Below are 56,545 nucleotides of genomic sequence, written 5' to 3'. Positions count from 1 at the left end.
CGGTCTTGCGATATGCCTCAAGCGTGGCGAAAGGTTCGCGGTCAGCGCTGCGCTCGCCAGTCTGCGGGTCGATGGTGGTGAGGATGCAGCGCGAGCACGGCTTGACCGCACGAAACTCCACGTCGCCGATTCGCAAGCGTTTCCAGCCATCTTCGGCGAAGGCTGCGCTGCCCTCAATGACCAGGTTGGGCCGAAAGCGCAACATGTCCATGGGGCGGCCGATGCGCTGTGAAAGGTCGTCCAGTGACGCCTGACCGATCACCAGCAGCGGGTAACCGTCGGCAAACGCGACCTGGTCGTCGTCCTTGCCGTAACCGGCCTGAGTGGTGCGGGCGCGTTCGAGGGGGATTTGCACCAGGCGCGTCGGTTTGCCGATGAAATCGCTGACCCACGCGGCCGCCGCGTCGCCCGCGTCCGGCACGCGCAAGGTGTCGCGCCAGATCGTCACACCCCGCAACTCGGCGTCGCTGCCGGGCAGCGCCACGTCCAGCGGCGTGTAACCCGGCGAACTCAAGGTGAGGCCGCCGCTGCGGTTCCACAACGCCGACAGTTGGCTCATCTTTGCCACGGCACGCTGCGTGAGGAAACGTCCACTGGCTTCATCCACCAGCATCCAGCGTCGGTCCCCGTCCACCCCGAGTTTATCCAGGCCGACGTGCTGCAGTATTTCGGCCTTGCCGGACTTCAAGGGGTAACGGTACAACGCGCTGAGACGAAGCATGAGCCTGCATTCCTGAGGGACAAAGCCATCACCCTAAGGTCAAGCGGGCACTTCGTCCAGCATCAGACGCTGACGCACCACATCCACCAGCTTGTCGGGCTGGAATTTGGACAGGAAGTTGTCGCAGCCGACCTTCTTCACCATCGAATCGTTGAAACTGCCCGACAGCGAGGTGTGCAGCACCACATACAAGCCACGCAGACGCGGGTCGTTGCGGATCTCCGTGGTGAGGCGGTAGCCGTCCATCTCAGGCATTTCGGCGTCGGTGAAGATCATCAGCAGCTTGTCGGTCATCACCTGGCCGCTGTCGGCCCAGGCCTTGAGCATGTTCAGCGCCTTGAGACCGTCGCTGGCGATGTGCATCTTCACCCCCAACTGGCCGAGTGTGTCGCGCAGTTGCGAGAGGGCCACGTTGGAATCGTCCACCAGCAGCACTTCGCGGCCACGGGCACGCTCCAGCACCGGATCTTCGAGTTTTTCACGGGAGACCTTGGCGTTGTACGGCACGATCTCGGCCAGGACTTTTTCCACGTCGATGATTTCCACCAACTGGTCGTCGACCTTGCTGATGGCCGTGAGGTAATGCTGGCGACCGGCACTGGTCGGTGGCGGCAGGATGGCTTCCCAGTTCATGTTGACGATGCGGTCCACGCCGCCCACCAGGAACGCCTGCACCGAGCGGTTGTACTCGGTGACGATAATCGTACTGTTGGGGCCCGGCACCAGCGGGCGCATCCCAATGGCCTGGGACAGGTCAATCACCGGCAGGGTCTGGCCCCGCAGGTTGACCACGCCACAGACGAACGGGTGGCGCTGCGGCATCAAGGTCAACTTGGGCAGTTGCAGGACTTCCTGCACCTTGAACACGTTGATCGCGAACAACTGACGCCCGAAAAGGCGGAACATGAGGATTTCCAGGCGATTCTCACCCACCAGTTGCGTGCGTTGATCTACCGTGTCGAGAATGCCGGCCATTAAATGCTCCTGATGCGCTAAAGGTTGTGCAGCTCACTTACAGCTTGTTATCGGCGGCAAGCGCCAGACCTTGACCCTTGTAAAATGCCACGTAAATCCATTGATGTCACACTGACATCATGGTTTACTGCGCTGGCCTCTCCAGAGAGCGGCACGGCGACGGTGCACGACATTCAATTCGGTGCAAGGTTCCGCCATGTAAGGGATTCCCCTATGCACAATCAGGCCCAACCTGATATTCGCAATATCTAATAGCCATTAATGTGACGCCATTCTCAATGCATGAATGGAGTCAGGCTTTTGTTTGCCATCCCAAGCCCTCGGCCCACAGGCCTTCTAGACATTCAAATGTCGGCAATTGAAGGTGTGCAATTGACCCCGTTCATGACGGCCGCGCACAGCCCTCGCCGTCACTCTAATAATCTTCCTACTGACAATTCAGAAGCAACCTACAGATCCCAGTCATATTTCAGCGCTACTTTTAAGCCATTCACCCGGTGCGACATCTCATCACCCGACCTTATGTTGCGGAGACTTGTATGATGAACAGCGCAAATGAATGGCAGACAACTCTTCCTGAATTTTTGCTTGAAGCAGAAACCCTGCTGGCCAAGTCGCAAGAGTGCTTGAGCCATCTGCACCTGATCCGCGACGACAGCGATGCCATCGAGTGCATGAAGGCCAGCCTGACGAAACTGGCCGAGAAGGCTGACAACCTGGCCCTGCAGGCGATCAGCGAATTTTCCCGGCATATCCACTACCTGATTGCCAATGCTGCCAGCCCGATGCAACTGCATGATCAGGCGCTGGATGCCTTGCACGCGTGCCTGACGCTACTGGCATGGCAGCTTGAACTGATCGATGCCCGCACCGGCGAACTGGGTATGGATGAGAGTGAGCAAGCAACCCTGATTGCTACTGTCACGCTACAGATTCCGCAAAAAGACTTCAGCTATAAACCGCAGCAGCGGATGCACCACGCGTCTTGAGCGAATATCAGGTCGTGTTTAACCGGAAGTTATCTGAAAACGACATCCCCATTAATTCAAGGGCATTTCGTTGCGCAGAAAAAGATATCAATTAGCCATTAACGGTAATAACGATACAAACAAACAGAAATAATATAACGCCCCTACTCCATGAACTCTGGGAATACCGCCCGGAGCATTTGCGCAGTTAATACCCCTTGCCTGGCACGGCACCAGGCGACCAACGGTAATAGTGGTGGTACTATGCCCCACTCGAAGTGACTCAACTTCATCATGCATAAAAACGATTCGATTACACGGTCCAAACAGAGCCCTGTCAGCCGCCGTGACCGGACTTTCCGCAGCGAACCTTCATTGGCTCCATCCGCTATGTACGCCTCCCTCAAGACACTCATCGCAAGGTCCGCGTCCCGCAGCAATGCACGCCGTTTGATCCTCGCGCTGTGCCTTGGCTCGCTGCTGCTGAGCCTGTGGGCCTACCATTTTTCCGCGGCCTTGCCGCTGCTGGTGATGCTCAACCTGACCACACTGGTGGTGGTCGGCCTGCAACAGTGGCACTCGCGCAAAGCCATCAAGTTCCAGCCCCAGGAACTGGCCGATCGCCTGTTGCAAGTGCAGGAAAACGAACGCCACCGCCTCAGTCGCGAACTGCATGACGACATCGGCCAACTGCTCACTGCCGCCAAGCTGCAAAGCGAATGGCTCAAGCGCCGCCTGCCCGAAGACCTACAAAGCCAGTGCACGGTGCTGTGCAACACCCTCAATGAAACCCTGGCCAAGGTGCGTGACGTCTCCGCCATCCTCAACCCGCGCCAGTTGGCCAGCCTGGGCCTGGAAGCCAGCCTGCGGGCGCACCTGCTCAAAACCCTTGAAAACACGCAGGTGTGCTGGAGCCTGGAATGCCAGCAACGGCTGACCGGCATCCCGGAAGAAATGGCCGTGGCAGCCTTTCGCATTACCCAGGAAGCGGTGACCAACATGCTGCGCCACGCCCAGGCGCGCAATCTGCTGGTACGCCTGCAACGCCTGCCTGAGGGCCTGTCACTGTTTATCAGCGATGACGGCCAGGGCTTTTCGCCAGCCATCGACCCGGGCCTGGAAGGCCAACGAGGTATGGCCGGTATGTCAGAGCGGATTGATCAGCTTGGCGGTTCATTATCCGTCAGCAGCCAGCCAGGCAAAGGGACACGGATCGACGCGCTTTTCCCCTGGGCGCCCCGCGCCCTCGAACGGGCCAGTTCCCCTAAGGTTCTCGAGTGACCTGCACATTACTCCTGGTGGATGACCATGCACTGATCCGGGCCGGCGTACGCGCGCTGGTCCAGGACATTCCTGGTTACACGGTGGTCGGCGAAGCCAGCGATGGCGCGCAATTACTGGAGCGGTTCAGCGCCCTGTTGCCCGATATCGTGCTGCTGGACCTGTCGATGAAACACACCGGCGGCCTGGATGCCCTGCAGCAACTCAAGCGCGCCTACCCCAAGAGCCGCGTGCTGATCCTGTCGATGCACACCGACCCGGAACTGATCATGTGCGCGCTGGAATCCGGCGCCCACGGCTACCTGCTCAAGGACACCACCGCCAATGAGCTGGAACACGCGCTCCTGGCTCTGCGCAACAACGAGCGCTATCTGAGCCCGGCGATTGCCCACACGGTGATCAACCAGGCGCTGGTGCGCAGCCAGGGTCCAACCCCGCCCGCGGGTCATAGCCACAACCTCACGGCGCGGCAGCTGGAAATTCTGCGCCTGATCGTACGCGGCAAGTCTACCCGGGAAATCGCCCACGGCCTGGGCCTGAGCATCAAGACCGTGGAAGCGCACCGCTCGCAGATCATGAAGCGCCTGCAGATTTTCGACGTGGCGGGCCTGGTGTTATTTGCGGTGCGCGAGCAGATCATCAGCCTGGACGACTAACGGCGAATCCACCGGCAGGTGCACACGCAAGGCCTTGGGCAAGGCCTCGAAGTGCAGGTCATCGCCCTCCAGCGGCTCGCCATCCAGGTTGATGTACAGGCCCTGCGCGACCTTGATATTCACCCATGGCAGGCGCGCCCGCACAAACATGGTGTCCAGGCCCCAGCCATTGCTCATCAGTTCTCGCAGAGTACCGACCACTTCCTGAGGCGCGGGCAGGATGCTGACATCCAGCAAGCCATCATCGGCCATGGCGCCTGGACATAGCTCATGCCCACCGCCCGCCTGGCGACCGTTGCCGATGCCCAGGGCGAGCAACTCGCCTTTCCAATGGAAGTCGGGGCCGTCCAGCTCGGCGTAGGCAGCCTTTAGCTCGCTGAACCGCGTCAAACCCGTGAACAGGTAGGCGGCGCCGCCCAGGACCTTCTTCAAGTCTTCAGAGGTATTGGCCGTGACTTGGCTGCCGAAACCGCCGGTGGCCATGTTGAGGAAGATTTGCCCGCCGACCTGGCCAAGGTCAATGGCCCTTGGCGGCACATCCAGCAGTGCCAGGGCCTGGGCGGGTTCCAGCGGCACACCGGCAGCCTTGGCGAAGTCGTTGGCGGTGCCCAGGGGCATCAACACCAGGCTGGCGTCAGTCTTGGCCTGGGCCATGGCTTCGGCCACATCACGCAAGGTACCGTCGCCGCCGCCGGCAATGATGTGGGTGTAGCCGTCGGCCAGGGCTTCGCTGACCAGACGTTGGGCATCGCCACCTTCCCAGGTGACCCGCACGGCCAGCTCCCCACCCTGCTCGCGCCGGGCCTGCACGGCGGAGCGTACGTCCTCGTTGAGGGCTTGCTTGCCGTGGAGGATCAACAGGGCTTTGGGGGTGGTCATGGGTGGGTTACTCCTGGATTCAAAGGTGCTCGGAAGATGTGGACCTTTGGCAAGGAGAAAAAAGCCATCGAATGGGAAAATAATTGGATGATTGAGTACATATCCGTTTTTTGGGTAACGGCTGCTTAGGGTTCCGCCCTTACGGCGGGTCACTTTTGGAAAAGAGCCCCAACACTCGGTGTGCCCGTAATCCGACAGTGATTTGGGGGGCCGCCAAAGATCATAAACAAAGCCAGAGCCAGAGCAGATTGATATCTACCTGATATAGGAGATCTAAATTGTGGGAGCGGGCTTGCTCGCGAAAGCGGTGGATCAGTTAGCGATGTAATCGCTGACACGCCGCCTTCGCGAGCAAGCCCGCTCCCACATTTGAAACTGAGACCGGCTTCCAGAAACCGGTCGGCTACTAGGCCGCCGCGCTTCTGCTTGTGATCTAAGGCGCCCCGTCAAACACGCTGGCCGAACGCAGGCTTTGGAGTGAGGGCACCACACCGAGCCGAGGCGAGGCGAGGTGCCGAGTGTTGGGGCGGAACCAATAGCAGCCGTTACCCAAATAATGGATATGTACTCAATCAGCTCTTATGCAACTTGCTCATCAATTGCGCCTCAGCCTGAGTCAACCCACACGACTGCGTCAGCTCATCCACCGTAGCCCCCATCCCCACCAGCTTGGCAGCCTGGGCAAACGAAAGACTCGAAGGATCCCGCTGCTCGATCTGCGCCAGCTTGTCCGGCAACGGCGCAAGAATCGCGCGCAGTTCATGCACCTCATCCCCCACCCTCACCGCACTCTGCTGGTAATGATCGACCCGCTTCACCAACTCAAGCACGCGCCGGTCACGCACAGCATCACGCTCAGCCTGCTGCAACAACCATTCGCGCTGCTGACGCACATAGCGCAACAGAAACGCCAAGGTCCCGGCCCACAACAGGGCCAGGACGATCACCGCAGCTTCAAGGAACAATCAGATGCTCTCCAGTTCCGACCATTCTTCTTCGCTCATCATCTTGTCCAGCTCAACCAGAATCAACAGTTCGTTGTTCTTGTTGCACACGCCCTGGATGAACTTGGCCGATTCCTCGTTGCCCACGTTCGGCGCGGTTTCCACTTCCGATTGGCGCAGGTAGACCACTTCCGCGACGCTGTCGACCATGATCCCGACCACTTGCTTGTCGGCTTCGATGATGACGATACGCGTGTTGTCGCTGACTTCGACCGTGCCCAGGCCAAAACGCTGGCGGGTGTCGATCACCGTCACCACGTTGCCGCGCAGGTTGATGATGCCCAGCACATAGCTTGGCGCACCGGGAACCGGAGCGATCTCGGTGTAGCGCAGCACTTCCTGCACGCGCATCACGTTAATACCGTAGGTTTCGTTGTCCAGTTTGAAGGTAACCCATTGCAGGATCGGATCATCCAAACCTTGTGCGGACGCTGACTTGTTCATATCTCTGACCCCTTCAAATGCCGATGTAGGCGGCGTGTGTACTTCTATTGGCCGCACGCGCGTGCGGCCCTTATTGTCCAATCAACTGCGTTTGTTCACTGGCATCGCCTTAACGGCACCGCTGGCGATCAACTCGGCCAGTTCGGCGACGTCGAGCAACGCGCACATATGTTCGATCACGGTGCCCGCCAGCCAAGGCCGTTGGCCTCGGTGGCTGCGCCATTTGATTTCGTTCGGGTCCAGGCGCAACGAGCGGCTGACTTGATGCACCGCCAACCCCCACTCGTAGCCCTGCACCGAGATCACGTATTGCAAGCCTTGGCGGAAGTCGTCGCGGTAGCGGTCGGGCATCACCCAGCGCGCGGTGTCCAGGACTTTCAGGTTGCCGGCCTGGCTGGGCAGGATGCCAAGAAACCACTCCGGTTGCCCGAACAACGGCGTCAGCTCCTGACCCTCCAGGGAGTAGATCGAGCCCAGGCACACCAGCGGAACTGCCAGGGTCAAGCCGGCGACGTCGAACAGCAGGCACTCGAACGGTTCGGCAGCCCAGCTCGGGCGGTCATCACCGGCCACCGGCGGCGGCGTGATGCTCGGCGGCAGGTGCACTTCCACCACTGGCTCGACCACGGCAGGGGCAACCACCACCGGCGCCACCTGCGGTGTCATCGGCACCACGCTTCGCGCATCCCGGGCTTGCTCTTCCAACACCGCCAACTGGAATTCATCCAGTACGGCTTCTGGTTCAACAGCCGGTTCCAGTACCAGGATCGGTTCCGGAAATTCTTGCGCGGTCGCATCCTGCAACAAGGCATCCAGGTAGGATTCCAGTGCCAGTTGCGGCCGGGTCTTGAGTTCTACGGGACGGTTCATCACGCCACCTGCGCCACAAGTTGCTGCGACAGCAGGTGCTTGAGCAACGCACGGTAGGCCAGTACGCCGCGGCTTTTCGAGTCGAATTGCGACGGCGCGAGGCCGGCACGGCTGGCGTCACGCAGGCGCGTGTCCACCGGGATGTAGCCGTTCCAGATGGTGTCCGGGTAGGCATCGCGCAACACGCGCAGGGTGCCGAGGGAGGCCTGGGTACGCCGGTCGAACAAGGTCGGCACGATGCTGAACGGCAGCGCCTGTTTGCGCGAACGGTTGATCATCGCCAGGGTGCTGACCATGCGCTCCAGGCCTTTGACGGCCAAGTGCTCGGTTTGCACCGGGATCACCAACTGCTGGCTCGCCGCCAAGGCATTGACCATCAACACCCCAAGCAGCGGCGGGCTGTCGATGATCGCGTAGTCGAAGTCCTGCCACAGTTGCGCCAGGGTCTTGGCGATCACCAGACCCAACCCGCTCTGCCCCGGCGACTGGCGCTCAAGGGTGGCGAGGGCGGTGCTGGACGGCAGCAGGGAAATGCTTTCGTTACTGGTGGGCAGCAGCAGTTGCCCAGGCAAATCGGCCGGTACGCTGCCTTTGTGCAGGAACAGGTCGTAGTTGCTGTGTTCCAGCGCGTCCGGGTCATAGCCGAAATAGCTGGTCATGGAGCCATGGGGGTCCAGGTCCACCACAACCACGCGCTTGCCCGCCTCGGCCAGCAAGCCGGCTAAGGCGATAGAAGTGGTGGTCTTGCCGACTCCACCTTTTTGATTGGCAACTGCCCAGACTCTCATTCGGTTGGTTCCTCCCGGCAGGCACAGGCGCGACCGAGACATTGCATAGGGTTATTGAGCCGGCGACGGAGAATTGACGGCGCTCTGACGAACCGGCGGTTTTACAGGGGGCGGTGCAGTTTGTGTGCCAGCCCGCTTCAAGGCCGCATCCGGTGTTGCATTGGCGGTGCCGGTGCCAGTCAGGCTGCGACGCACATCCAGGTTGCGCGACACCACCAGCACCACCCGACGGTTCTTCGCGCGGCCCTCTGCCGTCGCGTTATTGGCCACCGGCTGGAACTCGCCATAGCCCACCGACGCCAGGCGTCCAGGGTTTATGCCCTGCATCGCCAACATGCGCACGATGCTTGAAGCGCGCGCCGAGGACAGCTCCCAGTTGGTCGGGTACTGCGCGGTGCTGATCGGGAAATTGTCGGTGAAGCCTTCGACATGGATCGGGTTTTCAAACGGCTTGAGGATCGCCGCCACCTTGTCGATGATGGTAAACGCCTGGTCGCTCGGCAACGCGTCGGCGCTGGCAAACAGCAGGCTGGAATTGAGCTCGATCTCCACCCACAACTCGTTGCCGCGCACGGTCATCTGGTTGGAACTGATCAGGTCGCCAAACGCTGCGCTGATGTCATCGGCGATGCTTTTCAGCGGATCACTGGTGCCACCCACCCCGGCAGCGGTTTCATCGCTGTCGTTGACCAGCGGCTTGGCCGGGGTCACGGTCTTGGGTCGCTCCTCGCCGATGGGAATGGCCTTGAGCGAGCGATCGGCGTCGTTGAACACGCCGATCAAGGCCTGGGAAATGACCTTGTACTTGCCTTCGTTGATCGACGAGATGGAGTACATCACCACGAAAAAGGCGAACAGCAGGGTAATGAAGTCCGCGTAGGACACCAGCCACCGCTCATGGTTGACGTGTTCTTCAGGCTCGCGACGGCGACGGCTCACAATGCATACCTCCCATCAATCCATGAAGCCCTGGAGCTTCAATTCGATGGAGCGCGGGTTCTCGCCCTCGGCAATCGACAAAATACCTTCCAGCAACATTTCGCGGTAACGCGACTGGCGCATGGCGATCGACTTGAGTTTGCTCGCCACCGGCAACAACACCAGGTTGGCACTGGCTACGCCGTAGATGGTGGCGACAAACGCCACGGCAATACCGCTGCCCAGTTGCGAAGGGTCGGCCAGGTTGCCCATCACGTGGATCAGGCCCATCACCGCACCGATGATGCCGATGGTCGGCGCATAACCGCCCATGCTTTCAAAGACTTTGGCGGCGTTGATGTCGCGGCTTTCCTGGGTATAAAAATCCACTTCCAGGATGCTGCGGATCGCTTCCGGCTCGGCCCCGTCCACCAGCAATTGCAGGCCTTTGCGCGCGTAGCTGTCCGGCTCGGCATCGGCCACGCCTTCCAGCCCCAGCAGGCCTTCCTTGCGCGCGGTGAGACTCCAGTTGACTACACGGTCGATGCCGCCCGGCAGGTCGACACGTGGCGGGAAGATGATCCACACCAGAATCTGCATGGCACGCTTGAACGAGCTCAGGGGCGATTGCAACAACGCAGCACCCACGGTGCCACCGATCACGATCAGCGCCGCCGGGCCGTTGGCCAGGGCGCCGAGGTGGCCGCCTTCAAGGTAGTTGCCGCCAATGATCGCGACAAACGCCATGATGATGCCGATCAGGCTCAGGACATCCATCAGAGGCAGGCCTCCACCAGATGCTTGCCGATGTCGTCCAGGCTGTAGACAGCGTCAGCCAGGTCGGCCTTGACGATGGCCATGGGCATGCCGTAGATCACGCAGCTGGCTTCGTCCTGGGCCCAGATGGCGCTGCCGCCTTGCTTGAGCAGGCGCGCGCCTTCACGGCCGTCGGCGCCCATGCCGGTGAGCACCACCGCCAGAACTTTGTCGCCGTAGGACTTGGCCGCCGATCCGAAGGTGATATCCACGCATGGCTTGTAGTTCAGGCGCTCGTCACCCGGCAGGATTTTGATCGCGCCACGGCCGTCCACCATCATCTGCTTGCCACCCGGCGCCAGCAGCGCCAGACCCGGACGCAGGATGTCGCCATCCTCGGCTTCCTTGACGCTGATGCGGCACAGTTTGTCCAGGCGCTCGGCAAAGGCCTTGGTGAACGCAGCGGGCATGTGCTGGATCAGCACGATCGGCGCCGGGAAGTTGGCCGGCAACTGGGTCAATACGCGTTGCAGGGCAACCGGGCCGCCCGTGGACGTACCGATGGCGACCAACTTATAGGCTTTGCGCTTGGGTGCAGGCGAATACGCCGCCGCAGGTGCAGCCGTACGTACCGGCGGCGCCGCAGGCCGTGCAACCGGCGCAGGCGCCGGGCGACTATACGAAGAACTGGTGGGAGCAGCAGGCGCAGCAACGGGTGCTGGCGCAGGCGCACTGAACAGGCTACGACGGTTACTGCGCGAGATGCTGTGCACCTTCTCGCACAGCATCTGCTTGACCTTCTCGGGGTTGCGCGAGATGTCTTCGAAATTCTTCGGCAGAAAATCCACCGCGCCGGCGTCCAGCGCATCCAGGGTGACCCGGGCGCCTTCGTGAGTCAGCGAGGAGAACATCAACACCGGGGTCGGGCAACGTTGCATGATGTGCCGGACTGCCGTGATGCCATCCATCATTGGCATCTCGTAGTCCATGGTGATCACGTCCGGTTTCAACGCAATGGCTTGATCAATCGCCTCTTTGCCGTTGGTGGCCGTACCGACCACCTGGATGCTTGGATCGGCGGAAAGAATTTCCGAGACGCGGCGACGGAAGAAACCCGAATCGTCCACCACCAGGACCTTGACTGCCATAAACACTCCGTTAGGCGGGGCGGGCACTACCGCCCTGCCCCACCAGAATCAAATACGCCGAGCGGCGTAACGCTTGAGCATGCTCGGAACATCGAGAATCAGCGCGATCCGGCCGTCACCGGTAATGGTCGCACCCGACATGCCCGGGGTTCCCTGCAGCATTTTGCCCAAAGGCTTGATGACCACTTCTTCCTGGCCCACCAGTTGATCGACCACGAAGCCGATGCGCTGGGTGCCCACCGAAAGAATCACCACATGGCCTTCGCGCTGCTCTTCATGCTTGGCCGATGCCACCAGCCAGCGCTTGAGGTAGAACAGTGGCAATGCCTTGTCGCGCACGATCACCACTTCCTGGCCGTCCACCACATTGGTGCGCGACAGGTCGAGGTGGAAGATCTCGTTGACGTTGACCAGCGGGAAAGCGAAGGCCTGGTTGCCCAGCATCACCATCAGGGTCGGCATGATCGCCAAGGTCAACGGCACCTTGATGACGATCTTCGAGCCCTGGCCCTTGGTCGAGTAGATGTTGATCGAGCCGTTGAGCTGGCTGATCTTGGTCTTCACCACGTCCATGCCGACGCCACGGCCGGACACGTCGGAAATCTCGGTCTTGGTCGAGAAGCCCGGGGCGAAGATCAGGTTGTAGCACTCGCTATCGGTCAGGCGGTCGGCGGCGTCCTTGTCCATCACGCCACGCTTGACCGCGATATTGCGCAATATCGCCGGGTCCATGCCCTTGCCGTCGTCAGTGATCGACAACAGGATGTGGTCGCCCTCTTGCTCCGCCGCCAGGATCACTTTGCCGTTGCGGGACTTGCCCGAGGCTTCGCGTTCTTCCGGGGTTTCCACACCGTGGTCGACAGCGTTGCGCACCAAGTGGACCAGCGGGTCGGCCAGGGCCTCGACAAGGTTCTTGTCGAGGTCGGTTTCTTCACCCACCAGTTCCAGGTTGATTTCTTTCTTCAACTGGCGTGCCAGGTCACGAACCAGGCGCGGGAAGCGGCCGAAGACTTTCTTGATCGGCTGCATCCGGGTTTTCATCACGGCGGTCTGCAGGTCGGCGGTCACCACGTCGAGGTTCGACACGGCCTTTTGCATGGCTTCATCGCCGCTGCTCAGGCCCAAGCGCACCAGGCGGTTACGCACCAGTACCAGTTCGCCGACCATGTTCATGATGTCGTCCAGGCGTGCGGTATCAACGCGCACGGTGGTTTCGGCTTCACTGGCGGGTTTATCTGCAACCGGTGCGGCGGCGGCACGTGCCGGAGCAGGTGCGGCAGCCGGCGCAGGTTTGGCCGCTGGTGCAGGGGCAGGCGCTGCAGCTTTGGCGGCAACCGGAGCAGCCGTGGCAACCGTCGCCGCTGGGGCCACTTCGCTGAACTTGCCCTTGCCGTGCAGTTCGTCCAGCAGCGATTCGAACTCATGATCGGAGATCAGGCCGTCGCCGGCCGGTGCTGCACTGGCCGCGGCAGGCGCTGCGGCCGTGGCGGCGACTTCCGGCAAGGCGTCGGCCACGAAGGTGCCCTTGCCGTGCAGTTGGTCGAGCAACGCTTCGAATTCGTCGTCGGTGATATCGGTGTTGGCATTGGCGGTCGGTGCTGCCGGCGCTTCCGACACAGCGGCAGGTGTCACGGCGTCGGCCGCGAACTGGCCTTTGCCATGCAACTGGTCAAGCAGGGATTCGAACTCAGCGTCAGTGATGTCTTCGCTGGTTGGCGCGGCAACAGCCGCAGCCGGTGCTTCTGCCTCGGCCTTCACGGCACTGAGGGAGTTAAGCAACTGCTCGAATTCGCTGTCGGTCACATCCGGCTCGGCCTCAGCCACTGGCTCGGGTGCTGCTTCTGCTACCGGCGCAGCCGACAGGTCGGCGGGCTCCGCATAACGTGCCAGCGCAGCCAACAGTTCCGGAGTGGCCGCGGTGATCGGGGCACGTTCGCGGACTTCGCTGAACATGCCGTTGACTGCATCCAGTGCTTCGAGAATCACGTCCATCAATTCCGAATCAACGTGACGCTCACCCTTGCGCAGGATGTCGAACACGTTCTCGGCAATGTGGCAGCATTCCACCAGCTCATGGAGCTGGAGGAAGCCGGCGCCCCCTTTTACAGTGTGAAAACCGCGAAAAATTGCATTGAGCAGGTTCGCATCATCTGGTCGGCTTTCCAGCTCGACCAGTTGCTCGGACAACTGCTCTAAAATTTCGCCGGCCTCTACAAGGAAATCCTGAAGGATTTCTTCATCGGCGCCGAAGCTCATGTGGGTGCTCCTTAGAAGCCTAAACTGGATAACAGGTCATCAACATCATCTTGACCCGATACAACGTCTTCACGTTTATCGGCATGAATCTGCGGACCTTCACCCTTGGCGAGATGTTTTTTTGGATCTTTTTCCGAGAGGATCGCTTCGCGGTCATGTTCAATGCCGGCAAAACGGTCAACCTGGCCTGCCATAAGCACCAATTTGAGCAAGTTGCTTTCCACTTCGGTGACCAACTGGGTCACACGCTTGATCACCTGACCGGTGAGGTCCTGGTAATCCTGGGCGAGCAGAATGTCGTTGAGGTTGCTGGAAACCGTGCGGTTTTCCTGCTCGCTGCGTGACAAGAACCCTTCGACCCGACGCGCCAACTCACGAAACTCTTCAGCGCCGACTTCGCGGCGCATGAAACGGCCCCAGTCGTTGCTCAGGGCCTGGGCTTCGTTGGCCATACCGTTGACCAGAGGCGTGGCGTTTTCCACCAGGTCCATGGTGCGGTTGGCCGCTGCCTCAGTCAGCCTGACCACATAGGACAGGCGTTCGGTGGCATCAGTGATCTGCGAGATTTCCTCAGCCTGGGGCATGTGTGGGTCAATCTGGAAATTGACGATCGCACTGTGCAGCTCGCGTGTGAGCTTGCCCACTTCCTGGTACAGGCCGCGATCACGGGTCTGGTTGAGCTCATGGATCAACTGCACCGCGTCGCCGAACTGACCTTTTTCAAGGCTTTCGACCAACTGGTGAGCATGCTTTTTCAGGGTCGACTCGAAGTCGGCCTGCGATGATTCTTTATGCTCCATAGCTCCCCCGTGGCAGCATCAATGACCGATGCGGTCGAAGATTTTTTCAATCTTCTCTTTCAAGGCCAATGCAGTGAATGGCTTGACCACGTAACCGTTTACCCCAGCTTGGGCGGCTTCGATGATCTGCTCACGCTTGGCTTCGGCGGTCACCATCAGCACAGGCAGGCCGCGCAGCTTTTCGTCAGCACGTACGTGGCGCAGCAAGTCGATACCGGTCATGCCCGGCATGTTCCAGTCCGTTACCAGAAAGTCGATGCTCCCGCTGTTGAGGATCGGAATCGCCGTAATGCCGTCATCCGCCTCGACCGTGTTAGTGAACCCAAGGTCACGCAACAGGTTTTTTATGATCCGCCGCATCGTTGAGAAGTCATCAACGATGAGGATTTTCATGTTCTTGTCCAATTCGACCTCCAAGCAGTCTTAAACGCGCCCAGCACCTGGACGCGCCATTTCAATCAACAGGCATTACACAAAAAGGACTGCCGGGGCACCACGGGTCGAAACCGCGAAGGCTGGTTGCCCTCGCGGTCTCGTCTGCAGTGTCCCCACACTGCCTGTCAGCGCGCTCGCCACTCTCCCAAACGCCCCCGCAAGCGGGCTGCGCACTGGCTGTGCAACTGGCTGACCCGCGACTCGCTGACCCCCAGGACCTCACCGATTTCCTTGAGGTTCAGCTCTTCGTCGTAGTACAACGCCAAGACCAGTCGCTCACGCTCCGGCAAATTGGCAATCGCGTCCGCCAACGCCCCCTGGAAACGCTCATCTTCCAGGTCACGCGATGGCTCCATATGAGCGCTCGCGCCGTCCTCGTGCAGCCCTTCGTGTTCGCCGTCCTGCAACAGGTCGTCGAAACTGAACAGGCGGCTGCCCAAGGTATCGTTCAAAATCCCGTAGTAATCGTCGAGACTCAATTGGAGTTCGGCCGCAACTTCGTGATCTTTAGCGTCGCGACCGGTTTTTGCTTCAATTGCGCGAATTGCGTCACTGACCATGCGCGTATTGCGATGCACCGAACGCGGCGCCCAGTCACCTTTACGCACCTCATCAAGCATCGCGCCACGGATACGGATCCCCGCATACGTCTCGAAACTCGCGCCCTTGCTCGCGTCGTATTTGGTCGACACTTCGAGCAGGCCGATCATGCCCGCCTGGATCAGGTCTTCGACCTGGACGCTGGCCGGCAGGCGTGCCAGCAGGTGGTAGGCAATGCGCTTGACCAAGGGCGCGTAGCGCTCGATCAACTCGCCCTGACTGTCACGGGCAGACCTCTTGTAAGCGTTGTAGCCAGTCGCTGTCATAGCACGGGTCCTGCGCTCGTCTGATGCACCAATCGCTCGACGAAAAACTCCAGATGCCCCCGTGGGTTGGCGGGCAACGGCCAGGTATCGACCTTCTGGGCAATAGCCTTGAACGCCAATGCGCACTTGGAACGAGGGAACGCTTCGTAGACTGCACGCTGCTTTTGCACAGCCTTGCGCACACACTCGTCGTAGGGCACTGCGCCGACGTATTGTAAGGCGACATCGAGGAAACGATCCGTGACCTTGGTCAACTTGGCGAACAGGTTGCGCCCTTCCTGCGGGCTCTGGGCCATGTTGGCCAAGACGCGGAAGCGGTTCATGCCGTAGTCACGGTTAAGCAGTTTGATCAGGGCGTAGGCGTCGGTGATCGAGGTGGGTTCGTCGCAGACCACCAGCAACACTTCCTGCGCGGCGCGCACGAAGCTGACCACGGACTCGCCGATCCCGGCGGCGGTGTCAATCACCAGCACGTCGAGGTTATCGCCGATATCACTGAACGCCTGGATGAGGCCGGCATGCTGCGCCGGGCTCAGGTGCACCATGCTCTGGGTGCCCGAGGCAGCCGGCACGATGCGGATGCCACCGGGGCCCTGCAGCAGCACATCGCGCAGCTCGCAGCGGCCCTCGATCACATCGGCAAGGGTATGTTTGGGCGTCAGCCCCAGCAGAACGTCGACGTTCGCCAGGCCCAGGTCAGCATCCAACAGCATGACGCGACGGCCAAGCTCTGCCAGGGCCAGGGACAAATTCACTGACACGTTAGTTTTCCCGACGCCACCTTTGCCGCCGGTCACCGCGATCACCTGTACGGGATGCATGCTGCCCATTTTATTTCTTTACCTTGTCTTGCTTAGACGCAGGCTACATGGCTTGGCCGCGTGAATCGCTTGCAGACCATCGATGTAGATACATTTCACGGTGTTCATCCTGCCCTCAACCGACCCGTTTTGCCGGGTTGTGATAAAGGTCGGCGAACATATCAGCCATCGCTTCCTCGCTAGGCTCTTCTTGCATTTGCACGCTGACTGCACGGCTGACCAACTGATGACGGCGCGGCAGATGCAGATCATCCGGGATCCGCGGCCCGTCGGTCAGGTAAGCGACCGGCAATTCATGACTGATGGCCAGGCTCAACACCTCGCCCAGGCTCGCGGTTTCGTCGAGCTTGGTGAGGATGCAACCGGCCAGGCCGCAGCGTTTGTAGCTGTGATACGCAGCGGTAAGAACCTGTTTCTGGCTGGTGGTTGCAAGCACCAAGTAGTTTTTCGATTTGATGCCACGTCCGGCCAGGCTTTCAAGCTGCATGCGCAATGCCGGGTCGCTGGCTTGCAAGCCGGCGGTATCGATCAATACCACGCGTTTGCGCAGCAGCGGGTCGAGGGCGTTAGCCAGGGACTGGCCCGGGTCGACGTGAGTCACCGATACATTGAGAATACGGCCCAGCGTCTTGAGCTGCTCCTGGGCACCAATACGGTAGCTGTCCATGCTCACCAGCGCGATATTCTGTGCGCCGTATTTGAGTACGTAACGGGCCGCCAGCTTGGCCAGGGTGGTGGTCTTGCCCATGCCGGCAGGGCCGACCATGGCGATCACACCGCCCTCTTCCAATGGTTCGATTTCCGGGGTGACGATCATCCGTGCCAGGTGGGCCAGCAACATGCGCCAAGCCTGGCGAGGCTCTTCGATTTCGGTGGTCAAGGCCAGCAGGTCGCGGGACAACGGGCCGGACAAGCCGATACGTTGCAGGCGCCGCCACAGGTTGGCCTGTTGCGGCTTGCTGCCTTGCAGCTGGTTCCAGGCCAACGAGCCAAGCTGCACTTCCAGCAGCTCACGCAGGCCATTGAGTTCAAAGCGCATCGAGTCGAACACCCGCTGGTCAACCGCAGGCGCCGGAGCAGGCGCAGCAGGACGTGGCGGTTCTTTGAAGGTCGGCTCGACCAGCGGCTCGGAAGCGGTCAGCGGCAGGCCGGCGAACAACTGGCGATTAGTGGTGGCATCGCTGTCGCCGCGCATGCTCAGTTCAGCCTGGGCCGAGACAATGCGTGAAGCAGTCTTGCGCAGCTCGTCTTCGAGCTCCATGTTCGGCACACGCGGCGCCAGGGCCTGGGGGGTGTAATCCAGGGCAGCCGTCAGCTCGACACCGCCGGCAATACGACGGTTTCCGATAATCGCGGCGTCGGCGCCCAGCTCATCACGAACCAGTTTCATGGCCTGACGCATATCGGCGGCGAAAAAACGCTTCACTTGCATAACCCACTACCCTCAGCCATTGGGGCCTACTGTCGCGACGATAGTCACTTGCTTGTTGTCAGGAATTTCCTGATAAGCCAAAACGTGCAAATTCGGTACTGCCAGGCGTCCAAACCGCGACAACATCGCCCGGACGGGGCCTGCCACCAGCAGAATCACCGGTTGGCCCTGCATTTCCTGGCGCTGTGCGGCGTCGATCAACGAACGCTGCAGCTTCTCAGCCATGCTTGGCTCCAGCAGAACGCCCTCTTCCTGGCCTTGTCCTGCCTTCTGAATACTATTGAGCAATATTTGTTCCAACCTTGGTTCCAAGGTGATCACAGGCAGCTCGGAGTCAAGCCCTACAATGCTTTGGACGATTGCACGCGACAATCCGACGCGCACCGCGGCCACCAGGGCGGCAGTATCTTGACTCTTGGCGGCATTGTTGGCGATGGCCTCGGCAATGCTGCGGATGTCCCGTACCGGCACCTGTTCGGCCAGCAACGCCTGCAACACCTTGAGCAACTGCGACAGCGACAGCACACCCGGCACCAGCTCTTCGGCCAGTTTCGGCGACGCTTTGGCCAGCAAACCCATCAATTGCTGGACTTCCTCATGGCCAATCAGCTCATGGGAGTGCTTGTACAGGATCTGGTTGAGGTGGGTGGCGACCACGGTGCTGGCGTCCACCACGGTGTAGCCGAGGGATTGTGCCTGGCTGCGCTGGCTGATTTCGATCCACACCGCGTCCAGGCCAAAAGCCGGATCTTTGGCGGTAATACCGTTGAGGCTGCCGAACACCTGCCCTGGGTTGATCGCCAGTTCGCGGTCTGGGTAGATCTCGGCTTCGGCCAGGATCACGCCCATGAGGGTCAGGCGATAGGCACTCGGAGCCAGGTCGAGGTTGTCGCGGATGTGCACGGTGGGCATCAAAAAGCCCAGGTCCTGGGACAGCTTCTTGCGCACGCCCTTGATCCGCGCGAGCAATTGGCCGCCCTGGTTGCGGTCCACCAGCGGGATCAGGCGGTAGCCGACTTCCAGGCCGATCATGTCGATCGGGGTCACGTCATCCCAGCCCAGCTCCTTGGTTTCCTGAGCGCGGGCCGGGGAAGGCAGCAGTTCCTGTTGGCGCGCGATCTCTTGCTGGGCCTGGACCTTGACCGCATTCTGCTTTTTCCAGAACAGGTAAGCACCGCCAGCCGCCATGGCTGCCATGCTCAGGAACGACACGTGGGGCATGCCCGGTACAATACCCATGATCGCCATGATGCCCGCCGCCACGGCCAAGGCCTTGGGCGAGGCAAACATCTGCCGGCTGATCTGCTTGCCCATGTCTTCGGAGCCCGAAGCACGAGTCACCATGATCGCCGCAGCTGTAGATAACAACAGTGATGGCAATTGCGCCACTAAACCGTCACCGATGGTCAGCAGGGCGTACACCTTGCCCGCATCGCCGAAGGTCATGCCGTGCTGGAAGATACCCACGGCCATACCGCCGATGAGGTTGATGAACAGAATCAGCAGGCCGGCGATGGCATCACCGCGCACGAACTTGCTGGCACCGTCCATGGAACCGTAGAACTCGGCTTCCTGGGCCACTTCCAGGCGGCGCGACTTGGCTTGGTTCTGGTCGATCAGGCCGGCGTTGAGGTCAGCGTCGATCGCCATCTGCTTGCCGGGCATCGCATCGAGGGTAAACCGCGCGCTCACCTCGGAAATCCGCCCGGCGCCCTTGGTTACTACCACGAAGTTGATGATCATCAGGATCGCGAACACCACGATACCGACCACGTAGTTACCGCCGATCACCACCTCACCGAAGGCCTGGATCACCTTACCGGCGGCAGCGTGACCGTCCTGACCGTGGAGCATGACCACACGGGTGGACGCGACGTTGAGCGCCAGTCGCAGCAGGGTCGCCACCAGCAGAATGGTCGGGAATACGGCGAAATCCAAGGGCCGCAGGGCGTACACGCAGACCAGCAGTACCACGACGGAAAGGGCAATGTTGAAGGTGAAGAACACGTCCAGCAGGAACGGCGGCATCGGCAACATCATCATTGCCAGCATCACCAGCAACAACAACGGCACACCCAGATTGCCTCGCGAGAGGTCAGTCAGGGTCGTCCGGGCCGTGCCGAGCATTTGAGAGCGATCCACCACCGGTATTCCTCGTTTCCTTGAAGCAAAGTTTTGACGCGGTCAGGCGTCTTGCAGGTGGTATTGCAAGAAGCCTTCCAACTTTTGTTTTCCCGGTTACATCGCTTGCGGCGCGAGCGTTGATGAGCTCACAAGCAACCGCCCCCCCCCAAAAAAAAGTGTAAATCGATTCAAATGTGGGAGCGGGCTTGCTCGCGAAGGCGGAGGGTCAGCCAGCATGTCTGGCGACTGATCGTCAGCATTCGCGAGCAAGCCCGCTCCCACAGTTTGGATTTGTGTCCGCCTGCTGCTACAGCGGAAATGTCCGACAAGGTGTTAAGGCGGCCCCTGGGAAAGCCGCTAACTAGTCTCCGTACACCCAGTCGACGCTTTTTTAGCGTCTACTGAAACAATCATGAAGTTCATAGGACGCGGACGTTTTCAGCCTGAGCACCTTTGGCGCCTTGGGTAACCTCGAACTCGACTTTTTGCCCCTCTTCAAGGGTCTTGAAACCGTCGCTCTTGATCGCCGAATAGTGGACAAAAACGTCAGCGCTGCCATCGTCAGGGGTAATAAACCCAAACCCCTTCTCCGCGTTAAACCATTTCACCGTGCCTGTTGCCATTTCCGTTCTCCTCACATCTCATTCAAGGACGTGCGGGACAACTGTGGCGTCTAACGCATAGACGCCACAGGGTCGGTGGATCATGCGAAATTCCACTTGCTGGCCCACGGCAAGCCAAATGCCGCATGAACCGAAGAGATCCACTTGCACGTCATCCTCACCTTCCAGGGCAATCCAACCTTTCCCTGTCTTGCGGTCATAAGATTTGACTGTGCCTCTGAACACCTTCAAAACCACCTCTCCCTGCATCTTGTTTACCGCCTGCGCGCAGTGCTGGTTGTAGTAGAACTGCGAGACGCAGAGGATGACTACTGTCAAAGTTGACAGGTAGACGGGCGATCAGGAGGAATGGTAAGGCGGAGCCGATCAGGAATCGCGGCGCAGGTCCGGGGGGATTGGCAGGTCCTTGAGCGGGTCAGGCCGCTTGCCCTTGCCCGCGCGGTACTGGCGGATCTGATAGACATACGCCAGCACCTGGGCCACGGCCAGGTAGAGCCCGGCCGGGATTTCCTGGTCCAGGTCAGTGGAATAGAAGATCGACCGCGCCAGTTCCGGCGATTCCAGCAGCAGGATGTCATTGGCCACGGCGATTTCGCGGATTTTCAGCGCGGTAAAGTCGCTGCCCTTGGCCAGCAGCATCGGCGCGCCACCCTTCTCCGGGTCGTACTTGAGGGCTACCGCATAGTGGGTCGGGTTGGTGATGACCACGTCGGCGTCGGGCACCGCGGCCATCATCTTGCGCTGGGACATTTCGCGCTGCAGCTGGCGAATACGCTGTTTGACCTCTGGGCGACCTTCCTGGTCCTTGTGCTCGTCGCGCACTTCCTGCTTGGTCATCAGCAATTTCTTGTGGCTTTCCCACAGCTGGATCGGCGCATCCACGGCAGCAATGATGATCAGCCCGGCGGCCATCCACAACGCGCTCCAGCCCACCACTTGCACGCTGTGGATGATTGCCGACTCCAGCGGTTCATGGGCGATGCGCAGCAGGTCGTCGATGTCGGACGACAACACCATCAGCGCCACAAACAGGATCAGAATGAATTTGGCCAGGGCCTTGAGCAACTCCACCAGGGCCTTGGTGGAAAACATGCGCTTGAGCCCCGCAGCAGGGTTCATCCGACTGAACTTGGGCGCCATGCTGCCGGCGGCGAACAGCCAGCCACCCAGGGCGACCGGGCCGATCAGTGCAGCCAGCAGCAAGGTGATCAGAATCGGTTGTACCGCCAGGATCGCGATCTTGCCCGAGTGCAGCAGGTATTGGCCCATGGCATCGGGATTGAGCAACACGTCGCGGGGCAAAGTGAAGTTGTGCTTCATCAACTCCATCAGGTCCAGCGCCAGGCCGCCACCGTAGATCAGCAAGGCGCCGGCACCCGCCATCATGGTGGCAACGGTATTCAGCTCTTTGGAGCGCGCAATCTCGCCCTTTTCCCTGGAGTCTTTTTTGCGTTTCTCCGTGGGGTCTTCTGTTTTGTCCTGACCACTCTCGCTCTCGGCCATGGCTCAGCGCGCCCGTGCCAGATCACGTAAGAACTGCAAGGCGTCGGTCGCCAGCGGTTGATACTGATTGAGAATGTCGGCCAGGCCGACCCAGAAAATCCCCATGCCCAATACCAGGGTCAACGGGAAGCCAATCGAGAAGATGTTCAATTGCGGCGCCGCACGGGTCATCACGCCGAACGCGATGTTGACCACCAGCAACGCGGTAATCGCCGGCAACACCAGCAACAGCGACGCGCCGAATACCCAACCCAGGCGTCCGACGACCTCCCAGAAGTGATTGACCACCAACCCCGACCCTACCGGCAAGGTGGTGAAGCTTTCGGTCATCACCTCGAACGCCACCAGATGGCCATTCATCGCCAGGAACAGCAAGGTCACCAGCATGGTCAGGAATTGACCGATTACCGCCGCCGACACACCGTTAGTAGGGTCGACCATGGAGGCGAAGCCCATGCCCATCTGGATCGAGATGATTTGGCCGGCCACCACAAAGGCCTGGAAAAACAGCGTCAGGGAAAAGCCCATCAGCGCGCCGATCAGGATCTGCTCGGCAATCAACAGCAACGCACTGAGATCGATGGCATTGACCGGCGGCATCGGCGGTAAGCCCGGCACGATCACCACGGTAATCGCCACCGCAAAGTACAGGCGCACGCGGCGTGGTACGAGGGTGGTACCAAACACCGGCATGGCCATCAACATCGCCGTCACCCGGAACATTGGCAGGATGAAAGACGCCACCCAGGTGCTGATCTGGGTGTCGGTCAACGCCAGCAACGACTGCATCAGGTCAGCCGATCAACTGCGGAATACTGCCGTACAACTGCAGGATGTATTCCATGAATGTCTGCACCAGCCAAGGGCCGGCCACGATCAGGGTAACCAGCATCACCAGCAGACGCGGCAAAAAGCTCAAGGTCTGTTCGTTGATCTGGGTCGCGGCCTGGAACATCGCCACCAGCAGGCCCACCAACAGGCTTGGCACTACCAGCACGGCGACCATCACGGTGGTCAGCCACAGCGCTTCACGGAACAGGTCGACAGCTACTTCTGGCGTCATCGCGCTATACCCCGCCGAAACTGCCGGCCAGGGTGCCGATAATCAGCGCCCAGCCGTCCACCAGCACAAACAGCATGATCTTGAACGGCAACGAAATGATCAGCGGCGACAGCATCATCATACCCATGGCCATCAGCACGCTCGCCACCACCAGGTCGATGATCAGGAACGGGATGAAGATCATGAAACCGATCTGGAATGCGGTCTTCAATTCCGACGTGACGAACGCCGGCACTAGGATCGTCAGCGGCGCCTGATCCGGCGTAGCGATGTCGGTCCGCTTGGACAGGCGCATGAACAGTTCAAGGTCGCTGGAGCGGGTCTGCGACAGCATAAAGTCCTTGATCGGGCCCTGGGCCTTGTCGATTGCGTCCTGGGCGGTCATTTTTTCCGCCAGGTAAGGTTGCAGGGCTTGCTGGTTCACCTTGTCGAACACCGGCGCCATGATGAACAGCGTCAGGAACAGGGCCATGCCGGTGAGGATCTGGTTCGACGGCGTCTGCTGCAGGCCCAGGGCCTGGCGCAGGATCGAGAACACGATGATGATCCGCGTGAAGCTGGTCATCAGCATGACGAACGCCGGGATAAAGCTCAGCGCCGTCATGATCAGCAGGATCTGCAGGCTGACCGAGTATTCCTGCGCGCCGGTCGCGTTGGTCCCCAGCGTAATCGCCGGGATCGACAACGGGTCGGCGCCAAACGCCAATGGCGCCGCCAGCAACAGCATGAGCGTCAATAAAACGCGCATTACTTCTTATCCTTCTGATCCTTGCCCAGCAATTCCATCAGGCGCTGGGCGAATTCTGGCGTGGCGGGCGGGTTCTGATCCACGCTCACCGGGGTTTTGAGCACATGCAGCGGGGTAATGCGACCGGGCGTGATGCCCAGCAGGATCTGCTCCTCGCCCACTTGCACCAGCACCAGCCGATCACGCGGGCCGAGGGCGCGGGAACCGATCATCTCGATCACCTGGCCGTTGCCCGGCCCCACGCGCTGCACGCGGCGCAGCAACCACGCCAGTGCGAAGATCAAACCCACCACCAGCAACAGGCCCAGCACCAACTGGGTCAATTGCCCGCCGATACCGCTGCTTACCACCGGCGCAGCCGCGGCGGTCGCGTGCGCGGCCGGTTCAGCCGCCAGGGCGCTCAATGGCAGCGCCAGAAACAGTCCCGCCATCGAATACTTCATATCAGCGCAACTTCTTGATGCGTTCGCTCGGGCTGATCACGTCGGTCAGGCGGATGCCGAACTTCTCGTTGACCACCACCACTTCTCCGTGGGCAATCAGGGTGCCGTTGACCAGCACGTCCAGCGGTTCGCCGGCCAGGCGGTCCAACTCGATCACCGAGCCCTGGTTGAGTTGCAGCAGGTTGCGAATGTTGATTTCGGTGCTGCCGACTTCCATGGAGATCGACACCGGGATGTCGAGGATCACATCCAGGTTCGGGCCGTCGAGGGTCACCGGTTCGTTGTTTTTCGGCACGCTGCCGAATTCTTCCATCGGCAGGCGGTTGCCGGCCGGCGCGGTGGCGGCGTCAGCGGCCAGCAGCGCGTCAATGTCGTCCTGGCCGACATCGCCGGTTTCTTCCAAGGCTGCCGCCCATTCGTCAGCCAGGGCCTGGTCTTCGGCGGAAGTGTTTTCGTGTTCGGTAGCCATTACATGTCCTCGGCGGAGCAAACATTCATAAATTAATTAGGGCGAATCAGCGACGGTTGATCGGCTCGACCACTTGCAGTGCCAGGTTGCCCTTGTGGGAACCGAGCTTGACCTTGAACGACGGCACGCCGTTGGCGCGCATGATCATTTCTTCCGGCAATTCGACGGGGATAATGTCCCCCGGCTGCATGTGCAAAATATCGCGCAGGCGCAATTGGCGACGGGCCACGGTGGCGCTCAGTGGAACGTCGACGTCCAGCAGGTCTTCGCGCAGAGCCTTGACCCAGCGTTCGTCCTGGTCGTCCAGGTCGGACTGGAAGCCGGCGTCGAGCATCTCGCGCACCGGCTCGATCATCGAGTACGGCATGGTCACGTGCAGGTCGCCGCCACCGCCATCGAGTTCGATGTGGAAGGTCGACACCACGATGGCTTCGCTGGGTCCGACGATGTTGGCCATGGCCGGGTTCACTTCCGAGTTGATGTACTCGAAATTGACTTCCATGATCGCCTGCCAGGCTTCTTTCAAGTCGATGAAAGCCTGTTCCAGCACCATGCGCACCACACGCAGTTCGGTAGGCGTGAACTCACGCCCTTCGATCTTGGCGTGACGGCCGTCGCCACCGAAGAAGTTGTCCACCAGCTTGAACACCAGTTTGGCATCGAGGATGAACAGCGCGGTGCCGCGCAGCGGCTTGATCTTGACCAGGTTGAGGCTGGTGGGCACGTACAGCGAGTGCACGTACTCGCCGAACTTCATCACCTGCACGCCGCCCACCGCCACGTCCGCCGAACGGCGCAGCATGTTGAACATGCTGATGCGGGTGTAACGGGCGAAACGTTCGTTGATCATCTCCAGGGTCGGCATGCGCCCACGGACGATACGATCCTGGCTGGTGAGGTCATAACTTTTGACGCTGCCGGGCTCGGCAGCCATTTCGGTCTGTACCAGACCATCGTCGACGCCATGCAGCAGCGCGTCGATTTCATCCTGGGACAGCAGGTCTTGCACGGCCATGTCGTGATCCTACTGCAATACGAAGTTAGTGAAGAGCGCCTGCTCGACCACGACTTTGCCGAGTTCCTTCTGGGCCACTTCCTGCACGCTGGCCGTGACCTTCTGGCGCAGCATTTCCTGGCCCACCGGGGTGGCAAGTGTGTCGAAGGCCTGACTGGAGAACAGCATCACCAGGTTGTTGCGGATCACTGGCATGTGCACCTTGAGGGCGTCCAGGTCCGACTGGTTGCGGGCCAGCAACGTGATGCTCACCTGCAGGTAACGCTGACGACCGTTCTGATTGAAGTTGGCGACAAAGGCCGGAAGCATCGGCTCGAAGATTGCCGGTTGCTTGACGTTACTGGCGGTTTCGGCAGCGGGTGCCGGCTTGCTGGCATTGCTGTGCATAATGTACCAAGTGCCGCCGACCGAGGCGCCGATGGCCAGGAGCAGGCCCACGACTATCAACAGGATAAGCTTGAGCTTACCTTTGCCTGCGGGTGCTTTTGCTGCGTCGTCGCTCTTCGCCATGCCAATAATCCGTCACTATTCGGGAATTCATAGATCTACGGAAAGGCAAGAGCAAGTGTTATGCCAGAGTTGTCTGGTGGATTTGGAAGAGGGCTACGATATTGGCCATGGAACAGGTCCCATGCGGGAGCGGGCTTGCTCGCGAAAGCAATAGGTCAGTCGACTGATTCAGCGACTGATACACCGCTTTCGCGAGCAAGCCCGCTCCCACATTTGGGCCTGTGCAGGGCTCGAGTCAGGCGTAGTAATCGACGGCGCTGGAGCCGATTACGGTTGAGGTGACCGGCGCCACGGCTTCAGCCACATCAATGTGGCTACCACTGTCGCTGTTATCACCACCGCGCCCGCCGCTGCCGCTCACGCCACGGGTCTGGGCCTGTTGCTGCTGTTGCTCCTGGCCACGGGACTGGTCGGACACGTTCACATCCACTTGGCCCATGCCCTGCTGGGCGAACATCTCCCGCAAACGGCCGGACTGGCTTTCCAACGCTTCACGTACCACCGGATGGGCGCTCATGAAGTTGACCTGGGCCTGCTGGTCGGCGGTCATGTTGACCTTGATGTCCAGGCGACCGAGTTCAGCCGGCTGCAACTGGATCTCCGCCGACTTGAGGTTGGCGCTGGACAGGTACATCACGCGGTTGACGATTTCGTCGGTCCAGCCGCTCTGGTGCATGGCCAATGGTGCATTGGTCACCGGCGGCAAGGCGTTGGCGGTCTTCGGCGTGGCGGCTTGCGTCAACGCGGCCAGACGGTTGGCGAAGTCATCGACACGGGTGTCGCTGCTGGCGTTCTTCAGGTCCTTGAGACCGTCGTCGATCAGCCCGCTGAAAGCCTTGTCACCGCCCTGGTCAGTGCTGTCCTTGGTGGCTTGCTGGTCGACCATAGTGGCCAGGCCTGCGGCAAAGTTCTGTGCGGCGGTGGGTTGATCCAGGGTCGGTGCCGGAGCGTTTTTTGCCTGGGCCTGACTGCTGGCCGACACGTGACCGCCCTGCTCCATCGCCAGGCGCACGGCGGGCATGGCGTCCAGGGGATCGGCCTCTGGATCGAAGGCCGGCTTGGCCTGCTCAGTCGCAGCGACCGGCGCCGCCACCACCGGCAGGGCTTTTTCATCCTTGTTGGTGACAGGCGCTGGGGTTTCAACCGGCACGGCCACCGGGGTGACGGTGGCAATCAATGCAGGGTCGACGACCGGGTCCACCGGGGGCTGCTGCACCAGGGACGGGTCGGCGGGCGCGTCGTCATCCTTGCTGGCACTGTCGTCGGTGTTGGCCGGAGGTGTGGCAGGCAAGGGTTTGCCGCTATCGGCAACGGCTGGTGTGCTGGCGGCAGGCTTGTCGTTGCCCGCTGCCGGCTTGGCGCTGGCGTCGGAAGGCTTGCCTGCGGTGGATTTGGGCGCGTTGTCGTCGGCCTTGGCCGTGGGCTTGGAACCCTGGCTGGCAAACACTTGAGCGAAGCCAGGGCCCTTGTCCCGTGGGTCCGCTGCCACTGCCGGTGGGTTGGCGGTGGGCGCTTGAGGCTTGGCCGCGGGGGCAGCCTGAAGGAGCGAATTCGGGGCGACTGGCATAGGTAAAGGTCTCCACTGCATAGGGATCGGGGATGCAGTATCTGGAGGTAGAGCAAGAGTTGGGCCAGGTTGGTATATCGACCGAGTAAATATCCATTTTCTCGGTAACGGCCGCTTAGGGCTTCGCGCTTACAGCGACTCAAACCCCAAACCGCTGCCGCTCCGACTCATACATCGGCTTAACCAACGCAAACTCATGATCAATCTGATCCACGAGCGCCCCCAAATCCGTAGTGGATTCAACCGACTCAACCTCCAGCCGCTGACACAACTGCGCCAACCGCACCGCCCCAAGGTTACCGCTACTCCCCTTGAAACTATGCGCAATCCGCCCCAACGCCTTCGCATCATCCCGCGCCTTGCGCAGCGCCTCGACGCGCTTCTGGGAATCATCGAGAAAGGTATCAAGCAACTTCGGATACTCGCCTTCCATGACTTCCTGCAAACCCGACAACACCGCCGGGTCCAGATGTAGATCAACCACTTGCTCGCTCCTTGATCAAGAATCGGCGGATTATGCCAGAGCCTCCCAGGAAAACTCCACGCACACACTGCGCCCACCATCCGACCAGCCTACCTCGCTGCTCAACTGCCGTACCAGACTCAAGCCACGGCCAGACAGACGGTCGATATCCAGCGGCCGCGCCAGCACCTGCTCCACATCAAACCCCGAACCGCTGTCTTCAATGCGCAGGGTCATCTTCCCACCCGCCCCGATCGGCACCACCTGCACATGCACCCGTATATACCCGCTATTGAGTTGCGCGAGGCGGTCATTACGCTGACGGTAATACTCGGCAAACCCTTGGGCGTCACGCTTGAGCCGAGAGTCCAGACCCAAGACGCCGTGCTCAAGGGCATTGGAATACAGCTCCGCCATCACGCTGTAGAGCGCCCCACTTTGCTCACGCAACCCATGAATCTCCAACAACAGTTGCAGTAGATACGGCAACGGGTTGTAACGCTTCAAGGTCTCGGCGCGAAACTCGAAACTCACCGACCAATCCAGCGGACACGACTGCCCGCTGTCCGCATACAACGGCCCCGTGGCGCGCAGTTGCTGGTCAGGCTGCAAGGTGATTTCCACCATGCTCACGTCATCGCGCACTTCACCGCGAAACGCCGCCAGGGCCTGTTCGATGTCTTCAAATAAACGATCAGGCTCGCGATTGGCGGCAAACACCTGTTGCAAGCGTTCAGCGCCGAACAGTTGATCGTTGGCATCGGCGGTATCCAACACCCCATCAGACAGCAGGAACACCCGGTCACCCAGGGCCATGGGCCAGACTTCAGTACGATCATCAAAGGCTTGCGCCGACAGTACCCCCAACGGCAAGTGCCGCGATTCCAGCGGCGTGCGCCGGCCGGTGGCGATTTCATGCCTGTAGCCTTCGGGCATGCCGCCGTTCCATACCTCCACCACCCGTCGCTGCGTGCTCAGGCACAACAGGGTGGCGCAGCAGAACATGTCCACCGGCAGGATACGTTTGAGTTTGGCGTTCATCTCCCGCAGGGTCTGCGCGAGGCCATAGCCTTTGGCGGTCATGCCATAGAACACTTCCGCCAGAGGCATGGCCCCCACCGCTGCCGGCAGGCCATGGCCGGTGAAGTCGCCGAGCAGCACGTGCATATCACCGGACGGCGTGTAGGCCGCCAACAACAGGTCACCGTTGAACAGCGCATAGGGCGATTGCAGGTAGCGAATATTCGGCGCGGCATTGATACAGCCCGAATGCGCGACCTTATCGAACACCGCCTTGGCCACTCGCTGCTCATGCAGGAGATAGTCGTGATGCTTGGCGATCAGGTCGCGCTGCTGCAAGACCGTCGCCTGCAACCGACGCAGGCGGTCCATGGCGTTGATCTTCGCCGCGAGAATAAGCTGGTTGTAGGGTTTGGGCAGGAAGTCATCACCGCCGGCATCCAGGCACTGGGCCAGCGCTTCGCTCTCGCGCAGGGAGGTGAGGAAAATCAGCGGCACCAACTCTTCACCCGCCAACTGCTTGATCCGCCGTGCCGCCTCAAAGCCGTCCATCACCGGCATCAGGGCATCCATCAACACCAGTTGCGGGCGCTCACGGCTAAACACGTCGACCGCTTCAGCGCCATTGGTGGCCGTGAGTACCTGGTGACCTTGGCGCCGCACGATGGTCGACAGCAACAGCAAATCGGCGGCGCTGTCTTCGGCAATCAGGATCGTCAGCGGTTCAAGGACCGGGGCCAGGGCGCTCAACTGATGTCGAACAGCTTGTCGAAGTTGGAGATGGCGAGGATCTTGCGCACGTCTGAGTTGCTATTGACCACCCTGACCTCCGACTGGTCGCCACCCGCGTGGTCACGCAGGAGCAGGAGCATGCCCAAGGCCGAACTGTCCATGTAGGTGGTTTCCTTCAAGTCGACGACGTACGACTCGGGAACCTTGTAAAACCGTTCGTAGGCATCACGAAACGTCTGGTGGCTGCCGAAATCGAACCGGCCTTTGACCACGATCGTTAACTTCTTCCCATCCAGGGATACGTCTGACTCGACTGACATGCGACTGCTTCCTTGTCATTGGCAATGACACAAGGTTTAGCAGGAGAAGGCGCCATGGGCAACTGTCAATAGACGTCTTTGCGCGGCATGCGTTGGGAGAGTTCGTCGAGCAGCTTCTGTTCACGCTTGTCTTCGATGGCCCGCGCCTCGTCGATATAGCGCTGCACCAGCTTGCGCAGGCCTTCGACCCGGGCAAACGCGGCTTGCCAGCTTTCGCGGGCTTTATCGAGGTTGTTCTGGTGCCACGCCAGGCTCTGGCGCTGCTGGCCGACAGCCGTTTCCAGTTGGTTGAGAAAGCCCTGGTAGCCCATCAGCCATTGGCCGGACACACCTTTGGCGCCACGCTCGATCCACTGTTGCTGGTATTCGCCCCGAAAGCGCTCCAGGTCGCCCAGCTTGCTCTCGGCCAAGCGCACCTGCCCCTGGAAGTAACCCAGGCGCTGCACGGCGGTTTTCTCGGCCTTTTCGGCCATGTCCACCACCGGAGCCAGGCGTGCGGCGCGGCTGTTGGCCATGGCTTAGCCGCCCGGCGCCGGGGCGAAGATCGACTGCAGGTGCGCTTCGCTTTCACCCATGCTGATCTTGTCGTTGAGGCCTTGGCGCAAGTAGGTCACCAGTTGCGGTTGCAGGGCGATGGCGAGGTCGGTGTCGCGATCGCCGCCCGCCACGTAGGCGCCGACGCTGATCAGATCGCGGCTCTGTTGGTAGCGCGACCATAACTGCTTGAATTGTTGCGCGCGAATCATATGCTCCGGCGTCACCACCGCCGGCATCACCCGGCTGATGGACGCTTCGATATCGATGGCCGGGTAATGCCCCTCTTCGGCCAAACGCCGCGACAGCACAATGTGGCCGTCGAGCACACCCCGCGCCGAGTCAGCAATCGGGTCTTGCTGGTCATCACCTTCGGACAGCACGGTATAGAACGCCGTGATCGAGCCCCCGCCCGCCTCGGCATTACCGGCACGTTCCACCAGCTTGGGCAGCTTGGCGAACACCGAGGGCGGATACCCCTTGGTGGCCGGTGGTTCACCGATGGCCAGGGCGATTTCCCGCTGGGCCTGGGCGAAACGCGTGAGCGAATCCATCAGCAACAGCACGTTCTTGCCCTTGTCACGAAAGTATTCGGCGATGCGTGTGCAGTACATGGCGGCGCGCAAACGCATCAGTGGTGCATCGTCCGCCGGGGAAGCGACGACGACCGAACGCTTGAGGCCTTCTTCACCAAGGCTGTGCTCGATGAATTCCTTCACCTCGCGGCCCCGCTCACCGATCAGCCCCACCACGATGATGTCGGCCTCGGTAAAGCGCGTCATCATGCCCAGCAGTACCGACTTACCCACGCCCGTACCGGCAAACAGGCCCAGACGCTGGCCGCGGCCGACCGTCAATAATCCGTTGATGCTGCGGATGCCCACGTCCAGCGGCACGCTGATGGGGTTACGGTTGAGCGGATTGATGGTGGGGCCATCCATCGGCACCCAGTCTTCGGCCTTCATGCCGCCTTTGCCATCCAGCGCGCGACCGGCGCCATCAAGCACGCGGCCGAGCATGCTCATGCCCATCGGCAGGCGGCCGGTATCGGCCAAGGGCACCACGCGCGCGCCGGGGGCAATGCCCGCCAGGCTGCCCACGGGCATCAGGAAAATCTTGCTGCCGGAAAAGCCCATGACTTCGGCTTCGACCTGCACCGGGTGGTAGCTGTCGTCGTTGATCACCATGCAACGGCTACCCATGGCAGCACGCAGGCCTTCGGCTTCGAGGGTCAGGCCGACCATGCGCAACAGGCGTCCTTCAAGGATCGGCTGACCAGGCAACTCGGCGGCTTCGGCGTAACCGCTCAAGCGCTTGGCGAAACTGGTGCGATCAAGGCGCATCGGGGGCGTCCAGGTCCACGCTCAGGTCTGGCTCGGCAGGGTTCAACACCTGCTCGTGGGCCTGATCCAGCAGCTTGGCCATGATCTGGCTGATGCGGGTTTCCACCGTGGCATCGATGCGGCTGTGCTCGGTTTCGACTCGACAACCACCGGGCTGCAACGACGCGTCCTCGACGATGCGCCAGGTTTCTTCATGGCGCTCGCGCAGGGCTTTGACCTGTTCAAAATCCTGGGGGTTGATGTACAGCCGTACATTGCCGACGCCCAGGGGCAGCAGCTTGAGGGCTTCGCGCATCACGCTTTCGATATGGCTGGAGTCCAGCACCAACTCACGCTGGATCACCTGGCGGGCGATGTGCTGCACCAGCTCGACCATGGCTTTTTCGATCTGCGAATCCTGCTCGGCGATGGGGTCGAACAGGCCGCCCATCAAGCGCTCCAGGCTGGCCAATTTGGCGCTCAGCGCCTCCTCGGCTTCCTGACGGACCTTGAGAGTGGTGCTGCGAAAACCATCTTTTTCACCCGCCGCGAAGCCCTCGTTGTAGGCCTCCTGGCGGATAGCTTCCAATTCTTCGAGGGTCAGTGGCTGGACTTCATCCAGCGGCACTTCTTCCATTTCCGCCGGCGGCTCTTCAACCGGTTCAGGCTCAGGCTCGGGCACATGTGGATCGAAGCTGGGCAACGACCAGATGTCAAACCCACCGACGTCCCGCGCGCGAATCAGATCGCTGGGCGCCTCATCTTTGTTCGACATGAAAGGCGCCTTAGATCATTTCTTCGCCGCCCTTCCCGCCGAGAACGATTTCTCCGGCTTCGGCCATACGGCGGGCAATGGTGAGGATTTCTTTCTGCGCGGTTTCCACGTCGCTGACCCGCACCGGACCTTTGGCTTCCAGGTCGTCGCGCAGCAGTTCCGAGGCACGCTTGGACATGTTCTTGAAGATCTTCTCTTTGACGTTTTCGTCCGAGCCCTTGAGGGCCAGCACCAGCACGTCGGAAGACACTTCGCGCAGCAACGCCTGGATGCCACGGTCGTCGACATCGGAGAGGTTGTTGAACACGAACATGAGGTCTTCGATCTGGCCGGACAGGGTGTCGTCGATCTCGCGGATCGAGTCCATCAACTGGCCTTCGACCGAGCTGTCGAGGAAGTTCATGATATCGGCCGCGCGCTTGATACCGCCCAAGGTGGTGCGCGAGGCATTCGAGTTGCCGGAGAACTGCTTCTCCAGAATCGTGTTGAGCTCTTTCAGCGCTGCCGGCTGTACGGTGTTCAGCGACGACACGCGCAGGATGATGTCCAGGCGCACCTTATGGTCGAAGTGGCCGAGGACTTCACCGGCCTGGTCGGGGTCCAGGTACGCCACCACGATCGCCTGGATCTGCGGGTGTTCGTAGCGGATCACGTCGGCAACGGCGCGGGGCTCCATCCATTTCAGGCTGTCGAGGCCGCTGGTGTTGCCACCGAGCAGGATGCGGTCGATCAGGCCGTTGGCCTTGTCTTCGCCCAGGGCCGAGGTGAGCATCTTGCGGATGTAGCTGTCGGAGCCGACGCCCAGGCTGGTCTGGTCGCCGACGATCTCGACGAACTCGCTCATCACTTGCTCGACTTGTTCGCGGTGCACATTGCGCATCTGCGCCATGGCCACGCCCACACGCTGAACCTCTTTGGGCCCCATGTGGCGCAGCACTTGGGCGGCGTCGGTTTCACCGAGGGACAGCAGCAGGACTGCGGCTTTGTCGACCTTGGTGAGCTTGGCAACAGCGGCTCGATTATCACTCATCTGCGTTGATCCACTCTTTCACGACCTGGGCCACACGGCCCGGATCTTCTGCCACCAGACTCTTGATTGCGTTCAACTGAGCGTCATAGCCTTCGCTCGGGCTTGGCAACAGGATGCTTTGCGGGCCGCCGAGGCTGACACGGTCGTTGGCCAGTTCGCCGTCGAGGCCGCCCATGCCGCCCAGTTCGACGTCGCCACCGGCCAGGGCCAGCTGTTTTTTGCCGTTGCCGGTGATGTTGTTGAGCACCGGGCGCAGCACGCCAAACACCAGCACCAGGATGAACAACACACCCAGCACTTGCTTGACGATGTCCCAGAACCACGGCTGCGAGTAGAACGCCGGTTCAGCGATCACTTCGCCACGCTCGGCGGAGAACGGCATGTTGATCACGCTGACACTGTCACCACGGCTGGCGTCAAAACCCACAGCGTCCTGCACCAGACGGGTGAAGCGCGCCAATTCGTCGGCGCTCCATGGCGCACGGGTGACGGCGCCGTCAGCGGCATTGACCTTGACCTGGTCATCCACCACCACCGACACCGACAGGCGATTGACGCGACCCTGTTGTTGCTTGGTGTGGCTGATGGAACGGTCGAGCTCGAAGTTCTTGGTGGACTGGTTACGTTTGTCCGCCGGGTACGGGGCGAGCATCGGCTGGCCAGTGGCCGGGTCCATGATTTGCTGGCCGTTGGCATCCAGCAGGGGCTGGCCTGGCTGAATCGCGCCAGCACTGGCAGTAGCGCCACCGGTGGTTTGCGGCGCCGAAGCCGGGGCTGGCGGCTGGTTGCTCAATGCGCCCGGCACACCTTGCGGCGGGCCATTGGCGGCGGTGCGTTGTTCGCTGGTGGACTGCTCACTGCGCAAGGCAGGCTGGTCCGGGTTGAATTGCTCGGAGGTCGACTCGACGGCGCTGAAGTCCACATCGGCCGACACTTCGGCCTTGTAGCGGTCGTTGCCCAGCACCGGTTGCAGGATGTTGTGCACACGCTGGGTGAGCATGCTTTCGACGCGACGGCTGTAGTCGAACTGCTTGCCGGCCTGGGTCAGCGCGGAGTTTTCCGCCTGGTCGGACAGCAGGTTGCCCTTCTGGTCCACCACGGTGATCTGCGATTTGCTCAGCTCGGGCACGCTGGTGGCGACCAGGTTGACGATCGCCAGGACCTGGCCAGGCTCCAGGGAGCGGCCAGCAAACAGTTCAACCAATACCGAGGCGCTGGGCTTGCGCTCGTCGCGTACAAACACCGAGCTTTTCGGGATGGCCAGGTGCACGCGGGCGCCCTTGACGTTGTTCAAGCTGGAGATGGTGCGTGCCAGCTCGCCTTCAAGGCCACGGCGGTAGCGGGTGGCTTCCATGAACTGGCTGGTGCCCAGGCCCTGGTCCTTGTCGAGGATCTCAAAACCGATATTGCTGTCGGACGGGGTCACGCCGGCGGCGGCAAGCTTCATGCGTGCACGAGCCACGTCGTCGGCCTTGACCAGCAGGGCCCCGGAGTTGGGCTCCACGGTGTAGGCGATGTCGGCGGCGGCCAGGGTTTCCATGATCTGCTTGGAGTCCATGCCCGCCAGGCTGCCGTACAGCGGCCGGTAATCAGGTTGCTGCGACCACAGCACCACGGCAAAACCAATCGCCACGCTGGCGGCCAGGCCGACCATCAGGCCCACCTGACGCAGCATGGTCATTTCGGAGAGGTTTTCCAGGAACGACAGGCCAAACAGCGGCGGCTTGCCATCTGCCTTGGCGGGTGCGTTGTCCACGAGTGCTTCTGCCATGACTTAAATCTCGTCCTTAAACCGGCATCTGCATGATGTCTTGATAGGCCTGAACCAGCTTGTTACGCACCTGGGTCAGCGCCTGGAAGGAAACACTGGCCTTTTGCGAGGCGACCATCACATCGGTGAGGTCAACGCCGCTTTTGCCAATTTCAAAGGCATTGGCCAACTGGCTGGAGGCTTGCTGGGTGTCACTGACTTTGTTGATGGCCTGACCGAGCATATCGGCGAAGCTGCTTTGGCCCAATTCCGGCGCTGGCGCGACGGATTTCGGTTGAGCCATGGCATCCATTTGCATGGCGCGCATATCCAACATCAACCGATTGAACTCAATACCCTGGCTCATGAACTTCTCTCTCCGACAACCCGCATGTTTTTTGACGCTACGCCGCAATTACTAGGGAAGTAGCAACAAGGGTGCCAGCTCTGTATCAACTCGTAAGAAAAGGCGACAAACCTTGTAGACCTTGTTACCGGTTATGTGGCGAATAGATACGCTTCCACATCCATCCCGGCGTCGCGCATCTGCGCCAGCTTGTAGCGCAGGGTGCGCGGGCTGATGCCCAAGCGTTCGGCAGCCTCTTTGCGGCGGCCGCGCTCGGAACGCAGGGTGTCGATGATCATCTGGAATTCGCGGCGACGCAGGTCGTCGCCCAAGGCACCGGCGGTCTCCGCTTCGACCACCACAGGCGTGGGCGCCAGAGTCGGCAACGGCGCCGCACCACTGCCCATCGCCAAACAAAAATCCTGGGGCTGGATCAAGCCACCCTGCTGCAGGATCAGCGCGCGCTGGATGGCGTTGTCCAATTCCCGCACATTGCCCGGCCACGGGTATGCGATCAGACAGGCCTGAGCCTCGGCCGACAGCCGCGCCTGGGCATGCTTCATTTTTTTGACGTGGTTGTTCAGCAGACGCTCGGCCAGCGGAATGATATCCGCCGGGCGCTCGCGCAAGGGCCGCCAGGCCAGGGGGAATACGGAGAGGCGGTAAAACAGGTCTTCACGGAAGCGCCCCGCCGCCACTTCGCCCGCCAGGTCACGGTTGGTGGTGGCAACCACACGGATATCCAGCTGGATCGGTTTGCGGGCGCCGACGCGTTCCACTTCACGCTCCTGCAACACCCGCAGCAACTTGGCTTGCAGGCCCAGGGGCATTTCCGAAATCTCATCGAGCAGGATGGTGCCACCGTCAGCTTGTTCGAACTTGCCCGCCTGGGCTGCGATGGCGCCGGTGAAGGAGCCTTTTTCGTGACCGAACAGCGTGGCTTCGAGCATGTTGTCGGGGATCGCCGCGCAGTTGATGGCGATAAAGGGTTGCTTGGCGCGGGTCGATTGCTGATGGATGTAGCGCGCCAGCACTTCCTTGCCGGTGCCGGACTCGCCGGAAATCAACACGGTGGAATCGCTGCGCGCCACGCGGGCCGCCAGTTCCAGCAATTGTGCACTGGCCGGCTCGAAGGCAATCGGCCCCTCGCCGTCACTGGGCGGGATCACGCCCAAGGCATGCCGCACGACCAGCTCGATCAACGCTTTCGGCTCGAATGGCTTGACCAGGTAATCCGCCGCCCCCTGGCGCATGGCGTCAACCGCACGCTCAACGGCGCCGTGAGCGGTCATCAGCAACACCGGCAATTGCGGCTGGCGCGCACGCAGCAGGCCGAGCAACTGGTGCCCGTCCATGCCGGGCATGTTCACATCGCTGACCACCAAGCTGAAGGACTCCTGCTCCACCGCCTCCAAGGCAGCCTCGGCAGAACCGACCGCCCGGTAGTCATGGCCCGCCAGCAGCAGCGTGTCAGCCAATGCTTCACGCAGGGCGCGATCGTCTTCCACCAACAGAACCTTGATAGCCATAACCTTTCTACTCCGCGCTTGCCGCGCCGGAAAACAGCGGCAAGGTCATCAATGCACAGGTGCCACGCCCAACACGGGAATGCAGCTGCAATTCTCCCTGATGGGCGCGTGCCACTGCCTTGACCACGGTCAGGCCCAGGCCGGTGCCGTTGGTCTTGGTGGTAAAAAAGGGTTCGCCCAGACGCTGCAACACGGCAGGTTCGATACCACTGCCACTGTCGCTGATGCACAAGCGCAGGTTTTGCCCGCGGTTGTACAGGTGCACCTTGAGCCGCGCGCCCGGGCCGCTAGCCTGGGTGGCGTTTTCGATCAGGTTGAGCAGTGAACCGACCAAGGTGTCGCGGTTGCACAGCAGTTCACCGAGATGGCTGTCGCATTGCCAGCGCACCTGGACGTCTTGGATATGGGGCGCAGCCGCCGCTTGCAGGGCCTGCATCAACCCCGCCGGCGTGATGCGGTCGGTCAGCGGCAATTCGCCACGGGCAAACACCAGCATGTCGCGCACCTGATGCTCCAACTCATGCAGACGCTCCTTGAGGCGGCCGGCAAAACGCTGGTGGGTGGCGGCGGGCAATTGCTCATCAGTCAAATGACTGGCGTAGATCAAGGCCGCCGACAGCGGTGTGCGGATCTGATGCGCCAAAGAAGCGACCATGCGCCCCAACGACGACAATCGCTCATGGCGTGCCAACTGGTCTTGCAGGTGACGGGTTTCAGTCAGGTCGTTGAGCAGCACCAACTGGCCCGGCTCCGCGTCCAGGGAACGGGTGGCGATGGACAGGCGGCGGCCATCCTTAAGGGAAATTTCGTGACCGTCGTCTTCACGGGGGGCAAAGCAGCGGGTGATGACATGCCGCCACAGCTCGCCTTCCAGGGGCAAGCCGAGCATGTCGCAGGCGGCCGGGTTGGCTTCGCGCACGCGGCCCTCTTCGTCGATGACAATCACGCCACCGGGCAACAGTGACAGCAGGTTTTGCAGACGATTGGCCAGGCGTTCTTTCTCGGCCAACTCTTCCATGCGCTGGGCACTGACCACGGCCAGCTCGCCTTTAAGCTCGGACACCCGGGCTTCGAGCAAGCTGTAAGAGTCGGTCAATTGGCTGGACATCTGACTGAACTGCGAAAAGGCCTGTTCCAGGCCCTGGCGGCTTTGCTGTTCTACAGACGGAACAAGCCCCGCGATGGCAGAGCTGGAAGAATGTTGGGCGGCGTGGGGCATCATGCTCTCTCGCTTGGCTGACCGTCAGTTAAACGGAACGTTGCGAGGGCTGTAGCAATACCCGTGCCGAAAAAAATAACCTTATTTTTCAGTTAGTTGAAAAACAGGCGTCAATCATCCGCCTGTTCGTCACCTTCTTTGCGGCTCATGCCGTACTTGCGCATCTTCTCCACCAAGGTGGTTCGACGGATACGCAGGCGCTCGGCGGCACGGGCGACGATACCGTTGGCGTCGTCCAAAGCCTGTTGGATCAGGCCCTGTTCGAGGTTGCCGAGGTAGTCCTTCAAGTCCAGGCCTTCCGGCGGCAGCATGGCGGTGGAACCGAAGTCCGGGGTATGGCCGTTGATGGCCACCCGCTCTTCCATGTCAGTGCGCAGGCTGTCGACCAGTTGCTCGTCTTCGTCGTCGACGTAGCGGAATTTCTTCGGCAACTCGACCACGCCGATCACGCCGTAGGGGTGCATGATCGCCATGCGCTCCACCAGGTTGGCCAGCTCGCGCACGTTGCCCGGCCAGCCGTGGCGGCACAGGGACATGATCGCGGCGGAGTTGAAGCGGATCGAACCGCGCTTTTCGTGCTCCATGCGCGAGATCAGTTCGTTCATCAGCAGCGGAATGTCTTCCACGCGCTCACGCAACGGAGCCATTTCGATCGGGAACACGTTGAGGCGGTAGTACAGGTCTTCGCGGAAGCTGCCGACCTCAATCATGCTTTCAAGGTTCTTGTGGGTCGCCGCGATAATGCGCACATCGACGCTCTGGGTCTTGTTGCTGCCCACGCGCTCGAAGGTACGCTCCTGCAACACACGCAGCAGCTTGACCTGCATCGGCAGCGGCATGTCGCCGATTTCGTCGAGGAACAGCGTACCGCCGTTGGCCAATTCAAAACGCCCGGCACGGCTGGTGATCGCCCCGGTAAAGGCGCCCTTCTCGTGACCGAACAATTCGCTTTCGAGCAGTTCCGCCGGGATCGCCCCGCAGTTGACCGGCACGAACGGCCCGTCGCGGCGCTTGGAGTGATAGTGCAGATTGCGCGCAACCACTTCCTTGCCGGTGCCGGACTCGCCGAGGATCAGCACGCTGGCGTCGGTATCAGCCACTTGCTGCATCATCTGGCGCACGTGCTGGATGGCACGGCTGGTGCCGACCAGGCTGCGGAACAGGTTGGGTTCGCGGTGGCGGCCGCGCTCGCGGGCCTGGTCGTACATCTCGCGATAGACCTGGGCACGGTGCAGGGAATCCAGCAATTTGCTGTAGCTGGGGGGCATTTCCAGGGTGGAAAGCACCCGGCGGCGCTGGTCTTCGGGCAGTTCGACGGAAGAAATATCGCCGATTAGCAACACGGGAAGGAACTCATCCCAGGTTGACAGTGTCTTTAACAAGCCCAAAACAGCGCCAGGAGCGTTTACCGTCCCGATCAGCACACAAATGACTTCACGGCTCGATGACAATGAGCTGACCGCCTGCTGCCAGTCATGGCTGCCGCAGGGCAAATTTTCTTCGCCGAGAAAATTCAAAATCACCGCTAAATCGCGGCGGCGGACGCTATCGTCATCAATCAGCAGAATTTTGGTTTCACGCCACATGCAATAGCAACTTCCCTAGTAAAACTTCATGCCCCGAAGTGAGGGCAATCGAGGCGCCTGTAAGACTTTGTACCTTACTAGACGTCTGAAATCTGAAAACAGCACTAGTTAAGTCAAAAATGCTGGCACAGTCAAATATATGACGCACCGTTCGGACCAACTGAGCCCATTCAGCCGAACAGATGGTAAACCTTTGACGCGTTTTTAGCTTGGTTGATCTGCGACATCTCTTCGAAAATCGCCTGACGTTCGCCCGTCGTTACCTCAAGCAACTGCTGATAAACCGCCAGCAGGCTCTCAAGCTTTTCACGCAACGCATCCTCATCGACCGGCGCTTCACTGAGCACCTGCTCGATCACGTCGCGACAACCCATATCCAGTTCGCCGATAGCGTCCCAGTTACGGTCCGCCAGCGCGCCCATCAGCGCCTCACGGGTTTCATCAATGCGTTGCAATGCTTGGCTCATGACGTATTCCTCAAGGCCGACGGCCTTATTCTGCTGCGCCTTGTGGCGCGCCGATGGCATCCCAGCCTTCTTTTACGGTAATCATCAAACGAGCAACTTCGTCGATCATATCGGCGTCGTTGTGCAGGTTGGCTTCCATCAAACGGTTAGTCATGTACGCGTACAAACTCTCCAGTTGCTGGACGTAAGCCGGGTTGTCACTTTTTTCAGCATCCAAACCGTCACGCAGTCCGATCACGATATCGATCGCCTTACCAAGCATCAGACCCTTGGTCGCGATGTCGCCGCGCGCCAGCGCGCCTTTGGCCTGGGCCATGCGGTCGAGGCCGCCTTCCATCAGCATTTGCACCAGACGATGAGGGCTGGCTTCAGAGATCTGAGCATGGGAATTGACCTTCTGGTATTGGCGAAGGGCTCTCATGGGATTCATGTTTCTACCTCGTGACAGGCGACAGCGAAAAGGATTTCAGTAACCAATATGTCGACTGGGTCGCAAAAAGCTTTAGCGCCAGTCGTCCTCTGATACAAAAAGGCCAGGCAGGTTGCCTGGCCTTTTTTATTCACCTGGAATCAATTATTGGTCTTGGGGTTGTTCAACGCGTTAAGCGTGGTCATGACGCTGGTGCTTTGCTGGCGCAACTGGGCGACCAAGGTGTCCATGGCGTTGTACTTGTCGGACAGGCTTTTGGTCAGCAAGTCCATGCGCTCGTTCAAGGTTTCTTGCTGCTTGGACAGGTCTTTCAGGCTGTCAGACAGCGAGGTGGAACGCGTTGCCAGGACGCCCGTGGTTGCCTTGGCGAAGTCATCGGTCGCGCTTTTCATGCGCGCCAGCATGCCGTCCTTGCCGGTGAACATGCTGTTGATGTCGGCACCGTTGGTTTTAACCGCCGCATCCCACTTTTTGTCATCGATCGTGAGCAGACCGGTGGTGGAGCTGGTGCTGATACCAAATTGAGCCAAGGACTTGAATTGACCGGTCCCGGACAACTGGTTGAACTCGTTCCGAATTGCAGCCTGCAACGAACGCATGGTCGAGTCGCCCGTCAGGGCTGCCGGCGTGGTGCTACCGTCCAGGTTCTTGGTGACCTTGGTTTCGGCATTCATGGCCGATATCAACGCGTTGTAAGAGTCAAGAAAACCCTTTACACCGGACTTGAGCGCCGCATTGTTGGTGCTGACGGTGATCAACGTCGCGTTTTTGTCACCCGTCGTGCCGGTCTTGTAGGTGGAAACAGCGATTAACTTGATGTTCACACCACTGAGGGCACCTTCAATGTTGTTGGTCTTGGAGACAGACGCAACACCATCGATACTGTATTGCGCATCCTTGGGGTAATCGACAACAGTGGAACCCACGTCCAGCCCCGATGTACCCGAAAGCGTAAGGTCCGAGCCGGTGCCCATGGTGGTCGACGTCAGGATCAAGCGTGAACCATTGGAGTCGGTCTGGATGTTGGCACTCAACCCCGAGGTACCAAATTGAGTGTTGATCGAATCCCGCACCTGCTGCAAGGTCGCGCCAGGCGGAACGCTGACATCGTATGGCTTACCGGATTGAGTGATCGTCAACGTGGTCGCTTTGTCCGTGGAGTTGACCACGGTGGAGGTGCCACCAGCGAAGTTTTTGCTCGACAACTTCGACGCCTGGGCCAACTGGTCGACGATCAATCGAAAACTGCCGTTCGAGGCCGTATTGCTGGCCGTCATGGTCGCGGTCTTTTCATCCGAGGACGAACCGGTCAAACCGGTGAAGCTGCTGTCCTTGGTCATAGAGTCCAGCGCACCACGGAACGCATCCAGCGCTGCTTGAATCTTGCCGATCGAAGACAGCGTGGTGGTCGCCTTCTGGGACGCGGTATTGATCTGCGTCTGCTTGGGCACCTTTTCGGCGTCCACCAAGGACTTCACGATCGCTTGCGTATCGATGTTCGAACCGATACCACTTACCGTTGAACCCGCCATCATCTATCTCCTGTTCGGTGGCTGCCGTTATCTTGACTTATGACGCCTCAAGACCTCACAGCAACAAGTTTCATGCCAGCTCACGCCTTGTCGTCAAACAACACGTTGCTTGCGCTGGAAAGGCTCTGCGCCAGTTTCAATGCGGTTTCCGACGGAATCTGGCGAATCACTTCACCATTGTCGGTATTGATGACCTTGACCACCACACGGTGGGTAGAGTCATCAATGGAAAAATCCAGGCTGCGCTGGGCAGCCTGTACGAATTCGCGAATATCTGTGACTGCTTTCTCCAGGTCCGCGCGCTCAGGCTGCTTGCCAATGGCGGGTGTTTCCTGGACGTTGTTGACGCTTTTGTCGGCAACTACCGGTGCTGGAGTGCTTTGAGGCGCTACCGGCGGATAAGACTGGTTCAGCTTTACACTCATGTCCATGTCTAATCTCCTCTAAACCGAAAAAACGGAAGGGCACGTAGACGCGCCCTTCCGTTAGTTACCAAACGCTTGGATTACTGAAGCAGCTTCAGTACAGCGGATGGCAGCTGGTTAGCCTGCGACAGGATCGCGGTGGAAGCCGACTGCAGGGTTTGCTGCTTGGTCAGTTCGGCGGTTTCGGAAGCGAAGTCGACGTCCTGAACGGTGGAACGTGCAGCGGTGGAGTTCTTCTGAATGTTCTGCAGGTTGTCTGCAGTGGTCGTCAGACGGTTCTGGGTAGCACCCAGGCCCGAACGCACGCTGTCGATGGTGCCGATGGCCTTGTCGATAACCGACAGAGCGTTTTGAGCCATGTCAGCGCTGGTCACGTCAGTGTTGGCGATGGTGGTCTTGGTGGAAGCAGCGGTGGTGGCCGCAGCTGCGCCGAACAGACCGCCAACACCAGCGCCCGACAAGGAATAACCCTTGGAGGAGTCCAGCGATACCTGGCCGGTAGCAATCATCGCGGTGGTATCAGACAGAGCAGTGCCGGTGGCAGCGAATGCGCCAGAACCATCCTTGGCTTTCATGGTGATGGCGGCAGCGCTGGTAGCACCAGCTGCAACAGCACCAAACTCAATGTTCTCACCGGTGTCGGACTTGACCGAAAGCGTTTTCTTGGATTCGTCGAAGTTAACACTGATACCCAACTTGGCGGCGTTGGATTTCAATTGATCAGCCAAGCCAGCCTGACTTGTTACACCTGTCATGGTGACAGTCTGACCATTGACGGTCATCGAAAAGGTTGCGGCTGCAGCAGGTGTAGCACCAGTAAACGCAGCAGCATCAACGTCAAGCTGAACTTCGGTGCTTGCGGTAGCAGTCAAGCCGCCAATTGCACCATTCATTTTGCTGGCAATGCTTTGTGCAGAAGCGCCGACCGGAACAGCAATCGGGCTGCTCACTTGGCCGTTACCGGTCACAGTGATGGTACCGGCTGCGCTGCCGATACCGGTAGCGCTAGGAGTGATCGCTACGCTCTTGATCTGCTGCGAACCAATGTTGTTGGCTGCAACGTTTTCCAGGCTCAGGTTGATGGTTTCGTTGGCGTTGGCGCCAACCTGGATAGCTTTGGTACCGTACGAACCGTCCAGCAGCTTCTGGCCACCGAAAGTAGTGGTTTGCGAGATACGGGTCAGTTCCGAAGTCAGAGCCTGGTATTCGTCGTTGTTCGACTTACGGTCGTCAGCGCTCAGGGAACCAGTAGCCGAGGACAGAGCCAGGGTACGCATTTTTTGCAGGATGTCGGTCGAAGCCTGCATCGCGCCTTCAGCGGTCTGAGCGATGGAGATACCATCGTTCACGTTTTTGACTGCTTGGCCCAGGCCGTTGATTTGGCTGGTCAGGCGGTTAGCGATCTGCAGGCCGGCAGCGTCGTCTTTAGCGCTGTTGATACGCAGGCCGGAAGACAGGCGCTGCATGGAAGTGGCCAGGGCGCCGCCAGCTTTGTTCAGGTTGCCCTGAGTAGTGATGGAAGCAATGTTGGTGTTTACTGTTAAAGCCATGACGAAATCCTCGTTGGATGGATACTGCGGCTTCCGGCCCTGGCAACCGCCGGGTGTGGCCTGAGAACCTACGTAATAGTTATCGTCGTGGTAGCCGGTTGCTTGAGGATTTTTTTGAATTTTTTTACTGGCGCCGTGCCACCCTTTGCAATTCAAGGGTTTACGCAGGCCCGAAACGCCGATTTCATTGGGTTTTCTGGCGCCAAATAAAAAACGCCGAGGGTCATTCGACCCTCGGCGTTTTTTTGTTGAAGCTATCAAGGCATCAAGGGCGATAGAGAATCGCCGAACCCCACGACAGGCCCACACCAAAACCGCTGATGGCCACGCGTTTCCAGGTGGCGTCCATCACGTGCTTTTCCAGCAGCAATGGAATACTCGACGACACGGTGTTGCCGGTCTCGACCATGTCCTTGATGAACTTGTCCACCGGTGCATCTTCAAAACGACGCGCCACAGCGTCGACAATGGCTGCACTGCCCTGGTGAATGCAGAAGGCATCAATCTCATCAGCCTTCAGGTCCGACTCATTGAGCAACTCATGCAGGTGAGCCGGCACCTTGAGCAAAGCGAAGTTGAACACCTGACGACCGTTCATGAAGAACACGCCGTCACTGACCTTCAGGTGCGGTGCACCGGAACCGTCGGTGCCGAACTTCGACTTGCCCAGCAACCACGGTGCGTCTTCGCCCATCCAGGTGGCGGTGGCGGCATCGCCGAACAGCATGGTGGTGTTGCGGTCTTCCGGGTCGACGATCTTCGAATACGGGTCGGCGGTGATCAGCAGGCCGTTTTTCAGGCCGGCGGCTTCCATGAAGCCTTTCATCGCGTAGATGCCGTAGACGTAGCCGGAGCAGCCCAGGGAGATATCAAAGGCTGCCACGTGGGTCGGCAGGCCGAGTTTGTCCTGGACGATGGCAGCCGTGTGCGGCAGCCCTTCTTCATCGCCGTTCTGGGTGACGACGATCAGCGCGTCGATGGACTCGCGCTTCAGATCCGGGTTATTGGCAAACAAAGCGTTGACCGCCTCGACACACAGATCGGAGGTTTCCTGCGCGGCTTCCTTGCGCGGCAGGAACGCCGAACCGATCTTGCCAATGATGAACTCTTCATCCTTGGCGAATTTGGCACCCTGGGCGTAGTTATCGATCCCGTCTGCCGGCACGTAACTGGCGATGCTTTTTATGCCAATCATTGTGGCTTCCCAATACTAAATAGCTGGAGAACACCCCTTGGACTACGCCCGGAGTGCTGACAATAAAGGGGATAACCCCATAAAAATCTCGCTGAAAGCCGCCTCGCAAGGACCCTGTGACGACTTATCCTTTTCATACGATACAGTGAAGATGCGCTTTATGACTCACAGGTCACTCAATTTTGTGTGCTTTGTGCAAAACCTTCAAACAATTAAGCCCCAGAAACGACAACGGCCCGCCCTGTTTCCAGAGCGGGCCGCTTGACGTAAAGCCACTTACATCTTGTTGAAAAGGCTCAATTGCGAGATTTTCACGAAGGCCAGTTGCGACGCTTCCAGCATGGTCTGCTGCAGCGTCAGGTTGATCGCCGCCTCACCCATGTCGATGTTCGCCAGGGCGCTCATCGTGGATTTGTTGGCCAGGCCGACACTTTCGTTTTCGCTGGACTGCACGGTGAGCGCGTTCTGCCGCGCACCGATGGAGCCACGCACGTTGTCCACCTGGTCCGACGAACTGGTCAGGTTGCTGACGGCGGCGTTCAGGGCATCCTGCAGTTTCACCCGCGCGCCAGGAATACCATCGGCCGGTTGCTCAAGGGCCTTGCGCAACTGGCTCAAGGTGTCGAGGGCGCTTTGGGTCTTTTGGGTGCTGGCGCCGACCGCGAACTGATCGCCCACATCAGGTGTGCCGCTCAGACCAAAGGTCACACCGGCCACAGTGATCGAGTTCGGCGTGGTGGTGGTGTCGATGACGCCCGAATCAATCGGCTTGCTGTTGGCGCTATAGGGCTGTGCAAACACCTGGAAGGCCGACGAGTCAGTGTCACTGAACTTGATCAGCACACCGCTGTTGGCAGGAAAGGTGCTGGCATATTTAGCGGGGTTACTGACCGTGGCATTCGTCAACTGCGTAGGCGACGTATTGCTTGCGGTGCGGGAGACGTTAAAGCTGTCCGGCTTGGCAGCCAGGGTGAACTCACGGCCTTTGACCATGGCATCGGCATCAGGCCCGGTGGCCTTATCGGTGAGGTCGACGGTGATATCGAACTTGACCCCGCGCACATTGATGCTGGCGCTGCCTTCCTTGGTGGAGTCGAACGTACCATTACCGGGAAGTTGCGAGGTAATGTCGTTGTTGTTCTTGTCTGTCACCACGTACTGGGTGCTGCTGGTGAAGGTCACCTTGTACGGCTGGCCGTCGGCGAATGACTTGTTGTAGTCGACGCTCGACGTCACCAGACCGGCCGAAATGGCGACTTTATGGTCATCCACCTGCGACGGCGTCGTTGCCGGCGGCACGGGCGCGGGCGTGGTGTACTTGGCCTGGGTACGGCTGTTGTTGGCCGCGCCTTCCAGAATAGTCTTGCCCGTGTCGCCCGTGCGCACGGTCAACGTCTCGGACACCTGCAAGCTCAGCTCGTTTTCGTCGCCCTGATAATTGTAGGTGCCGTCAATGTTGCGCGAGTACGGCGGCGTATCAGTCTTGGAGCCGGAGAACAGGTAGTTGCCCGCCGCATCCTTGCTGTTGAGCAAGCCAAGTAGTTGGTCTTCCAGAGCACCTACTTCGACCGAGATGGATTTGCGGTCGGCATCACTGGTCACGCCACCGGCCTTCAACGCTAATTGGCTGGCGGCCTGGATCGTTGCGCTGATCGCCGTCAGCACGCTTTCTTCGTTGGTCAGCGAACTCTGGATATTGGAAATATTGCCGCTGAACTGCGCCAGCATGTCTTTCTGCTGCTGCAGCATCAGCAAACGCTGCGCCGCCACCGGGTCGTCCCCAGCCGTTTGCACGCGCACGCCGGAACTCGCCTGCTGCTGAGCCTGCACCACGCCGGAATAGTTGTTCTGGTACTTGGCGGCACTGGTATCGAAATACTGCTGTGTAGAAATGCGCATCGTCCCAGACTCCCTTAAAGACTATTGATCAGCGTGCTGAAGGTTTCTTGCGCAGCCTTAATGATCTGCGACGACGCCGTGTAGTACTGCTGGAACTTGATCATGTCGCCCGCCTCTTCGTCCAGGTTGACCTGGGACACGGAGTTGCGCGCATTTTTGTTGGCCGTCAACAACGCGTTGGTGGCGGTCGTGTCCGTGGTGGCCGCTGCTGCCTTGGCGCCGACCGTCGAGACCAACTTGCTGTTGGCTCCGACCAAGCTGGTGCCGCCGGTGCCATCGGCAGCCACGCCTACGGTTGCCTTGGTTTGCAGGTTCAGCAGTTCCTGGGCATTGCGGTTGTCGGACTTGCCACTGGCATTGAACGAAAAGGTGGTGCTGTCACCATCGGTCGGTGAGCCAGCCACCGAGGTATCAAAGCTGAAGGTCTTGGCAGGCACCACCAGGGCGCCGCTGGCATCGCGCATCGGTACGTTGATGCTGATCTTGTTGGCCTGCCCCGGAATAATGGTGCCGGTGCCGATCGGATCGCCCTTGGCGTCGTTGATCGTGTAGGACTGAGTGCCGTCGGCCGCAGGCTTGCCGAATACCATCTTCACCGGCATCGAGTTTTCAATACCGACGCGCAGTTGCGCGGTATTGGCGCCCCCCTGGAGATCCAGCGGCACGGTCAAGGTCGGCGGCGTGAAGGTGCCGGTGCCCTGGTTGGTTTTGCTGGCTTCGCCTTTGAGCGGTGCGGCAAAAGCAATCTTGCTCGGGTCGGTGAGGACTGTACCGATATCCTTGGCGCCGCTGGCGGTCGGGCTGACCTTGAAGCTGTCACCCGCCTGCATCGGGCCGTTCTTGAGCGCCAGGGTGAAGCCGTCGATCACCGCAGGCGGTGTGGCGGCGATATCAAAGGTACCCATGGCTTTGCCATCGGAGCGCTGCACCGTCACCTTGTTTAGATCGGTCGGATCGTTGAAGGTGACCTTGTAATCGTAGTTGGTCAGCTTGCTGGTGTCCTTGATCGTCACACCCAGGCTTCCTGCACCCTGGTTGCCTTGACCGGCCACACTGCGCAAAGCGACCGCCGCCGCGCTGTTGATGTCTTTGAACATCGACGCGCCGAACTCGCCGTTCAGGTCGATGCCCTGCCCCAGCTGGCTGTTGATGGTATCGGCCGTGACGATGGCGATGCGCCCCAGGTCATTGATGGCCGGCATCAACACATCACTGCGATAGCGCAGCAGGCCGCCAATACTGCCACCACTGATCACATTGCCGATATCCACCGCCGTGTTGCCGGGCATGTTCATCTGAATGGTGTACTGGCTCGGATCGTCCTTGCCAGGCACTGCAGAAATCGAGTTGGACTGATCGCCTAGCACCAAGGATTGACCCGTGCCGGTGCTGACACTGAACACACCGTTCTTCTCGGTGGCAGTCACGCCGATCAACTCATTGAGCGAGCGTACCGCCTCGGCACGCGCGTCCAGCAGGTTGGCTGGCGTGGTATTCGACGCTCCCTGTACCTGATTGATCTGCTTATTGAGGGAAGCAATCGACGAGGTCAGTTGGTTGACCTGATCAGCCATTGAGGTCAACTGGCTGTTGATGGTTTCTTTCTGCTGGCTCAACTGGTTGGAGATCGAGTTGAAGCGGTTGCTTAAGGTCTGGGCGCTAGTGAGCAGAATCTGGCGGGCCGACGTATCACTCGGGTTGGCCGAAGCGGTCTGAGCCGCCGCGAAGAAAGCGCTGAGCACGGAGGACATGCCGGTGGTCTTGTCCGACAGCGTCTTGTCAACGGCGCTGACCTGATCCAGATAAGCCTTGGCATCGCTGTTGAGCGAGGTGCTGTTCTGGTAAGCCGCGTCAAGGAACTCGTTATACACCCGGCGCACATCAGCCAGAGTGGTGCCACTGCCGATGAACACACCGCCGAACTGGTTGGCAGCGTTGGCGTTCTGAGTAGTCTGCTGCCGTGAGTAGCCCGCTGTGTTGGCGTTGGCAATGTTGTTACTCAAGACCGACAACGCTCCTTGAGAGGCGTTTAGCCCTGACATCCCGATACTGAGCAAACTCATGGTTCAGACCTTATAAATGTGTGGTTGCGCCAGCGGCAGCGTAGTTCTGGTAACTGTCCATCGTTTTGGCGATCTGCGAAATCTTGCTGGCATAGGCCGGGTCGGTGGCGTAACCGGCTTTTTGCAACTCGCGAACAAACTGTTCCGGGTTGTCGGCCGACTTCACAACTTCTTTATAGCGATCATTGCTTTGCAGCAAGGTCACCAGGTCGTGGAAGCTGTCCTGGTACGAGCTGTAGGAACGGAACTGCGCCGTCTCCTTGACCATCGCCCCATCGCGAAACTCGCTGGTGATCGCGCGGGCCTGGCCGCCCTGCCAACTCTGGCCAGCCTTGATGCCGAACAGGTTGTGGCTGCTGCTGCCATCCTCTGCGCGCATCACCGATTTACCCCAACCGGTTTCCAGGGCAGCCTGGGCCACCAGGTACTTCGGATCGACACCAATGCGCGCGGCAGCCGCCTTGGCCATCGGCAACATGGTGGCGACGAATTCGTCCTGCGAACTGAAGGCTTTCTTCGCCGGCGCCAACGGTGGCTGGGCCACGGCGCGGCCGTAGACCTGCATGCGCCCGCTCGGCACGGCAAACGTGCGCGCGGTGCTGTTGACCACGTTGTCGTCGGCCGCGCTGTTACGCAGCGGTGCGCTTTTGGCATCGATCGCGACTGGCGCGTTCGGCACGATGCCGGCGAGTAGGCGATCGGTCAGCTTGCTTGGCAAGGCAATACGGCGCTGATTCATCAGCTCCATGTCATTGCTGTGGGAGGCCACGGCGCCGGCCTGTGGCTCCGCCACGCGGTAAGCCCACAGCGGGCGCTGGCCATTGGAGCGGCCCAACGGACCTACGGCCTGGGTACCCGCCGCAATCTCCGTCGGCACATCAACTTTCTTCACAGCTTCGGCAGCCGCCGGGCCTTGCAACGTGGCGGCCTGGGCCTCCACCGGTTTGTTCTTCTGCATCTGGCGCATCAGCACGTCAGCCAGGCCGATACCACCGCCTTCGCGGGACATCGAGACCGCCAGTTGCTGGTCGTACATTTCCTGGTACTGCTTGGCGGCCGGCGTGTTCATCGGGTTGTCCTTGCCCAGCGCCTCGGTGGCCGAACGCATGGACTTGAGCATCTCGCTCAAAAACAGCGACTCGAACTCCTGCGCGACCTTGCGCATGTTGCCTTCGCTGTTTTTGTCGTCGCCGACCTTGAGCTGGTTAAGCCGGTTCAAGTCGGAATAAGACCCCGAGTCCGCCGTGCTGCTGATACCGCTCTTGCGCATATCCATGGCCATGGCCTCAGATCACGATCAGGTCGGCTTGCAAGGCGCCGGCCTGTTTCAGCGCTTCAAGGATCGCCATCAAGTCGCCGGGCGCTGCGCCCACCTGGTTCACCGCACGGACAATCTCATCCAGGGTGGTGCCGGGGCCGAACTTGAACATCGGCTTGGCTTCTTGCTGAGCATTGACGCGCGAACGTGGCACCACCGCCGTCTGGCCGTTGGACAAAGGCCCTGGCTGGCTGACGATCGGATCTTCGGTGATGGTCACGGTCAGGCTGCCGTGGGTCACCGCTGCCGGCGACACCTTGACGTTCTGGCCGATCACGATGGTGCCGGTACGCGAGTTGATGATGACTTTGGCCACGGCCTGGCCTGGGTCGACTTCCAGGTTTTCCAGGATCGACAAATAGTCGACACGCTGGCTTGGATCCAGCGGCGCAGTCACACGGATCGAGCCGCCGTCGATGGCCTGGGCCACGCCTGGGCCGAGCATGTCGTTGATCTTGTCGACCACGCGCTTGGCGGTGGTGAAGTCGGAGCGGTTGAGGTTCAGGGTCAGGCTGTTGCCTTGGTTGAAACCGCTCGGCACGGTGCGTTCAACCGTGGCGCCACCCGGAATACGACCGGCCGATGGCACGTTGACGGTGATCTTCGACCCGTCGCGACCTTCGGCGTCAAACCCGCCCACCACCAGGTTGCCCTGGGCGATGGCGTAGACGTTGCCGTCAATACCTTTGAGCGGCGTCATCAGCAAGGTGCCGCCACGCAGGCTTTTCGAGTTACCGATGGACGACACGGTGATGTCCACCACTTGGCCCGGCTTGGAGAACGCCGGCAAGTCAGCACTGATCGACACGGCCGCGACGTTTTTCAACTGCACGTTGCCCGATCCCGCCGGCACCTTGATGCCGAACTGCGAGAGCATGTTATTGAAGGTCTGCAGGGTGAACGGGGTCTGCGTGGTCTGGTCACCCGTACCGTTGAGCCCCACCACCAGGCCGTAGCCGATCAACTGGTTGGAACGCACGCCGGAGATGCTGGCGATGTCCTTCAGGCGTTCGGCCTGGGCGACAGCGCTCAAGGAAAGCAGGAGTGCGGCCGCCATCAGCTGTTTGAAGTTCAAAGTGGCCACCTAGAAAGGGAACAGCGGGCTAAGGAAGAAACGGTCGAACCAGCCCGGCTGGCTCGCATCGGCAAAGGCGCCCGTGCCGGAATAAGTGATGCGTGCATCGGCAATCCGCGTGGACGGCACGGTGTTGTCGGTGGAGATGTCATCGGCACGGACCATGCCGGCAATGCGCACCAGCTCGTCGCCGGTGTTGAGGGTCATCCACTTTTCACCGCGTACGGCGATGATGCCGTTGGGCAGTACATCGGCCACGGTCACGGTGATCGAACCGGTCAGGCTGTTGCCCTGCCCCGCTGCACTCTTGCCGTTGGTGGCACGGTCGCCACTGTAGCCGGCGCTGAGGCTCAGGTCGCCATCACCCAATGGGTTGTTGACGTTGGGCACAGCGCCGAACAACGACGTCAGACCGATACCAGCCTTGCTGGTCTTGCCGACTTGAGAGTTGGCGTTCTTGCTGGCCTGGGTGCGCTCGTTCAGGGTGATGGTGATGATGTCACCGACCCGGAACGCCTTGCGGTCGCTGTACAGGTTCTGTTCGAAGCCGGCCTGATAGATCGAACCATTGTTGGCAGCCGCCGGCAACGGCGTACGTGGCAACACCGGCGCGTAGTACGGGTCATTGGGTTTTGGCGTCGGGGCGACACAGCCCGCGAGCACGGCAATCCCACTCAATGCCAGAACGGAAACATAGCGATTCATGACCCTTACCTCACGGTGTTGCAGGCGCCCTCAAGAGCGCCCCATAGACTTGATTACAGATTCTGCGTTACGAACGAAAGCATCTGGTCGGCGGTGGAAATCACCTTGGAGTTCATCTCGTAGGCGCGCTGGGTGGTGATCATGTTGACCATCTCCTCAACCGTGCTCACGTTGGACGTTTCCAGGGTGCTTTGCAGCGTCGTGCCGAAACCGTTCAAGCCAGGCGTACCGATTTGCGGCGCGCCGCTGGAGGCGGTTTCCAGGAACAGGTTGTTACCCATGGCTTGCAGGCCGGCCGGGTTGATGAAGTCGGCGGTCTGCAGGTTGCCGATCACTTGCGACGCCGGGTTGCCGGCCACGGTGATGGACACAGTGCCGTCGTTGCCGACGGTGAACGTCTTGGCGTCAGCAGGAACAACCACGGCCGGCTCCAGGGCGAAACCGTTGGCGGTGACGATCTGGCCGTTGGAGTCCAGATGGAAAGTACCGTCACGGGTGTAGGAAGTCGTGCCGTCCGGCTGCAGGATCTGGAAGAAACCACGGCCGTTGATGGCCATGTCCAGCGGCTGGCCGGTCTGCTGCAGGTTACCGGCGCTGAAGTTCTTCTGGGTGCCGACGATCTGCACACCGGTACCCAATTGCAGGCCCGACGGCAGTTCGCTGTCCTGGGTCGACTGGGCGCCTGGTTGCTTCTTGATCTGATAAAGCAAGTCCTGGAACTCGGCGCGGTCACGTTTGAAACCCGTGGTCGACACGTTGGCCAGGTTGTTGGAAATGGTGGTCAGGTTGGTGTCCTGGGCGGACAGACCTGTTTTGGCAACCCATAGAGCCGGAAGCATGCTGTTCTCCTTCGTGCGCCTGTTTGTTGGCGCTGCGCTGCGAAATTAGTCGTGGTTCAGTGACGCGGCTATCAGCTCATCTGCATGACGCGAGTCATGGCCTGATCGTCTTCCTTGGCGCTGTTCATCATCTTGATGTGCAGCTCGAACTGTTTGGAAAGCGCCAGCACCGCGGTCATTTCTTCCACGGCATTGACGTTGCTCGCCTGCAGGAAACCCGAGGTCAGCTTGACGTTCGCGTCGGCTTGGGCTGGCTGGCCATCCTTGGTGTGGATGGTGCCGTCCAGGCCTTTATTCATGTTCTTCAGGTCAGGCTGGACCAGCTTGATGCGGTCCACTTCAGCCATCACCCGCGGGCCCTCGCCCATGGCACGGATACTGATGGTGCCGTCGGAACCCACTTCGATCTTCTGCTGCGGCGGCACGGCAATCGGACCACCGTTACCCATGATCGGCATACCGTTGCCGGCGCGCAGCACGCCCAATGCATCGACGTTCATGCTCGCGCTGCGCACGTAAGCTTCGCCGCCGTCCGGAGTCTGCACGGCCATCCAGCCATCGCCATTGACGGCAACGTCCAGGTCACGGCCGGTCTCGATCATGGCGCCGGGGGTGAAGTCAGTGGCTGGGCGTTCGGTCATGGCAAACGCCCGCGCCGGAAAGCTGTCACCGAACACCGGCATCGAACGCGCCTGCTCCAGGTCACGTTGGAAACCATTGGTGGAAATGTTCGCCAGGTTGTTGGCATGGGCCTTCTGCGCCAGAGCATTCTGGCTGGCGCCGGTCATTGCCACATAAAGGTACTTGTCCACGCTCTTTCCTCTTTCTGACGGACGCTTGCCGCCCACCGCTGTACTGATGAGGCTTAAGCAATTTGCGAACCAACTTTTAAAAAGACGATGAAGTGCAGGCGGGGCGGGGGTTTGCGCTGAGGTGTGATGATTTCGTGATTGGGCGCGAGTCGAAAAAACGGCGGACTACTGCCGCTAACGGCAAACCCCGGTCGTATTAGCGACAAAGATCAAATGTGTGTCGACCTAGGAGTGTCAGACAATCACTTGTCAGCCTTGAGAATTTCGTAATCACGCAACTTATTGGCGATGGTGGTGTGGGACACCCCCAGGCGCTTGCCCAACTGTCGGCTGCTGGAATGCTCGGCGTACAAGGCTTCCAACACCGCCTTCTCGAAGCGGCCGACGATGTCCTCCAGGCCGCCCTCCAAGGAAAAATCGCCAAGCGGCTGACGCACGCCATAATCCGGCAAGCGGATATGCTCGACCTTCACCGTCCCGCCCTCGCACAACGACACCGCCTGGAACAGCACGTTTTCCAGTTGCCGCACATTGCCTGGCCAGTGGTAGTGGCTCAGGCGATCCATCGCAGCCGGCGCCAGCTTCGGCAGGGGGCAGCCGATCTGCCGGCTGGCCTGGTCGAGAAAGTGATCCACCAAGGGCGCCAGCCCGTCGAGGCATTCGCGCAGGGGCGGGATATGCAGGGACAACACATTGAGGCGGTGGTAGAGGTCCTGACGGAATTCGCCACGGGCGCACAGCTCGGACAAGTCCACCTGCGTGGCGCAGATCACGCGCACGTCCAGGTAGACCTCTTCATCGCTGCCTACGCGACGGAAGCAACCGTCCTGCAGGAAGCGCAGCAATTTCACCTGCAAGCGTGCGCTCATTTCTCCGACACCATCGAGAAACAACGTCCCCCCCGCCGTCAGCTCCAACAGCCCCAACTTGCCTTCGGCGCGTGCGCCTTCGAACGCGCCGGGGCCGTAGCCGAACAGCTCGGTCTCGGCCATCGACTCGGGCAGGCCCGCGCAGTTGAGCGCCATCAACGGCGATTGCCCACGTGGGCTGGCTAAGTGACAGGCACGCGCCAGCAGTTCCTTGCCAGTGCCGGTTTCGCCTTCTATTAATAGAGGCGCATCCAGCGGCGCCATGCGTCGGGCTTCGCGTACCACGGCGGCCATGACCTTGGAGCTTTGGAAGATGCTGTCAAAGCCGCGCAGTTCCTGCTTGCGCACGTTGTAGATGCGCTCACCGACGCGGTCAGCGCGGTGCAGGGTCAGCACGGCACCGGCCATGGCTTCGCTGTCGTCATGTTCGGAGGATTGCAGCGGCGCGATATCCGCCAGGAACACGTCGCCCTTGACCTTGACCCGCAGGCCGTTGATCCGCGATTTGCTGGCGCGGACCAGTTCGGGCAGATCAAAGTCCTCGGCGTAGCGCGACAGCGGAATCCCCGGCACCTCGTCCACACGCACCCCGAGCAACTGCGCCGCCGCACGGTTGGCGGCGACGATCGAGCCGCCCATATCGATGGACAACACCGG

56 protein-coding genes (2 of these 56 only partly in view) are annotated in these 56,545 nt (G+C 60.3%); 3 read left to right on the top strand and 53 right to left on the bottom strand.

The features are described from left to right. Both AC4PS7_RS11235 and AC4PS7_RS11230 read right to left on the bottom strand, forming a co-directional pair. On the bottom strand, positions 1–721 hold the 5' portion of the coding sequence (locus AC4PS7_RS11235) for an MOSC domain-containing protein (protein ID WP_010208795.1). It extends 86 nt beyond the left edge of the window; the window shows 721 of its 807 coding nt (coding positions 1–721); the start codon lies at positions 719–721; the stop codon falls past the left edge of the window. A 39-nt stretch (positions 722–760) separates the two neighbouring features. Next, positions 761–1,696: a chemotaxis protein CheV gene (locus AC4PS7_RS11230; RefSeq protein ID WP_010208794.1), complete on the bottom strand. Its 936-nt coding sequence runs from the start codon at positions 1,694–1,696 to the stop codon at positions 761–763. 539 nt (positions 1,697–2,235) lie between these two features. Between AC4PS7_RS11230 and AC4PS7_RS11225 the strand changes: the two genes are divergently transcribed. The 3 genes from AC4PS7_RS11225 to AC4PS7_RS11215 all read left to right on the top strand — a co-directional run bounded on the left by AC4PS7_RS11225 (position 2,236) and on the right by AC4PS7_RS11215 (position 4,601). Beyond that, positions 2,236–2,685 (top strand): hypothetical protein, encoded by a 450-nt coding sequence (locus AC4PS7_RS11225; RefSeq protein WP_021490826.1) that lies wholly within the window; start codon positions 2,236–2,238, stop codon positions 2,683–2,685. Between the two features lie 369 nt (positions 2,686–3,054). Next, a complete protein-coding gene (locus AC4PS7_RS11220) occupies positions 3,055–3,945 on the top strand; it encodes a sensor histidine kinase (protein WP_069673210.1) in 891 nt (296 codons plus the stop codon). Next, positions 3,942–4,601 carry a response regulator transcription factor gene (locus AC4PS7_RS11215; RefSeq protein WP_010208790.1) on the top strand — a complete coding sequence of 220 codons (660 nt, stop codon included), beginning with the start codon at positions 3,942–3,944 and terminating at the stop codon, positions 4,599–4,601. The genes AC4PS7_RS11220 and AC4PS7_RS11215 overlap by 4 nt, the downstream gene beginning before the upstream one ends. Here AC4PS7_RS11215 and yegS read toward each other — a convergent pair. The 51 genes from yegS to AC4PS7_RS10960 all read right to left on the bottom strand — a co-directional run. Next, positions 4,560–5,480 carry a lipid kinase YegS gene (yegS, locus tag AC4PS7_RS11210; RefSeq protein WP_010208787.1) on the bottom strand — a complete coding sequence of 307 codons (921 nt, stop codon included), beginning with the start codon at positions 5,478–5,480 and terminating at the stop codon, positions 4,560–4,562. The two genes, AC4PS7_RS11215 and yegS, sit on opposite strands and share 42 nt — an antisense overlap. Positions 5,481–6,052: 572 nt before the next feature. Further along, on the bottom strand, positions 6,053–6,445 hold the full coding sequence (locus AC4PS7_RS11205) for a DUF2802 domain-containing protein (protein WP_010208786.1): 393 nt from the start codon (positions 6,443–6,445) through the stop codon (positions 6,053–6,055). Next, the gene (locus AC4PS7_RS11200) at positions 6,446–6,928 is read right to left on the bottom strand and encodes a chemotaxis protein CheW (RefSeq protein WP_010208785.1); all 483 of its coding nucleotides are present in this window, start codon (positions 6,926–6,928) and stop codon (positions 6,446–6,448) included. It lies immediately after the preceding gene. An 81-nt stretch (positions 6,929–7,009) separates the two neighbouring features. Then, positions 7,010–7,798 carry a CheW domain-containing protein gene (locus AC4PS7_RS11195; RefSeq protein WP_010208784.1) on the bottom strand — a complete coding sequence of 263 codons (789 nt, stop codon included), beginning with the start codon at positions 7,796–7,798 and terminating at the stop codon, positions 7,010–7,012. Next, complete coding sequence (locus tag AC4PS7_RS11190) at positions 7,798–8,586, bottom strand: ParA family protein (RefSeq protein WP_010208781.1); 789 nt, start codon at positions 8,584–8,586, stop codon at positions 7,798–7,800. The genes AC4PS7_RS11195 and AC4PS7_RS11190 overlap by 1 nt, the downstream gene beginning before the upstream one ends. A gap of 51 nt (positions 8,587–8,637) precedes the next feature. After that, positions 8,638–9,525 carry a flagellar motor protein MotD gene (gene motD, locus AC4PS7_RS11185; RefSeq protein ID WP_010208779.1) on the bottom strand — a complete coding sequence of 296 codons (888 nt, stop codon included), beginning with the start codon at positions 9,523–9,525 and terminating at the stop codon, positions 8,638–8,640. Positions 9,526–9,540: 15 nt separating this feature from the next. Continuing rightward, the gene (locus AC4PS7_RS11180) at positions 9,541–10,281 is read right to left on the bottom strand and encodes a flagellar motor protein (protein ID WP_010208778.1); all 741 of its coding nucleotides are present in this window, start codon (positions 10,279–10,281) and stop codon (positions 9,541–9,543) included. Beyond that, the gene (locus AC4PS7_RS11175; RefSeq protein WP_010208774.1) at positions 10,281–11,408 is read right to left on the bottom strand and encodes a protein-glutamate methylesterase/protein-glutamine glutaminase; all 1,128 of its coding nucleotides are present in this window, start codon (positions 11,406–11,408) and stop codon (positions 10,281–10,283) included. The genes AC4PS7_RS11180 and AC4PS7_RS11175 overlap by 1 nt, the downstream gene beginning before the upstream one ends. A gap of 48 nt (positions 11,409–11,456) precedes the next feature. Continuing rightward, entirely contained in the window at positions 11,457–13,664 is a 2,208-nt protein-coding gene (locus AC4PS7_RS11170; protein WP_010208773.1) for a chemotaxis protein CheA, read from the bottom strand. Positions 13,665–13,675: 11 nt separating this feature from the next. Further along, entirely contained in the window at positions 13,676–14,464 is a 789-nt protein-coding gene (locus tag AC4PS7_RS11165) for a protein phosphatase CheZ (protein WP_010208772.1), read from the bottom strand. Between the two features lie 18 nt (positions 14,465–14,482). Continuing rightward, a complete protein-coding gene (locus AC4PS7_RS11160; RefSeq protein WP_162098512.1) occupies positions 14,483–14,857 on the bottom strand; it encodes a chemotaxis response regulator CheY in 375 nt (124 codons plus the stop codon). Positions 14,858–15,024: 167 nt separating this feature from the next. Next, the gene (fliA, locus tag AC4PS7_RS11155) at positions 15,025–15,765 is read right to left on the bottom strand and encodes an RNA polymerase sigma factor FliA (protein ID WP_010208770.1); all 741 of its coding nucleotides are present in this window, start codon (positions 15,763–15,765) and stop codon (positions 15,025–15,027) included. Further along, positions 15,762–16,595, bottom strand: a complete 834-nt coding sequence (gene fleN / locus AC4PS7_RS11150) for a flagellar synthesis regulator FleN (RefSeq protein WP_003192912.1) — start codon at positions 16,593–16,595, stop codon at positions 15,762–15,764. The genes fliA and fleN overlap by 4 nt, the downstream gene beginning before the upstream one ends. A gap of 106 nt (positions 16,596–16,701) precedes the next feature. After that, entirely contained in the window at positions 16,702–18,018 is a 1,317-nt protein-coding gene (gene flhF / locus AC4PS7_RS11145; protein ID WP_010208769.1) for a flagellar biosynthesis GTPase FlhF, read from the bottom strand. 12 nt (positions 18,019–18,030) lie between these two features. After that, complete coding sequence (gene flhA / locus AC4PS7_RS11140) at positions 18,031–20,145, bottom strand: flagellar biosynthesis protein FlhA (protein ID WP_197999020.1); 2,115 nt, start codon at positions 20,143–20,145, stop codon at positions 18,031–18,033. Between the two features lie 416 nt (positions 20,146–20,561). Further along, entirely contained in the window at positions 20,562–20,765 is a 204-nt protein-coding gene (gene cspE, locus AC4PS7_RS11135; RefSeq protein WP_010208766.1) for a transcription antiterminator/RNA stability regulator CspE, read from the bottom strand. A gap of 366 nt (positions 20,766–21,131) precedes the next feature. After that, positions 21,132–22,268, bottom strand: coding sequence for a flagellar biosynthesis protein FlhB (flhB, locus tag AC4PS7_RS11130; RefSeq protein ID WP_010208764.1), 1,137 nt, complete (start codon positions 22,266–22,268; stop codon positions 21,132–21,134). Between the two features lie 3 nt (positions 22,269–22,271). Next, positions 22,272–23,057, bottom strand: a complete 786-nt coding sequence (gene fliR, locus AC4PS7_RS11125; protein WP_021490834.1) for a flagellar biosynthetic protein FliR — start codon at positions 23,055–23,057, stop codon at positions 22,272–22,274. A gap of 4 nt (positions 23,058–23,061) precedes the next feature. Continuing rightward, a complete protein-coding gene (gene fliQ / locus AC4PS7_RS11120; RefSeq protein WP_010208761.1) occupies positions 23,062–23,331 on the bottom strand; it encodes a flagellar biosynthesis protein FliQ in 270 nt (89 codons plus the stop codon). 4 nt (positions 23,332–23,335) lie between these two features. Next, positions 23,336–24,079 carry a flagellar type III secretion system pore protein FliP gene (fliP, locus tag AC4PS7_RS11115; RefSeq protein WP_010208759.1) on the bottom strand — a complete coding sequence of 248 codons (744 nt, stop codon included), beginning with the start codon at positions 24,077–24,079 and terminating at the stop codon, positions 23,336–23,338. Then, the gene (fliO, locus tag AC4PS7_RS11110; RefSeq protein WP_010208758.1) at positions 24,079–24,522 is read right to left on the bottom strand and encodes a flagellar biosynthetic protein FliO; all 444 of its coding nucleotides are present in this window, start codon (positions 24,520–24,522) and stop codon (positions 24,079–24,081) included. The genes fliP and fliO overlap by 1 nt, the downstream gene beginning before the upstream one ends. Position 24,523: 1 nt before the next feature. After that, on the bottom strand, positions 24,524–24,991 hold the full coding sequence (fliN, locus tag AC4PS7_RS11105) for a flagellar motor switch protein FliN (protein WP_010208756.1): 468 nt from the start codon (positions 24,989–24,991) through the stop codon (positions 24,524–24,526). 46 nt (positions 24,992–25,037) lie between these two features. Next, positions 25,038–26,006: a flagellar motor switch protein FliM gene (gene fliM, locus AC4PS7_RS11100; protein ID WP_010208755.1), complete on the bottom strand. Its 969-nt coding sequence runs from the start codon at positions 26,004–26,006 to the stop codon at positions 25,038–25,040. 9 nt (positions 26,007–26,015) lie between these two features. Then, on the bottom strand, positions 26,016–26,516 hold the full coding sequence (fliL, locus tag AC4PS7_RS11095; protein ID WP_010208753.1) for a flagellar basal body-associated protein FliL: 501 nt from the start codon (positions 26,514–26,516) through the stop codon (positions 26,016–26,018). A 235-nt stretch (positions 26,517–26,751) separates the two neighbouring features. After that, on the bottom strand, positions 26,752–28,083 hold the full coding sequence (locus AC4PS7_RS11090) for a flagellar hook-length control protein FliK (RefSeq protein WP_492179405.1): 1,332 nt from the start codon (positions 28,081–28,083) through the stop codon (positions 26,752–26,754). Between the two features lie 139 nt (positions 28,084–28,222). Further along, positions 28,223–28,567 (bottom strand): Hpt domain-containing protein, encoded by a 345-nt coding sequence (locus AC4PS7_RS11085; RefSeq protein WP_010208750.1) that lies wholly within the window; start codon positions 28,565–28,567, stop codon positions 28,223–28,225. 30 nt (positions 28,568–28,597) lie between these two features. Beyond that, positions 28,598–30,316, bottom strand: a complete 1,719-nt coding sequence (locus AC4PS7_RS11080; protein ID WP_010208749.1) for an ATP-binding SpoIIE family protein phosphatase — start codon at positions 30,314–30,316, stop codon at positions 28,598–28,600. Then, positions 30,313–30,618, bottom strand: coding sequence for an STAS domain-containing protein (locus AC4PS7_RS11075; RefSeq protein ID WP_010208748.1), 306 nt, complete (start codon positions 30,616–30,618; stop codon positions 30,313–30,315). The genes AC4PS7_RS11080 and AC4PS7_RS11075 overlap by 4 nt, the downstream gene beginning before the upstream one ends. 65 nt (positions 30,619–30,683) lie before the next feature. Then, positions 30,684–31,133, bottom strand: a complete 450-nt coding sequence (gene fliJ, locus AC4PS7_RS11070; protein WP_010208747.1) for a flagellar export protein FliJ — start codon at positions 31,131–31,133, stop codon at positions 30,684–30,686. 3 nt (positions 31,134–31,136) lie between these two features. Continuing rightward, positions 31,137–32,495, bottom strand: coding sequence for a flagellar protein export ATPase FliI (gene fliI / locus AC4PS7_RS11065; protein WP_010208746.1), 1,359 nt, complete (start codon positions 32,493–32,495; stop codon positions 31,137–31,139). Continuing rightward, positions 32,485–33,249 (bottom strand): flagellar assembly protein FliH, encoded by a 765-nt coding sequence (gene fliH, locus AC4PS7_RS11060; protein WP_042571867.1) that lies wholly within the window; start codon positions 33,247–33,249, stop codon positions 32,485–32,487. Before fliH ends, fliI begins: the two co-directional genes overlap by 11 nt. Before the next feature lie 10 nt (positions 33,250–33,259). After that, positions 33,260–34,279, bottom strand: a complete 1,020-nt coding sequence (gene fliG / locus AC4PS7_RS11055) for a flagellar motor switch protein FliG (protein ID WP_010208743.1) — start codon at positions 34,277–34,279, stop codon at positions 33,260–33,262. Beyond that, positions 34,272–36,050, bottom strand: coding sequence for a flagellar basal-body MS-ring/collar protein FliF (gene fliF / locus AC4PS7_RS11050; RefSeq protein WP_010208742.1), 1,779 nt, complete (start codon positions 36,048–36,050; stop codon positions 34,272–34,274). The genes fliG and fliF overlap by 8 nt, the downstream gene beginning before the upstream one ends. A gap of 16 nt (positions 36,051–36,066) precedes the next feature. Further along, a complete protein-coding gene (gene fliE / locus AC4PS7_RS11045) occupies positions 36,067–36,396 on the bottom strand; it encodes a flagellar hook-basal body complex protein FliE (protein ID WP_010208741.1) in 330 nt (109 codons plus the stop codon). A gap of 131 nt (positions 36,397–36,527) precedes the next feature. Next, on the bottom strand, positions 36,528–37,904 hold the full coding sequence (locus tag AC4PS7_RS11040) for a sigma-54-dependent transcriptional regulator (RefSeq protein WP_021490840.1): 1,377 nt from the start codon (positions 37,902–37,904) through the stop codon (positions 36,528–36,530). 7 nt (positions 37,905–37,911) lie between these two features. Further along, positions 37,912–39,123, bottom strand: a complete 1,212-nt coding sequence (locus tag AC4PS7_RS11035; protein ID WP_031290412.1) for a sensor histidine kinase — start codon at positions 39,121–39,123, stop codon at positions 37,912–37,914. 110 nt (positions 39,124–39,233) lie between these two features. Next, positions 39,234–40,709 carry a sigma-54 dependent transcriptional regulator gene (locus AC4PS7_RS11030; protein ID WP_010208737.1) on the bottom strand — a complete coding sequence of 492 codons (1,476 nt, stop codon included), beginning with the start codon at positions 40,707–40,709 and terminating at the stop codon, positions 39,234–39,236. Positions 40,710–40,879: 170 nt separating this feature from the next. Continuing rightward, positions 40,880–41,176 carry a flagellar protein FliT gene (fliT, locus tag AC4PS7_RS11025; protein ID WP_028617332.1) on the bottom strand — a complete coding sequence of 99 codons (297 nt, stop codon included), beginning with the start codon at positions 41,174–41,176 and terminating at the stop codon, positions 40,880–40,882. A 25-nt stretch (positions 41,177–41,201) separates the two neighbouring features. After that, a complete protein-coding gene (fliS, locus tag AC4PS7_RS11020) occupies positions 41,202–41,606 on the bottom strand; it encodes a flagellar export chaperone FliS (RefSeq protein ID WP_021490843.1) in 405 nt (134 codons plus the stop codon). Between the two features lie 140 nt (positions 41,607–41,746). Beyond that, entirely contained in the window at positions 41,747–43,138 is a 1,392-nt protein-coding gene (fliD, locus tag AC4PS7_RS11015; protein WP_021490844.1) for a flagellar filament capping protein FliD, read from the bottom strand. A gap of 80 nt (positions 43,139–43,218) precedes the next feature. Beyond that, positions 43,219–43,569 carry a flagellar protein FlaG gene (locus tag AC4PS7_RS11010; protein WP_021490845.1) on the bottom strand — a complete coding sequence of 117 codons (351 nt, stop codon included), beginning with the start codon at positions 43,567–43,569 and terminating at the stop codon, positions 43,219–43,221. A 74-nt stretch (positions 43,570–43,643) separates the two neighbouring features. Then, on the bottom strand, positions 43,644–45,113 hold the full coding sequence (locus tag AC4PS7_RS11005; protein WP_021490846.1) for a flagellin N-terminal helical domain-containing protein: 1,470 nt from the start codon (positions 45,111–45,113) through the stop codon (positions 43,644–43,646). 265 nt (positions 45,114–45,378) lie between these two features. Continuing rightward, complete coding sequence (locus AC4PS7_RS11000; protein WP_010208730.1) at positions 45,379–46,308, bottom strand: ketoacyl-ACP synthase III; 930 nt, start codon at positions 46,306–46,308, stop codon at positions 45,379–45,381. Positions 46,309–46,584: 276 nt separating this feature from the next. Then, positions 46,585–48,207, bottom strand: a complete 1,623-nt coding sequence (locus tag AC4PS7_RS10995; protein WP_021490847.1) for a flagellar hook-associated protein 3 — start codon at positions 48,205–48,207, stop codon at positions 46,585–46,587. Positions 48,208–48,221: 14 nt separating this feature from the next. Next, positions 48,222–50,270: a flagellar hook-associated protein FlgK gene (flgK, locus tag AC4PS7_RS10990; RefSeq protein ID WP_021490848.1), complete on the bottom strand. Its 2,049-nt coding sequence runs from the start codon at positions 50,268–50,270 to the stop codon at positions 48,222–48,224. A 10-nt stretch (positions 50,271–50,280) separates the two neighbouring features. Continuing rightward, positions 50,281–51,552 (bottom strand): flagellar assembly peptidoglycan hydrolase FlgJ, encoded by a 1,272-nt coding sequence (gene flgJ, locus AC4PS7_RS10985; protein ID WP_010208727.1) that lies wholly within the window; start codon positions 51,550–51,552, stop codon positions 50,281–50,283. 4 nt (positions 51,553–51,556) lie between these two features. Then, positions 51,557–52,645, bottom strand: coding sequence for a flagellar basal body P-ring protein FlgI (locus tag AC4PS7_RS10980; protein WP_033901075.1), 1,089 nt, complete (start codon positions 52,643–52,645; stop codon positions 51,557–51,559). Between the two features lie 27 nt (positions 52,646–52,672). Next, the gene (gene flgH / locus AC4PS7_RS10975) at positions 52,673–53,368 is read right to left on the bottom strand and encodes a flagellar basal body L-ring protein FlgH (RefSeq protein ID WP_010208725.1); all 696 of its coding nucleotides are present in this window, start codon (positions 53,366–53,368) and stop codon (positions 52,673–52,675) included. 53 nt (positions 53,369–53,421) lie between these two features. Further along, positions 53,422–54,207, bottom strand: coding sequence for a flagellar basal-body rod protein FlgG (flgG, locus tag AC4PS7_RS10970; RefSeq protein ID WP_005790105.1), 786 nt, complete (start codon positions 54,205–54,207; stop codon positions 53,422–53,424). 71 nt (positions 54,208–54,278) lie between these two features. After that, a complete protein-coding gene (locus tag AC4PS7_RS10965; RefSeq protein WP_010208724.1) occupies positions 54,279–55,019 on the bottom strand; it encodes a flagellar basal body rod protein FlgF in 741 nt (246 codons plus the stop codon). A gap of 242 nt (positions 55,020–55,261) precedes the next feature. Next, on the bottom strand, positions 55,262–56,545 hold the 3' portion of the coding sequence (locus AC4PS7_RS10960; RefSeq protein ID WP_010208723.1) for a sigma-54-dependent phenylalanine hydroxylase transcriptional regulator PhhR. It continues 279 nt past the right edge of the window; only the last 1,284 of its 1,563 coding nucleotides appear in the window; its start codon lies off the right edge, out of view; its stop codon occupies positions 55,262–55,264.

Source organism: Pseudomonas sp. DW-iso3 (assembly GCF_058725305.1).
This window is presented reverse-complemented; position numbering and strand designations above follow the sequence as displayed.

Excerpts from the sequence above, each read along its gene's own strand:
- AC4PS7_RS11170 (WP_010208773.1), bottom strand. The coding sequence starts at position 13,664 with ATGAGCTTCGGCGCCGATGAAGAAATCCTTCAGGATTTCCTTGTAGAG.
- AC4PS7_RS10995 (WP_021490847.1), bottom strand. The coding sequence starts at position 48,207 with ATGCGCATTTCTACACAGCAGTATTTCGATACCAGTGCCGCCAAGTAC.
- flgH (WP_010208725.1), bottom strand. The coding sequence starts at position 53,368 with ATGAATCGCTATGTTTCCGTTCTGGCATTGAGTGGGATTGCCGTGCTC.
- AC4PS7_RS11160 (WP_162098512.1), bottom strand. The coding sequence starts at position 14,857 with ATGAAAATCCTCATCGTTGATGACTTCTCAACGATGCGGCGGATCATA.
- fliN (WP_010208756.1), bottom strand. The coding sequence starts at position 24,991 with ATGGCTACCGAACACGAAAACACTTCCGCCGAAGACCAGGCCCTGGCT.
- flhF (WP_010208769.1), bottom strand. The coding sequence starts at position 18,018 with ATGCAAGTGAAGCGTTTTTTCGCCGCCGATATGCGTCAGGCCATGAAA.
- AC4PS7_RS11005 (WP_021490846.1), bottom strand. The coding sequence starts at position 45,113 with ATGGCTTTAACAGTAAACACCAACATTGCTTCCATCACTACTCAGGGC.
- AC4PS7_RS11180 (WP_010208778.1), bottom strand. The coding sequence starts at position 10,281 with ATGGATGTCCTGAGCCTGATCGGCATCATCATGGCGTTTGTCGCGATC.
- flhB (WP_010208764.1), bottom strand. The coding sequence starts at position 22,268 with ATGGCCGAGAGCGAGAGTGGTCAGGACAAAACAGAAGACCCCACGGAG.
- AC4PS7_RS11200 (WP_010208785.1), bottom strand. The coding sequence starts at position 6,928 with ATGAACAAGTCAGCGTCCGCACAAGGTTTGGATGATCCGATCCTGCAA.
- AC4PS7_RS11090 (WP_492179405.1), bottom strand. The coding sequence starts at position 28,083 with ATGCCAGTCGCCCCGAATTCGCTCCTTCAGGCTGCCCCCGCGGCCAAG.
- cspE (WP_010208766.1), bottom strand. The coding sequence starts at position 20,765 with ATGGCAACAGGCACGGTGAAATGGTTTAACGCGGAGAAGGGGTTTGGG.
- fliM (WP_010208755.1), bottom strand. The coding sequence starts at position 26,006 with ATGGCCGTGCAAGACCTGCTGTCCCAGGATGAAATCGACGCGCTGCTG.
- flgK (WP_021490848.1), bottom strand. The coding sequence starts at position 50,270 with ATGAGTTTGCTCAGTATCGGGATGTCAGGGCTAAACGCCTCTCAAGGA.
- fliP (WP_010208759.1), bottom strand. The coding sequence starts at position 24,079 with ATGCGCGTTTTATTGACGCTCATGCTGTTGCTGGCGGCGCCATTGGCG.
- flgG (WP_005790105.1), bottom strand. The coding sequence starts at position 54,207 with ATGCTTCCGGCTCTATGGGTTGCCAAAACAGGTCTGTCCGCCCAGGAC.
- fliI (WP_010208746.1), bottom strand. The coding sequence starts at position 32,495 with ATGCGCCTTGATCGCACCAGTTTCGCCAAGCGCTTGAGCGGTTACGCC.
- AC4PS7_RS11225 (WP_021490826.1), top strand. The coding sequence starts at position 2,236 with ATGATGAACAGCGCAAATGAATGGCAGACAACTCTTCCTGAATTTTTG.
- AC4PS7_RS11190 (WP_010208781.1), bottom strand. The coding sequence starts at position 8,586 with ATGAGAGTCTGGGCAGTTGCCAATCAAAAAGGTGGAGTCGGCAAGACC.
- AC4PS7_RS11075 (WP_010208748.1), bottom strand. The coding sequence starts at position 30,618 with ATGTCAGTCGAGTCAGACGTATCCCTGGATGGGAAGAAGTTAACGATC.
- fliT (WP_028617332.1), bottom strand. The coding sequence starts at position 41,176 with ATGAGCCAAGCATTGCAACGCATTGATGAAACCCGTGAGGCGCTGATG.
- flhA (WP_197999020.1), bottom strand. The coding sequence starts at position 20,145 with ATGCTCGGCACGGCCCGGACGACCCTGACTGACCTCTCGCGAGGCAAT.
- fliS (WP_021490843.1), bottom strand. The coding sequence starts at position 41,606 with ATGAATCCCATGAGAGCCCTTCGCCAATACCAGAAGGTCAATTCCCAT.
- AC4PS7_RS10980 (WP_033901075.1), bottom strand. The coding sequence starts at position 52,645 with ATGGCGGCCGCACTCCTGCTTTCCTTGAGCGCTGTCGCCCAGGCCGAA.
- AC4PS7_RS11220 (WP_069673210.1), top strand. The coding sequence starts at position 3,055 with ATGTACGCCTCCCTCAAGACACTCATCGCAAGGTCCGCGTCCCGCAGC.
- fliE (WP_010208741.1), bottom strand. The coding sequence starts at position 36,396 with ATGAGCCAGGGTATTGAGTTCAATCGGTTGATGTTGGATATGCGCGCC.
- fliA (WP_010208770.1), bottom strand. The coding sequence starts at position 15,765 with ATGACAGCGACTGGCTACAACGCTTACAAGAGGTCTGCCCGTGACAGT.
- AC4PS7_RS11030 (WP_010208737.1), bottom strand. The coding sequence starts at position 40,709 with ATGTGGCGTGAAACCAAAATTCTGCTGATTGATGACGATAGCGTCCGC.
- fliO (WP_010208758.1), bottom strand. The coding sequence starts at position 24,522 with ATGAAGTATTCGATGGCGGGACTGTTTCTGGCGCTGCCATTGAGCGCC.
- flgJ (WP_010208727.1), bottom strand. The coding sequence starts at position 51,552 with ATGGCCATGGATATGCGCAAGAGCGGTATCAGCAGCACGGCGGACTCG.
- fliH (WP_042571867.1), bottom strand. The coding sequence starts at position 33,249 with ATGTCGAACAAAGATGAGGCGCCCAGCGATCTGATTCGCGCGCGGGAC.
- fliR (WP_021490834.1), bottom strand. The coding sequence starts at position 23,057 with ATGCAGTCGTTGCTGGCGTTGACCGACACCCAGATCAGCACCTGGGTG.
- AC4PS7_RS11195 (WP_010208784.1), bottom strand. The coding sequence starts at position 7,798 with ATGAACCGTCCCGTAGAACTCAAGACCCGGCCGCAACTGGCACTGGAA.
- fliJ (WP_010208747.1), bottom strand. The coding sequence starts at position 31,133 with ATGGCCAACAGCCGCGCCGCACGCCTGGCTCCGGTGGTGGACATGGCC.
- fleN (WP_003192912.1), bottom strand. The coding sequence starts at position 16,595 with ATGGGCAGCATGCATCCCGTACAGGTGATCGCGGTGACCGGCGGCAAA.
- fliG (WP_010208743.1), bottom strand. The coding sequence starts at position 34,279 with ATGAGTGATAATCGAGCCGCTGTTGCCAAGCTCACCAAGGTCGACAAA.
- fliL (WP_010208753.1), bottom strand. The coding sequence starts at position 26,516 with ATGGCGAAGAGCGACGACGCAGCAAAAGCACCCGCAGGCAAAGGTAAG.
- yegS (WP_010208787.1), bottom strand. The coding sequence starts at position 5,480 with ATGACCACCCCCAAAGCCCTGTTGATCCTCCACGGCAAGCAAGCCCTC.
- AC4PS7_RS11165 (WP_010208772.1), bottom strand. The coding sequence starts at position 14,464 with ATGGAGCATAAAGAATCATCGCAGGCCGACTTCGAGTCGACCCTGAAA.
- AC4PS7_RS11040 (WP_021490840.1), bottom strand. The coding sequence starts at position 37,904 with ATGGCTATCAAGGTTCTGTTGGTGGAAGACGATCGCGCCCTGCGTGAA.
- fliF (WP_010208742.1), bottom strand. The coding sequence starts at position 36,050 with ATGGCAGAAGCACTCGTGGACAACGCACCCGCCAAGGCAGATGGCAAG.
- AC4PS7_RS11175 (WP_010208774.1), bottom strand. The coding sequence starts at position 11,408 with ATGGCAGTCAAGGTCCTGGTGGTGGACGATTCGGGTTTCTTCCGTCGC.
- AC4PS7_RS11010 (WP_021490845.1), bottom strand. The coding sequence starts at position 43,569 with ATGGACATGAGTGTAAAGCTGAACCAGTCTTATCCGCCGGTAGCGCCT.
- fliD (WP_021490844.1), bottom strand. The coding sequence starts at position 43,138 with ATGGCGGGTTCAACGGTAAGTGGTATCGGTTCGAACATCGATACGCAA.
- AC4PS7_RS11035 (WP_031290412.1), bottom strand. The coding sequence starts at position 39,123 with ATGCCCCACGCCGCCCAACATTCTTCCAGCTCTGCCATCGCGGGGCTT.
- AC4PS7_RS11000 (WP_010208730.1), bottom strand. The coding sequence starts at position 46,308 with ATGATTGGCATAAAAAGCATCGCCAGTTACGTGCCGGCAGACGGGATC.
- AC4PS7_RS11230 (WP_010208794.1), bottom strand. The coding sequence starts at position 1,696 with ATGGCCGGCATTCTCGACACGGTAGATCAACGCACGCAACTGGTGGGT.
- fliQ (WP_010208761.1), bottom strand. The coding sequence starts at position 23,331 with ATGACGCCAGAAGTAGCTGTCGACCTGTTCCGTGAAGCGCTGTGGCTG.